Source organism: Sorangium sp. So ce367 (assembly GCF_051520455.1).
GTDB lineage: Bacteria > Myxococcota_A > Polyangia > Polyangiales > Polyangiaceae > Sorangium > Sorangium cellulosum_B.
In genome coordinates, this window is the sequence record NZ_CP150334.1 from 4,915,647 (window position 1) to 4,973,317 (window position 57,671).

Here is a 57,671-nt window from a genome sequence, read left to right on the forward strand (position 1 = left end):
GAGCATCAGGTGCCGCGTCTCCCGCGGGGCGAGCGCCCCCTCTTCGGCCAGCACCTCGCTGAGATTCTTGCCAGGAGCGAAGTCGAAGACCGCGTAGGGGAACCCGGACACGGTCTGCCCGAAATCGATGAGGCGCACGATGTTCGGGTGATGGAGCTGGCCGCAGAGCTGCATCTCGCGACGGAAGCGGGCAAGGCGTTTTTCAGCGGGATGCGCGTCCCAGGTCTGGACGTCCAGCACCTTGATGGCGACCGTCTGCGTGGTCGCGAGCTGGCGGGCGCGGTAGACGATGCCGAAGCCGCCCTTTCCGAGCTCTTCGAGCAGCTCGTACCGCCCCTCGAGCACTGTGCCCGGCTCGAGGTTCTCTATATCGTGACGTATTTCCATCTGCACCTCAGCGACGTCCGTACGCCGTGCCTCAATAAAAGCGCAGAACGAACCCATTGGACGGTTAAACCCGAGAGCTGTCAAGGGGCGCGGCCCGCGCCGAGCTCGCGGCGTACCTCACGGAGCAATGCATTCACATTGAAATCGTCCATTGCAGACACGTTCGCGGGTGAGCTCCTCCAGACGTCCCCTGGCGCTCGGGATCGGGCAGCCCATGCGGGAACCCGGCGACGTCCCGGGCGGTCGTCGTCCCCCGCGGACCCCCACCGCGCCGCGGTCCATCTCAGGCGCAGTCTCGCAAACGCCTATTCGCTGGGCCCCCGTTGGGCCACGGCCAAGCCCCGCTCGACGAGAAACCAGACGGAAACAACTGGGGCTGCTGAGCTTTCACCCGGCCCATCCTCGGTGTCGCAGAAATCCTGGCGCGATGATGACACACCGAACCAGCGCTCCCGGCGGAGCGCCGGCGAGCGCGTCACGCCGGGCCGAACAGCGCGAGGCACTGCGCGTCGAGGACACCGCCGACGAGATCGAGGGGCGCGCCGGAGCTCTCGTTCATCCACTTCGCCGGGATGGCCAGCTCGCGCTGCGCGCCTCCGGTCGCCTCCGTGACCTCCCGCATCGTGCAGCCGTAGACGATGCGGCTGATCCGGGCGAGCCAGGCCGCGGTGAAGCACATCGGGCAGGGCTCCACGGTCGTGTACAGCGTGTATCCCTGCAAGTCCGGCCCGGCGGCCGCGCAGGCGCGGCGCACGGCGCCGACCTCGGCGTGGTACGTGAAGTCGCGCTGGCCGTTTACCTCGTCGGTCGCCTCGGCAACGACGGCGCCGTCGGGGGCGGCCACCAGGGCGCCGAACGGCGGCTCGCCCGCGCGCTGCGCGCCGCGCGCGAGCTCCAGCGCCCGCCCCATGAGCGCCTCGTCGCGGCTCATCGGACGAGCCTCGGGTCGAGCAGCGACTCCGGCGCGGGCGCCTTCTTGACGAGCTTGGACTCGACAGCGAAGTCGACAACCGCCTTCATCGAGGCGTACACGGGGCCGGCCTTCTCCGCCGTGCCGAAGAGCTGCTTGTTGTCGGCCAGGTCGTAGATCTTGTCGCCGCTCAGCATGCCCTTCACGTCCTCGGGCGGAGCGTTCAAGTACTTGCCGACGATGGGAATCGCCTTGTCGGGCTCGCCGCGCAGGACGCGCACCCCCTGATCGATGGCGCCGATGAATTTGGAGCAGGCGTCACCGGACTCGGCGAGCCGCGATCGGCGCACGGCCACCGCGTCCATGATGGTGTCGGGGACGCTGGCGCTCGAGAAGATCACGCGACCGCCGCCCTTGGTCGCCTTGGTGATCCACGGCTCCCAGGTGACCGCGGCGTCGACCTTCCCCGCCACGAACGCGGCCCCGGCGTCGTCTGCGCTCATGCTCGTGACCTTCACCTCGTCCGCGGAGAGCCCGGACTTCTTCAGGCCGGCAAGGAACAGCATGTGATTGACCTCGCCGAGGGTGAGCGCGACCGTCTTGCCCTTGAGATCGGCCATGGACGCGACCCCCTCCTTCGCCACCACCGCGTCGGCGCCGTTCGAGCTGTCGATGAGCGCGATGGCCACGACGTCCGTGTCGCCGTTGCCGCTCAGCACGGCCAGGTTCTGCAGGGTCGTCAGGCCGATATCGAGCTTGCCCGCGGCCAGCGCCGGCAGCGTGTCCCCGGGGTTCGAGAACGGCTTGAGCTCGACGTCGAGGCCAGCCTGCTTGAACAGCCCGAGCTCGTTCGCGATGAACACGCCCGCATAGCCGATCCACAGGTCGTGTCCCACGGTTAGCTTCACCGGCGCGTTCGCCGCGGCCCCGGGCTTCTCGCCCGGCGCGGCGGCGGCGGGCACCTCGCGCGCTGGCTCGTCCTTCTTCGAGCAGCCTGGCGACAGGAGGAGGCAGGCGAGCGCTGCCCCGAGCTCTAGCACGACGGTCCTTCGGTTCATGGATCCTCTCCCCTCGGCGTATTCGTGAGCCCGAGGAGCAAGCGGCGGCGCTGCTCCTCGGGGCGGGCCTTCCCCCGCAGGAGCGAGAGAATATCCCGTTTGAGGCGCAGCAACGCCTCGTCGAGCTTGAGATCGGGCGAGCGATCCGCCCGGGGTACGGGCACGTCGATGGTGGCCACGACGCGGCCGGGGCGCTCGGAGAAGACCACCACGCGATCGGACAGGATCAGGGCCTCTTCCACGTCGTGCGTGACGAAGAGCGTCGTGATCCGGTGATGTCGGATCACATGGAGCAGGAGCCCCTGCATCTCCTCACGTGTCTGGGCGTCGAGGGCGCCGAACGGCTCATCCATCAGCAGCACCTCCGGCTGCGCGGCGAGCGCCCGCGCCAGCGCGGCGCGCTGCTGCATGCCGCCGCTCAGCTCCGCGGGCGCGCTGTCGCGGAAGTCCCATAGATCGACGAGGCGCAGCAGGCGCTCGACGCGGTCCGCCTCTCGCTCGGAGCCGGCCTGCCGCGCCCGGCCGCGGTGGCGGGCCAGCGTCAGCGGGAAGCGGACGTTCTCCCGCACGCTGAGCCACGGGAAGAGCGTCTGTTGCTGGAACACGACGCCGAGCTCGGCGCCGGGGCCGAGGACGCGTTCGCCGCCGAGCGTGACGGTCCCGGTGGTCGCCGGCTCGAGCCCCGCGACGATGTGCAGCAGCGTCGATTTCCCGCACCCGGAGGGGCCCACGAGGCTCACGAACTCGCCCTCGCCGACGTCGAGGTCGAGCGGGCAGAGGGCGCTCGTCTCGCCGCCGCGGCCGCCGTACGCCTTGCTGACGCCGCGCACGGAGAGCGTCACGCGTCGCGCCCCCTGGCCCAGCGGAAGAGCCGGCGGTGCGCTGCGCCGAACGCCCAGTCGAGCCCCAGGCCGATCGCGCCCAGCACCGCCAGGTACGCGTAGATGCTGGGCGTCTGGATGAAGCGATAGAACCTGAGGACGCGGAAGCCGAGGCCCTCGGTGGCGGCCACGAGCTCCGCGACGACGACGTAGCTCCACGCCCACCCGTTGCACATGCGCAGCGCGCTCCAGATGCCGGGGAGGGCGGCCGGGGCCAGCACGCGCCAGACGATCTCCCGCCGGGTGGCCCCGAGGCTCTGGCTGACCTGGAGCAGCGGCGCCGGGACCCGCCGTACCTCGTCCGCGGTCATGAGCAGCAGCTGGAAGAAGGTCCCCAGGAAAACGAGGAGGACCTTCGCGCCCTCGCCGATGCCCGCCACGATCATGACGAGCGGGATCAGCGCCGGCACGGGGACATAGCGGAGGAACTCGGTCGGCGGCTCGATCAGCGCGGCGATCGATCGGAACGCGCCGGCGAGCACGCCGAGCGGGACCGCGAGGAGCGCGGCGGCCACGAACCCGGCCGTGACCCGCAGGAAGCTGTAGCGGACGTCGAGCCAGAGCTCCGCCGAGCCGAGCGCGTCGGCCGTCGCCCGCCCGATGCTCGCGAGCGTGGGAGCCAGGGCGGTGTTCACCCCGTCGCGGCCCGCGAGCCCGGCGTACGCCGCGAGGGTGGCGAGGAAGCTCGCCGCGCCGAGCGCGAGACGGACCCGGGCCGAGACGGGGCGGCCGAGCGCGAGCCAGCGCGGCGGCGGTCGCTCGCACTGTCGCGACGGGGCCCGCGGTGCTCGGTCGCCGGGCATCCGTCAGCCGAAGAGCTGCATCACCGCGGCGCTCTCGGTGACGTAGGCGAACGCGTTGCTCATGCAGAGGATCGCGGCGTCGTGGAGCTCCGGTGTGGTCCCGGCCACGGCGTCGACCGGGAGCAGCACGCGGTAATCCAGGTTCCTCGCGGTGAGCACGGTGCTGAGCACGCAGATGTTGGTGCACACGCCGCAGCAGATGAGGTTCTCCACCCGCTTGCTCCGGAGCAGCAGGTCGAGGTCGGTGCCCAGAAAACAGTCGTAGCGCCGCTTGGTGAAGATCCGATGATCCTGCGGCTCGATCCGCAGCCCATCGACCAGCTCGGCGCCGCGGGATCCCTCGAGGCAGTGCGGCGGCTCGAACTCCAGCTCGATGCCGAAGTCGCACCGATCGGCCCTGTGCATCTCCTGGCTGAAGATGACCGGCAGGCCGTGCCCTCTCGCCCACGCGGCGAGCGCGTTGACGCGCTGTACGATATCGAGCGCTCCGCGCGCCTCGCAGGGCGCGCCCTCCTCGACGAAGTCCCGCTGCATGTCGATGACGAGGAGGGCGGTCGTGGCGGGGCGGACCTGGTCGAGGGGCAACGGGCGGATACGCGGCGTCATCGCTGGTCTGGACGTTCGGCGCGCAGGGGACACCGCGCGCGTCGAGCTCGCTGAGGTGTGGTGAAGTGGTGAACCGACCGTCTCTACATCAGCCGGCAAGGCAGCGTTAAAAGGCTGAACGGAATTTAGCCGGTGCCTCGCCGGAGGGTCAAGCGAGACCTGGATGCGTGAGCACTTCGAGAGGGCGTGAGGTCGCCCGCTGCGTGGAACAAGGTGCGAGAAAGGGAGAGGCCGCTCGGCGCTGCTCGGCGCCGCCTGACGTCTACGGCAGCGCTCTCCGCTGCACGCCGGTCATCTCCTTTTCCGCCGCGCCATCGCGTAACGCACGCCGGCCCGGAGATCTCTCAGGAGGACGATCCCCTCCAGCGTCTCGCCGAAGGCCGCGAGCGCCGCGGCGGTGCTGGCCGACATCCCCACGAGGACGCTCTCGGCGCCGAGCAGGCCCACGGCCTGCACCGCGCGCAGGAGGTGGAGCGCGACGGCGCTGTCGATCATCGGGACGCCGGTGAGATCGACGATCACGAACTCCGCGTCGTGGCGCTCCACGCCTCGCAGGAGCGCCTCCATGAGCTGGGTGCCCCGCATCGTATCGAGGTGGCCGATGAGCGGCACGACGATGACCCCGTGGTCGATGGGCAGGACCGGCGTCGAGAGCGCGGCTATCGTCTCGAGGAGGCGCGACTGGATGGCGAGGAGATCGGCCTCGGTGCTCCGCAGCGCCTCTTCCGTCCTCTTTCGTGCGGTCATGTCGACCACGACCCCGACCATCCCCATCACGCGCCCGCTCGCGTCGCGGAACGGGACGTTGTTCTCCAGCGTCCAGCCGTCGCTCCCGTCCTCGAGCTTCCACCGGAGCTCCACGTTGAGCCGCGGGATCCCCTCGGACATGATGGTCTCGTCGTTCTCGCGGTAGCTGCGCGCGACCTCGTCGACGAATATCTCTTCGTCGCGCTTCCCGACGATCCTGTCGCTCGAGAGGCGATAGTGCTCCGCATAGGCCTTGTTGACGGCGAGGTACCGGTGGTCCCGAGCCTTGAAGAACACCATCGCCGGGATCGCGTCGAGCATCGCGGCGTACCCCGAGGCCTCCGCCGCGAAGAAGCTGGCCAGGAGCTCATGCTCCTGGGCAACGGGCCGCGCCTCGCGCACGGCCAAGCTCGGCCGCTGCGCCTCGGCCAGAGCCTGCTCCAGGTCCGCGACGCGCCTGCGGAGCGCCGCGACCTGATCGTGCAGCGACGTCTCGCTATCTGGGTCTGAAAGACACTGCATTACAGGGTACCACGTGTCGGCCGGGCCACGATGACCGCATGATTGTCGGGGGCGCAACACTTGTCAAGCGCTCGATGTCCGTTGTCGACTCACGGCGTGTCGCCGGTGGGGCCGGCAGGTCCCGTGGATGTCGACCAAGACGTTCCTCGCCGTGCGGAGGGCGGGAATCTGCCTCGTACAACGCGGACGATGGTTGGGCGTTGCGCGTGGCCGATAAAGCGGCGTGGACGTGAGATTCGTTGTCTCGCGCATCTCGATTCGAGGCGTTGCGTCTCGGCCGGCGGCGGCGCAAACCGCGGCGCGTGAGCGTTTCGGGCGTACCAATGAGCGCCGCGGGCGCGCGCCGCGCGGCGAGCGGGCGCAGGGTAGGCGCACCAGCCGGCGCGTCGCCGGCCCGTTACCACGAGAGAGCGCACCATGAAAACGCAACCGAAACACCTCGCCGCGGTCCTCGCCTGCCTCGCCGCCGTCCTCCCGGCCTGCGCCGAGAGCGAGGCCCCGGCCGCGCCGGAGCTCCGCCGCGTCGGCGGCTTCAGCACGCCCGAGTCGGTGCTCCATGACGAGGAGCGCGATGTTTACCTCGTCTCGAACATCGTCGGTTCACCCGTCGAGAAGGACGACCGCGCGTTCATCTCGCGCGTCTCGCCGGACGGCGAGATCCTCGACCTGACCTGGATCGACGGCGCGTCGGAGGGCGTGACGCTGAGCGCCCCGAAGGGCATGGCCATCGCGGGCGGCAGGCTCTATGTGGCCGATATCGACGTGATCCGCGTCTTCGACGCGAGCGACGGCGCGCCCATCGAGGACATCGAGGTCGCCGGCGCCGGCCTGCTCAACGATGTCGCGGCCATGCCCGACGGGTCGATCGTTGTCTCGGACTCCGGCGTGGCCATCGGGGAGGGCGGGTTCACCTCGACCGGCACCGACGCGCTCGTCGCGGTCGATCCGGGCGGGGAGGTCTCCCGGTTGATCGCGGATCCCGCGCTGCCGCACCCGAACGGCGTGGCGTGCGCGGAAGGCGAGATCTGGGTGGCTTACCTCGGCGCGGCGCGGGTCGACGCGCTCGACGTGCTCGACGTCTCCGCGCAGCCGCGGCGCGAGATCACCCTGCCCGCTGGCACGCTGGACGGCCTCGTGCGCCTCGACGACGGCCGGCTCCTCGTGTCGAGCTGGGACGCGGGCGCCGTCTTCGAGATCGACCCCGCCGGGGACGCGGCGCCGCGCGTCTCCACGCTGGCGGCGGATCTCCCGAGCCCCGCCGATCTCGGCTGGGACCGCGCGAGAAATCGCCTGCTCGTCCCGCTCTTCAACGACGGCGAGATCGTCTTGCTCGACGTGAAATGAGCCGGTGGAACAGCGCTTTGGGCCCAGGGGCGGCGCGGTTACGCTGCGCCGCCCCGGCCAGCCCTGCGCTGTGTCCGCGTCGCGAGAGACGCACCCTTTCAATCAGGAGCGACGATGAAGACCCAGCTCACCCGACTGCTCGAACCCACCGATCAAGCCCAGGCCTGGGGCGCGCTCAGGAAGGCCATCTCCCGCCTGGAGCGCTCGTCCTCGGCGAGCGGCGCCGGCCTGGCCCGATGGATCGGCGTCTTCACCCGCACGCGCGAGCGGATAGCGATTCAGCGGCTCTCCCGGCCGCTCGTCGTGCTCATCCTCGACGGCGCGAAGCGGATCTTCCTCGACGGCCCGGACGGCAACACGCGCCTCGTCGCCCGGGAGGGGCAGATCCTGCTCGTGCCGCAGGGCATCCCCCTCGAGCTCGTGAACGAGCCCGATCCCGAGCGCGGCGCCTACCGCTCGTTCACGATCGAGCTCTTGAGCGAGGTCGACGAGCGGCTCCAGCGCCGGTATCCAACGCTCTGCGTCCAGCGGGGGCTCGGCGGCTTCGAGGCGGATCGGCCGCACCTCCTGCGCTCCGCGATGCCGTCGATCCAGGCGCTGATCCACCTCGTGAACACGCTCCTCTTGCCCGGCGCGCACGCGCTGCTCATCGAGCACCGGCTGGAGGATCTCATCCTGACTCTGCTCCTGCAGCACCGGGAGCAGCTCGACGAGGCGCACGCCGCGTCCTCGACGCTGGCGCTCGATCCGACGCTCGCGGTGCGGGCGCTGGTGCGCCGCGATCCGGCGCGCCCGTGGGCGGCCCCGGAGGTCGCGCGCGCGCTCGGGGTGAGCGACGCGACGCTGCGCCGCCGGCTCGGCGCGAAGGGGGTCTCGTTCAGGGCCCTCCTGTGGAAGGAGCGCCTCGAGCTCGCCAAGGGGCTCCTGCGCTCGGGGCGCCACGGCGTGCTCGAGGTCGCGACGGCCTGCGGCTACGACTCGGCGTCGCGCTTCGCCGAGCAGTTCCGGCGCTCCGAGGGCGTCAGCCCCTCGGAGTACCGCGCGCGGCACCGGGCGAGCGCGAACGACTGCTCGGGCGACGAGCCCGAGCCCGACGCGAGGTGAGGGGCTCAGCCCGCCTTGTCGATGCGGCCGTCGGGGTAACGCGCGAAGCGGCCTTCCGCGCGCCCGTGGACCGGGCCGTCGCTCGGCCACGGCCATCCGCCGAAGCCCGTCCGCCGGTAGTCGAGGAAGGCCTGCTGGACCTCCGCCATCGAGGTCATCACGAAGGGGCCCTGCTGCGCGACGGGCTCGCCGATCGGCTTGCCTTGGAGGAGCAGGAGCTCGGCCTCGTCGGGGCCGTTCTCGAGCAGCGCGGCGGCGCCGTCGCGGAGCGTGATCCTGTGGGCCGCGGGGACGCGGCGAGCGCCGACGCGCAGCTCGGCGCCGCGGAAGAAGTAGAGCGCGCGGTTCGTGCCGGGGGAGGCGGCCGGCAGCGTGAACCGCGCGCCAGGGGCCATCTTGAGCGTCCAGATCGCCACGTCGGACGCGGCGCGCGCCGCCCACGACCTCGGCGGCGGGGCCGGCGGGCGGAGCTCGCCGAGGCGGCCGGCGACGATCGTGATCTCGGTCGTCCTGCCCGCGGCGTCGCGCGCGATCTGCCTGGGGATCGTGTCGCCCCACATCATCACGAAGCGCGGCTCGGCGAGTTTGTCGGCGCGCGGGAGGTTGAGCCAGATCTGGAAGAGCTCGAGCGGGTTGGGCCCGTCCTTCTCGACGAGCGGGAACATCTCCGCGTGGACGATGCCGCCCCCCGCCGTGAGCCACTGGACGTCGCCGCGGCCGTAGCGCGCGGCCGCGCCGAGCGAGTCCGCGTGATCGACGAGCCCGCGCCGCACGACGGTCACCGTCTCGAAGCCGCGGTGCGGGTGCTGCGGGAAGCCGGGGACCACGTCGCCGTGGTACATGCGCCAGCCGTCCTTGCCCGCGAAGTCGCGCCCGATGGCGCGGCCCGCGAGCGAGGCGGCCGGCCCCATCCGCTCGTCGCCGGCCGGGTACGCGTCGTCGTGGTGGACGCAGAACAGGAAGGGATCGAGCGTCTCCCAGGGGAACCCGAGCGGCGCGACGTCGCGGACGACGTCCTCCGCGGCGAGCGCGGCCTCGTCGGTGCGACCGGGCGGGGGCACGGCGGGGTCGCACGCGGCGACGACGGGCGTTGCGGCGAGGGCGCCGAGGGCGGTGCGGCGATCCATGGGGCTCATCGTCTCATCGTAAGATGGACCTCATGAAGGGACAACGGTGCGAGCGCGCAACGTGGCGTTGCGCCGGGAGCAACGCGCGCGACGTGCGAGCCGCCGCGCGGGCTGCGTAGAGCAGGGGAGCGGTGAGGGCGCGCGTCCGGGCGTGAGCGCGCCGCGTCGCGGCGCTTTTTCGTGCGGAGGCGGGGCGGGCGCGCCTGGAGTCGACTAGAGTCGACCCTCGTGTCCAAACGGCGCTCCGAATCGAGCATCATCTTCCTTGTCGCTGCGGTCCAGTTCATCAACATCCTCGACTTCGTGATGGTGATGCCGCTCGGGCCCGACTTCGCGGTCGCGCTGGGCATCCCGATGTCCAGCATCGGCTTCATCGGCGGCAGCTACACGGCCGCGGCCGCGGTCTCGGGCCTCGCGGGCGCGTTCTTCCTCGACCGCTTCGACCGGCGCAGCGCGCTCGCCGTGGCGATGCTCGGCCTCGTCGCCGGCACGGCGGCCGGGGGCTTCGCGACGGGGCTCCCGAGCCTCATGGCGGCGCGCGTGCTCGCCGGGGCGTTCGGTGGGCCCGCGACCTCCGTCGCGTTCTCGATCGTCGCCGACGTCATCCCGCCCGAGCGGCGCGGCAAGGCGATGGGCGTCGTGATGGGCTCGTTCTCGGTCGCCTCGGTGCTCGGCGTCCCCGCCGGGCTGGAGCTCGCCCGCCGCGGCGGCTTTCCGCTGCCGTTCTTCGCGGTCGCGGCGCTCGGGCTGCTCGTCGCGGGGCTCGCGATCTTCCTCCTGCCGCCGATGCGAGATCACCTGACCGGCGCGCCGCCGTCGGGCAGCGCGCTCGGCGAGCTCGGCGCGCTCCTCGGCCGGCCGATCGTGCTGCTCTCGTACGCGACGACGGCGATCCTGACGGTGGCGTCGTTCCTGGTGATCCCCAACATCTCGGCTTACGTGCAGTACAACCTCGGATATCCGCGCGAGCGGCTGGGGCTGCTCTACTTCGTGGGAGGCCTGGTGAGCTTCGCCGCGATGCGGGCCGTGGGACCGTTGGTGGATCGCTTCGGCGCGTTCCAGACGGGCTCGGTGGGGGCGGCGGTGCTCGCGAGCGTGCTCTACGCGGGGTTCGTCTCGTATACGCCGGGGCTGCCGGTGCTCGCCATCTTCATCGTCTTCATGCTGGGCATGACGTTCCGCAACGTCTCGTACAACACGCTGACGTCGAAGGTGCCGCGCCCCGCCGAGCGGGCGCGCTTCACCTCGATGCAGTCGGCCGTGCAGCACATGGCGTCCGCGATCGCGGCGTTCGCGGCGGCCAGGATGCTCCACGAGCTGCCGGACCACCGTCTTGAAGGCATGCCGGTCGTCGCGGGGCTGTCGATCGCGTTTACGATCGCGCTGCCGCTGCTGTTCCTCGGGATCGAGCGGCGCGTCGCGCTCGCTGCCGCGCATCGCGCCTAGCCGCGTTGTTGAGCGACTCACCATCTACGCTTGAGCCGCGAAAAGCGCTGTGGCGCGTCGCTGACCCGAGAGGCTCGCTGCTTGCATGCGCGCGGGCTTCGACTATAGCCTCGGGCTGATGAGCGGCCCCGAGAGCTCGCCGTTGACGACGCAGACCTTCGATCTGCGGCAGTCCCCGGACAGCCCGGGAATCTACTCCTACCTCCTCGTCATCGGCGCTTCTTCATCGTACAGGCGCGTCCTGCCCGACGACGGCGTGCTCGTCGTGGGGCGCAGCGACGAGGCCGACGTGAGGCTCGACACCGCGGCGGTCTCCCGGCGGCACGCCGAGCTCGTCTTCTCCAGAGGAGAGATCCGGATCACCGATCTCGGCAGCCACAATGGGACGCTCGTCAACGGCGAGCGCATCGAGGGCTCGCGCGCGCTCGGCTCCGGCGATGTCATCACCATGGGGGATACGACGCTGATCCTCCGGCGCGAGTCGCCGCCCCGGGGCAGCGCCCTCATCGAGATGGGCCGGCTGCGCCGGCGCGTGGAGGAGGAGATCGAGCGCGCCGCCGACTCGGCGCGGCCGTTCGGCCTGGCGGTTGTGTCCCTCGGGTCCGTGCAGATGCGCACGATGCTCGCGCATCGGGCGCTCTCGGCGCTCCGGCTCGTGGACATCGTCGCCTGGGACGGCGCCTCTCACCTGGCGATCGGGTTTCCCGAGCTCGGCGGAGAGGCGGCGCGCGCCGCGGTGCTCCAGGTGCTCGAGGCCATCGCGCCGCTGGCCCCCGAGGCGCGCGGCGGACTGGCCTCTTACCCGTTCGACGGCGGCGACACCGAGACGCTCCTCGCGGGCGCGCGGACCGCCGCGTCGATCGCGGCTCCGGGGGCGATCGCCTTCGCCTCGCAGACCGCCGTCCGGCACGTCATCGGCGATCGCACCATCGTGGTGGCCGACTCGGCCATGATCCGGCTGTTCGAGCTGATCCGGCGCCTGGCGGCGAGCGATCTGCCGGTCCTCGTCCTCGGCGAGACGGGGGCGGGCAAGGAGAACGCCGCCGCGGCCGTGCACCACTGGTCTGCGCGGGCGCAGAGGACGCTGATCACGCTCAACTGCGCCGCGCTCCCGGAGGCGCTCGTGGAGAGCGAGCTCTTCGGCTACGAGAAGGGCGCGTTCTCGGAGGCGCGGGCGCCCAAGCCCGGCCTGCTGGAGCGGGCGCACGGCGGCACCGTCTTCCTCGACGAGATCGGCGAGTTGCCCCTCGGCGCGCAGGCCAAGCTGCTCCGGGCGCTCGAGGCGAAGCGGATCACCCGCCTCGGCGACGTCCGCGATCGCGAGGTGGACATCCGCATCGTCGCTGCCACGAACCGCGATCTCGAGGCCGAGGTCCACGCCGGCCGCTTCCGTCAAGACCTGCTCTTCCGCCTGAGCGCCGCCGTCGTCGAGCTGCCCCCGCTCCGGCACAGGCGGCGTGAGCTGCCGATCCTGGCCCGTCTGTTCCTCGCCGAGGCGTGCGCTCGGACCGGGCGGCCCGCGCTCGAGCTCTCGGAAGCCGCGCTCGCCGCGCTCTTCGCGCACCCGTTTCCCGGCAACGTGCGCGAACTCAAGAACGCGATGGAGTACGCGGCCGCCACGGCGGACGGCCCGACGCTCGAGCCCTGGGGGCTGCCCGAGCGCATCGCCGGGCTCGATGTCCCGCCGCGGGCCGCGGTGGACACCTCGGCCCCGCCCGCCGCGGCGCCCGCCCGCTTCAAGCCCATCGCCGAGGAGCTCCGCGAAATCGAGCGCACGCGCATGCGTCAGGCGCTCGACGCCGCGGATGGGGTCCAGAAGCGGGCGGCGGCGCTCCTCGGGATGCCTGTCCGCACCTTCACCTTCAAGCTCAAGCAATTCGGTATCTCGGCGCGCGAGGGGAAGCGGAGCCCGTGAGGCTCGGGCTCGGAACACGAGCCGAGCCCTGTTCGCACCCTGGAGGCATGCCACCCGGGGCTCGGCGCGTCCGGGGCGCGGGGACGGCGCGCGATGGCAATCCTTGCCGCGTCTTCCCTCGAGGGCTGGCAAGCTTTGCCACGACGGCAAAGTTTGCCGCCCGCGCGCTGGCCCAGGGCGCGAGCGCCGCCGCGGGCTGATCGCTCGATTCCGCGGCCGATCCTCTTCGATCACGCGGCCGATCTCCCGCCGATGCCCCTCGTGCGCAGGGGCGGCACGCCGGATGCGATGACGCTCTGCCGACCCGGCTCGCCGGAGATGACAGCGAAAGGTAAAAATATCATGAAAACGATCCAGAACATCCTCCTCTGCGGTCCCTTCGTCTCCGTCGTCGTTGTGGCCCTGGCGGGTTGTTTGAGCGAGCCCGCAGCGCCGGCGAAGCCCGAGGAGATCCGCTGCGACAAGCTGGCCGAGTGCGGGAAGCTGAGCGAGGGCGTGGAGGCCGAGCAGTGCGCGGTCACGATGGGGCTACTCCACGACCAGGCAGTCAAGGAGCTGGACGTCTGCACGCCGGTCTTCCAACGGATCGAGAGCCTCATCGCCTGTGCGGCGCAGCAGGAGGGTTGCGAAAGCGACGTCGGTATGGAGGCCGCCGATCTCCCGCAGGATCACCCGTGCTTCGAGGAGAACGAGAGCTACAAGAGGGCCTTGCAGGAGGTGGGGGATCAGCGTCACGAGCCCGACACAGCGGCCCTGTGCGTCTTCTTCTATGAGAGGGCCATGGAGCTCGCGACGACCCCCGCGACGGGCAAGGCGTGCACGACGAGCGACGATTGTCCAGATGTCGAGTGTCCGGACCCGGCGCTCGGGAGGCACGGCTATTGCCAGTCTGGCAAGTGCAAGACGGCGATCGACATCTGCGGGTGAGCGCGCCGCTCGATCTTGCCGGCGTCGGGCGCCCCTTCACCGGATCAGAACACGAGCCAGGTTGACACCATCGCGGCATCGGGCGCCGCGGCGGGCCGGATCTCGACCTTCACGCCACCTCGGTCCTGGGTGCGGTAGATCTGTGGCCTGTTCGTGAAGAGCATGGCCGTCGCCGTGATCACCGTCGCGCTGCCGGCGAGGAGGGTGCCGGCGGCCAGCCAGCTCTCGTTGACGCTGGCGTCGTACTGGAAGCCGGGGGACGGAGCGCACGACCGACCGCACTCGCGCACGCTCCGCTCCTGCGCATATCCATGAAGGTCGTCGGCCTGCCACATCAACCGGCCGCCCATGAGGGCGATGGCCGCCCCAGCCCCGAGCGTGGCCCAGGGGAGCCAGGCGGGCCAGCGCTGCCTGGCGACGACGGTATCGGCGCTCAGGACGAGCTGGCCGGAGGCCTCTTTGCCCGCGATCATGAAGATGGTCTTGGCGACGGTGAAGTAGCCGTCCTTTCTCGCTGTGAGGACATGCTCTCCGGGCGTGACCATCTGGCGCCGGGCGCCGGGTCCGACGAACCAGGGCTTGCCATCCATCAGCACGGTGGCCCCCGGCTCGTCGCAGCGGATCTCGATGACGGCGAGCTCCTGCTCCACGAGCGCTCGCAGCGTGGCGCGCGCCTCCTGCTCTTTCTCGGCGTCGAGCGAGCCAGGCCCCCATCGCAGGGAGAGGCGCAGGCTGTCATAGGCCAGCACCGGCAGGCCGATGCTCCTCAACACCCGCCCGAGATAGAGCCGGAGCTCGGGGTGCTCCCACGAGGCCAGCGCCTCTTCGTACTTGGCCCGTGCCTCGGCGAACATCATGCGCCGGTGAAAATTCCGGGCCTCCTCGAAGAGCGCGCGGGCCATCTGCTTTCGATCCTCGGAGATGCCCTGATGCCATGGGGGCACCGGCGATGCCGGGGGCGATGGCGACTCCCCTGTCGCTGGAGGATGCGGCGATGAGGGCGACGACGGCGGCGGCGCCTGGGCGAGCGCAGGCCTGGCGCAGAGGGCGATGAGGGTGATGGGCAGGAGGAGCTTCGCCAGCGGAAGGGAGGCGTGAACAGGTCGTCTACGGGTCGTCGTCATGAAAGCCGGTCGCTCTCCTCCGGCTCGCCCGTCATGCCACATCGAGCGTTCGCCGGGCTCACCGGCCCGATGAGCGAGCTCCGCGCCCCAGGATATGCCCGCGCATGTCCTGTGTGAAGCGCTCCGGCGGCGGGTCTGTGTATACACGGCTGCGCTGGGCGCCTATGCTCTCGCCATCGCTTCAGCCGTCGCGGAGTCGGCGATTTTGATATACATGTCTTTTTACAGGGAGGAGGGACGGTGCCCGCCGAGCTGATCACCCTGGAATCGGTCCGTCGATCGTCCGGCGTGGCGCCGGTCGAGCAGGAAGGGCGCTCTGGCATGAGCACCGAGAGCCTCGCGGACGTCGCCTACGCCGGCACGGAGCTCGCGGGCAGAGCGCTCCCGCGGGCTGCGCTCGCCGCCTCCGGGGCGACGATCAGTGTCGTACCGGCCGGCGTTCACGGGGCGAGGCGCGACGCGGTGAGCGACGCGAGCGCTCCGCCGTCCTCGTCGATTCCCCGGACCGAACCGCCCTTGGCTGGCACCCGCATCGGCCACTACGAGCTTTTGCGCGAGCTCGGCCGGGGTGGCATGGGCACCGTCTTCCTCGCGCGCGACCTCCGGCTCGCTCGCCTCGTCGCGATCAAGCTCCTCACAAGGCTCAGCAGGAGCGGTCTACAGCGCTTCCTGATCGAGGCGCAGGCCACCGCGCGCTGCAAGCACGAGCACATCGTGACGATCCATGAGGTGAACGAGCACGACGGATACCCGTACATGGTGCTCGAGTACATCGAGGGGCAGAGCCTCCGCGCCTGGATGAAGCAGCGCAGGCCCGCGGACGCCGGCGAGGAGGTGTCGACGGCGCCCGTCCCGCCCGGCCTGGCCGTCGACATGATGGTCCCTGTCGTGCGCGCGCTCTCGCGAGCGCACGCGTCCGGCATCATCCACCGTGACCTCAAGCCCGAGAACATCATGCTGGAGGCGTCGGGGGCCATCAAGGTGGTCGACTTCGGCATCGCGGAGCTGCGCGAGGACGAGGCGAGCCTCGCGCTCGCCGTCGAGCGCGAGGCCGCCGAGCACAAGACTACGCGCCTCACCGGCGAAGGCGCGGTCATCGGAACGATGCCTTATATGTCCCCCGAGCAGTGGAGGGGAACGGACATCGACCAAGCCAGCGATATCTGGGCGGTCGGCATCATGCTCCACGAGCTCGTGATCGGCGCGCACCCGCTCGCGCCCGTCAACCAGGGGACGCTCTTCGGCGTGGCGCTCCTCGACGAGCCCATGCCCCGGGTCAGCGCGCGCCACCCGGAGGCCGGCGCGCTCGGCGCGATCATCGATCGCTGCCTCTGCAAGCGGAAATCCGAGCGGTTCGCCTCCGCGCAGGAGCTCTTGACCGAGCTCTTGCCGCTGCTCCCGGGGCGCCGGGAGATCCTCCTCGGCGCCGACGAGAGCCCGTTCGCGGGGCTCTCCTCGTTCCAGGAGGCCGACGCCGACCGGTTCTTCGGCCGCGCGCAGGACCTCGCGGGCGTGGTGGCGCGGCTCCGGAACCAGCCGCTGCTCGCGATCGCCGGGGCGTCGGGTGTGGGGAAGTCATCGCTCGTGCGGGCGGGGGTGATCCCCGCGCTCAAGCGCTCTGGCGAGGGCTGGGAAGCGCTCGTCGTGCGGCCCGGGCGTGAGCCGATGGCAGCGCTCGCGGATCTGTCCAGCCATGCCGCCGCGACGCTGGGCGCGGCTCCGCCGACGCCCGTTCCGGAGGGCGGCGCGGCGGGCTCGGCCCTGGCTCCGCGGCTGCGCGCCGAGCCCGGCCTGCTCGGCGCGTGCCTGCGCGCGTGGTCGGACCGAGCGAAGCGGCGCCTCGTGCTGTTCATCGATCAGTTCGAGGAGCTCTTCACGCTCGGCGCACCGGCCGGCGAGCGCGAGGCGTTCCTCGCGTGCCTCGCGGGGGTCGCCGACGACGCCTCCTCGCGGCTCCGGGTGGTCCTGGCGGTGCGAGCCGACTTCCTGGAGCGGATGGCCGAGCACGAGCAGTTCATGGCGGCGATGATCCGCGGCCTCGTGTTCCTCCGCCCCATGGGGCGCGAGGGGCTGCGCGAGGCCTTGATGAGGCCGATCGAGGCGGCGCGGCACGAGATCGAGGATCCCGCGATGATCGAGGGCTTTCTCGACGCGCTGGCGACGACGCGCGGCGCGCTGCCGCTCCTGCAGTTCACCGCGGCCCGGCTATGGGAGATGCGCGATCGCGAGCGCCGGATGCTCACGCGGGCGAGCTACGAGGCGCTCGGGGGCGTGGCGGGCGCGCTGGCGAGCCACGCCGACACGGTGCTGGCCGGGATGAGCGAGCGCCGGGCGAAGCTCGCGCGGGCCGTCCTGGAGCGCCTTGTGACGCCGGAGCGGACACGGGCGGTGGCCAGCCTGGGCGAGCTCTGCGAGCTGCCCGGGGAGCGGGGCGAGATCGAGCGGGTGGTGGAGCTGCTCGCCGACGCGCGGCTCCTCGCGATCGAGACGGCGAGCGATCGCGCGGGCAGCACGGTGGAGATCGTGCATGAGTCGCTCATCGAGCGGTGGCCGACGCTCCGGCGCTGGCTGGACGAGAACCAGGAAGACGCCGCGTTCCTGGACCGGCTGCGCGCGGCGGCGAGGCTCTGGGACGCGAGCGGCCGCGCCGCGGACACGCTCTGGCGGGGCAAGGTCGCCGAGGAGGCGCGCGGCTTTCGCGAGCGCTACCGGGGCGCGCTGCCGGAGCGGGAGAGGCTGTATCTGGAGGAGGTGCTCCGGTTCGCCGATCAGCAGCAACGCGGGAGGCGGCGCCTCGCGTCCGGGATCATCGCGGCGCTGTCGCTGCTGGCCTTCGCGGCGGGGGGCGGCTACGTGAAGGTGACCCGCCAGTACCAGGTGATCATGGAACAGTTCGACGAGATCCGGACCGCGGAGCTCACGTTGAAGGAGGCGCTCGCGCGCGAGGAGACGGCCCGGAGCGCGGCGGAGAGAGCGCGACAGGAGAGCGAGGCGGCGCGGCAGGACAGCGAGACGCAGCGACGGCGGGCCGAGCGGCTGCAGCGCGACGCCGAGGAGGCCCGGGATCGGGCGGAGGCCGAGGCGGAGAGGGCCCGCGTCGCGGCCAACCAGGCGCGGATGGCGCGGGGTGAGACGCAGAAGGCCGAGGCCGAGGCGCGGAAGGCCGAGGTCAAGGCCACCGCGGAGGAGCAGAAGGTCAGGGCCGTCGAGGCGGAGCTGCGGACCAAGAGCGAGCTGGAGCTGCTCATCGAGCGCGCCGTGGGGAAGATCGATGCGACGTTGAAGTAGCGGGGAATCCACGAGAAGCGCGCCGCGGGGAGGAGCGCGCTGGTCGCCGCGTCAGGTCACGGGTGCGGCTTCCGCTTGTCCAGGCGCGCGCGGAGCCCGATGCGGCGGCGCACCTCGTCGAGGCGCCGCGCGTGGCCCGGGCGCTTCTGCTGAACGGGAGGTGCGCTGTTGCTACCACGGTGACACGGATACGCTCTCGGAGATGGCTACGCCGTTGTCGCCGACGATATGGAATTTCAGGGTGTCGCCCCATATGGCATTGAGCGAAGCGTCCGCTGGAAGGCGGTGACTCCAGCCGAGGCTGCCGTAACGCAAGAGCATGCCATCATCTCCGACGACGTAGACGATATGTTGGCTGAGGTCCCACCTGGTTCCCCATACGAAGTTCAACGTTCTCTGTGCTGTCGGCGCCGATGTCATGGCCGTCCAGTCTGTGCCGTCGAAGTGCAGGATGGTGCCGCCCTCGCCGACGACGAATACGTCCTGCGGCCCGCTTCCCCATACGGAGTTCAATGATCTCGGCGGGATCGACCCGTGCTTCACGGCTTCCCAGCGCTCGCCCTCGAAGCGCAGGATGGTGCCGTTTTCGCCGACGGCGAACATGTCTTGCGGCCCGCTTCCCCACACGGCGTTCAACGACGCTTGCGAGGCCGATTCGTGTGTTGTGGCCTTCCATTGTCCGTCTTTGAAGCGCAGGATGGTGCCCTTGTCGCCGACGGCGATCACGTCATCCGGCCCGTTTCCCCACACGAAGTTCAATGTGATTCGTGGGATCGACTCGTGCTCCACGATTCTCCAGCGTTCGCCGTCGAAATGCAGGATGGCGCCTTCTTCGCCCACCGCGAACACGTCTTTGGGCCCGCTCCCCCACACGGCGTTCAGCGGATTCCGTGGGATCGGGTCGAGCGGCATGACTTTCCAGCTGCTGCCGTTGTAGTGAAGGATCGTGCCCTCCTTGCCAACGGCGAATATGTTGTTCGGTCCGCTCCCCCACACGCTCTGCAGGTCCTCCTTCAAGCAGGAATTGCCGTCCGGTGTGATCGGGACGTCGCAGCGCTCGCCCGTGGCTTGCGCGAAGCACGTCGGGTTGCCTTCGCGGTCGGGGTCGCAGACATAGCCGGTCGGGCAGAAGCTCGCGCCGCACGCGGATCCGGTGTCGAAGCACGCGCCGAGGGGGGCCATCAGCGCGATGAGGGACGCCAGCGCAGCCGCATGGCAAAGCGCTCTGCCGCCGTGCCGGCGACCCGCGGCGTCGCCGTTCCGCTCGACGCCCCATCTCCGGGTGAATCCGCGCATCCTCTGCTCGCTCCTCAGCTCGTCCAACCAACCCACCGTTCGCCCAGGTCGCCGCGGAGCGCTGGGCGCCCGCGGCGCGAGCGTACGGCGGGGCACCTCCTCTTGGGAAGGCCCCGCGCCGGGTCTCAACGGGCCCACAGCATCGCAGCGTCGAGCAAGGCAGCGGGGAGGATCTCGATCTTCACTCCGCACGAGGAGGTCGCGGTGCAGGGGGGCCCTGAGCCGCCGCGCGCAAAGGCTGTGCTGGTGAACTCGGACACGGCTATGCTTCCAGGCCGGTGCGGCACCCCATGATGACGAGAAGCGTCCTGCGATGAGCGGCAGTTCGCCGGAGGACGCGGGCTACGCAAACACGGCGATCGCCGGCGCAGCGCCCCCCACCCCCGCGCTGCGGGCCGGGGCCGACCGCTTGGTCACGGGCGCCCGCGAGGCGCAGCGCGACGAGGAGCCCGAGACGCTCGACCCGCCGCCCTCGTTGCTGGCGCAGGCCAGGCCGGCGCCTGCGGCCGGCGCCCGCATCGGCCATTACGAGCTCCTGCGCGAGCTCGGCCGGGGCGGCATGGGCGTGGTCTTCCTGGCCCGCGACACCCGCCTCGCTCGCCTCGTCGCCATCAAGCTCCTCAACATGCTGAGCAGCGCCGGGGTCCAGCGCTTCCTGGTCGAAGCGCAGGCCACCGCGCGCTGCAAGCACGAGCACATCGTGACGATCCACGAGGTGAACGAGCACGACGGATTCCCGTACATGGTGCTCGAGTACATCGAGGGGCAGAGCCTGCGCGCCTGGATGAATCGGCGCAGGCCCGTGGACGCGAGGGAGGAGGTGTCGACGGCTCCGGTGCCGCCCGGCCTGGCGGTCGACATGGTGGTCCCCGTCGTGCGCGCGCTCGCGAGCGCGCACGCGTCCGGCATCGTCCACCGCGACCTCAAGCCGGAGAACATCATGCTGGAGGCGTCCGGGGCGATCAAGGTGGTCGATTTCGGCATCGCCAAGCTGCGCGAGGACGAGGCGGTCCTCTCGGCCGGTCGCGCCGTCGGCGGGGACACGGGCTTGACCCGCGACGGCGGGATCATCGGCACGCTGGCGTATATGTCCCCCGAGCAGTGGAGAGGGATCGACATCGATCCGTCGAGCGATGTCTGGGCCGTCGGCATCATTCTGCACGAGCTCGTGATGGGCGCGCACCCGCTGGCGCCGTGCGGCAAGATGGATCTCCTCGCGGTCCCGATCCTCGACGAGCCGATGCCCACCGTCGGCGCGCGCCATCCGGAGGCCGGCGCGCTCGGCGCGATCATCGATCGCTGCCTCTGCAAGCGGAAGTCCGACCGGTTCGCCTCCGCGCAGGAGCTCTTGACCGAGCTCTTGCCCCTGCTCCCGGGGCGCCGGGAGATCCTCCTCGGCAGCGACGAGAGCCCGTTCGCCGGCCTGTCATCGTTCCAGGAGGCCGACGCCGACCGCTTCTTCGGCCGCGCGCAGGACCTCGCGGGCGCGGTGGCGCGCCTCCGGAGCCAGCCGCTGCTCACGATTGCCGGCGCTTCGGGCGTGGGGAAGTCGTCGCTCGTGAGGGCAGGGGTGATCCCGGCGCTCAAGCGCTCTGGCGAGGGCTGGGAGGCGCTCGTCGTGCGGCCCGGGCGCGAGCCGATGGCGGTGATGGCGGACCTGTTCGACCACCCCGCCGTGACCCTCAACACCGACGTGAAGGCGCTCTCCCCGCAGGGCGGCGCGGCGATGCGCGGGGCCCTTGTCGAGCGGCTGCGCGCCGAGCCCGGCCTGCTCGGCGCCGCGCTGCGCGGGGGGGCGGGCCGCGCGAAGCGGCGCCTCGTGCTGTTCATCGATCAGTTCGAGGAGCTCTTCACGCTCGGCGCCCCGGCCGGTGAGCGCGCGGCGTTCCTCGCGTGCCTCGAGGGGATCGCCGACGATGCTTCCTCACCGCTCCGCGTCGTCCTGTCGGTCCGGTCGGATTTCCTCGAGCGGATGGCCGAGCACGAGCAGTTCATGGCGGCGATGATCCGGGGCCTCGTGTTCCTGCGGCCGATGGGGCGCGAGGGGCTGCGCGAGGCCTTGATGAGGCCGATCGAGGCGGCGCGGCACGAGATCGAGGACACGGCGATGATCGAGGGCATCCTCGACGCGCTGGCGACGACGCGCGGCGCGCTGCCGCTCCTGCAGTTCACCGCGGCCAGGCTGTGGGAGATGCGCGATCGGGAGCGCCGGATGCTCACCATCGCGAGCTACGAGGCGCTCGGAGGCGTGGCGGGCGCGCTGGCGAGCCACGCCGACACGGTGCTGGCCGGGATGAGCGAGCGCCGGGCGAAGCTCGCGCGGGCCGTCCTGGAGCGCCTTGTGACGCCGGAGCGGACACGGGCGGTGGCCAGCCTGGGCGAGCTCTGCGAGCTGCCCGGGGAGCGGGGCGAGATCGAGCGGGTGGTGGAGCTGCTCGCCGACGCGCGGCTCCTCGCGATCGAGACGGCGAGCGATCGCGCGGGCAGCACGGTGGAGATCGTGCATGAGTCGCTCATCGAGCGGTGGCCGACGCTGCGGCGCTGGCTGGACGAGAACCAGGAAGACGCCGCGTTCCTGGACCGGCTGCGCGCGGCGGCGAGGCTCTGGGACGCGAGCGGCCGCGCCGCGGACACGCTCTGGCGGGGCAAGGTCGCCGAGGAGGCGCGCGGCTTTCGCGAGCGCTACCGGGGCGCGCTGCCGGAGCGGGAGAGGCTCTATCTGGAGGAGGTGCTCCGGTTCGCCGACCAGCTGCAGCGCGGGAGGCGGCGCCTCGTGTCCGGGATCATCGCGGCGCTGTCGCTGCTGGTGGTCGCGGCGGGGGCGGGGATCGTGAAGCTGACCCGCCAGAACACGGTGATCACGGAGCAGCTCGAGGAGATCCGGAGGACGGAGGACACGCTCAAGAAGGCGCTGGCGAGCGAGGAGGCGCAGCGGAGCGCGGCGGAGCGGGCGCAGCAGGAGAGCGAGGCGCAGAGGAGGCGGGCCGAGCGGATGCAGCGCGAGGCGGAGGAGGCCCGCGAGCGCGCGGAGGCCGAGGCCGGGCGGGCCCGCGTGGCGGCGGGCGAGGTGAGGACGGCGCGGGACACGGCGCAGCGGCCCGAGGCCGACGCGCGCCACGCCCAGGTCAAGGCCACCCAGCAGGAGCAGAAGGCGAGGTAAGCGGTCGAGGCGGCGCTGCGGAGCAAGCGCGCCGCCGGCCCTCAGCGCTGCTGCGCCCCGAACCGCGCCTTCGCCGCGTCCACCGCGGCCTTCGTCCACTTGTCGACCTCGTCGTCCGTCAACGTCCGCTCGGCCGACCGGAACCACAGCGCGAACCCCAGCGAGTGCGTCCCCGCCGGCAGCTCCTCGCCGCGGTACCGATCGAACATCTCGACCTTCTCGCAGCGCTCCCCCGCGGTGGTCCGCAGCACCTCGATCACCTCTCCCGCCGGCGCGTCGAGCGGCAAGAGCAGCGCCACGTCGTGCCGCATCGCCGGGAACCGGCTCGGCTTCGCGGCCACCGGCGCCTTGTACGCCGCCGCCACCGCCGCGAGATCCAGCTCCGCCACGACGGCCCCGCTCGTGATCTCCAGCGCCTCGCGCACGTCCGGGTGCAGCTCCGCCACGTACCCGACCTCGCGGCCGTCGAGCAGGACGCGGGCGCCCTTCTTCGGGTGCGCCCACGGCGGCGCCTCGCCCGAGAGGTCGAACGCCGGCGTCACGCTGCCCGCGAGCTCCGCGATCACCGCCTCGACCGCGCCCTTGCCGTCGTAGAAGTCGACGTCCTCGAGCCGCGTCAGGTAGCTGTCGCGCGGCCCCGCGAGGAAGATCGTGAGCCGCGTCGGCTCGTTCACCGGCGGCCGCTCGACCCGCGCCAGCTGGCTCGCGCCGCCCGCCTCGCCCTGCCACGGCAGGAACACCTGGCTCACCTCGAACAGCCGCACGCGCGGCACGTTGTACCGCTGCGAGCGCTGCACCACCGTGAGCAGCCCGGGGACCAGCGACGGCCGCATCACCGACTTCTCCTCGGAGAGCGGGTTGAGCAGCCGCAGGAGCGACCCGTCGTCGTAGCGCGCCGCCTTCAGCTCCTGGGGCGACAGGAACGAGTACGTCACCGCCTCGTGCAGCCCGATCCCCGTGCAGATCTGCCGCACCCTGCGCCGCAGCCGGTAATCGCCGCGGGCGCCCGCCGGCGCGGCCCCAACGCGCGGCAGCCGGCTCGGGATCTGGTCGTAGCCAGCGATGCGCGCGACCTCCTCGATGAGGTCGATCTCCTCCGCGATGTCGGGCCGGTGCTCCGGCACCTCGACGAGGAGCCGGTCCGCCTTCTGCTCCAGCACCGAGAGCCCCAGCGTCTCCAGGATCTCGCGCGCCCGCGCCGGCGCCTCGGCCCCGATGATCCGCTGGTACCGCGGGAGCCGCAGCGTCAGGCGGCGCGGCGCGCGCGGCGCCACGTACGCGTCGATCGGCTCACCCGCCGCCTCGCCGCCGGCGAGCTCGCAGATGAGCGCGCTACCGCGGTCGCGCGACAGGGGGACCCCCGAGAGGTCCACCTCCCGCTCGAAGCGGTGCGACGCCTCGGTGTGGAAGCCATACCGGCGCGCCGACCTGCGGATCCCGCGCGGCTCGAAGTACGCCGACTCGAGGAACACCCGCCGCGTCGTCGCGGTGACGCCGCTGTCCGCGCCGCCGATGACGCCCGCCAGGGCCACCACGCGGTCCGCGTCGGCGATGACCAGATCGTCCTCGTCCAGGGACAGCTTCTGCCCGTCGAGCGCGACGAACGCCTCGCCCGCCTTGGCCCTCCGGATCTCGATCGGGAGCCTCAGCGTGTCGAGATCGAAGGCGTGGAGCGGCTGCCCCCGCTCGAGCATCACCAGGTTGGTCGCGTCGACGATGTTGGTGATCGGCCGGACGCCGAGGCGGCCGAGCCGCACCCGCGCCCAGAGCGGCGAGGGGCCCACGCCGACGCCCTCGATCACCTGCCCGTCATACCGGGGGCAGCGGTCCCCGTCGCGCACCTCCACGGCGGCGTGTGTCTGCACGGCCGCGGGCGCTCCGGCGCCGTTCGCGCCGTTCGCTCGCGCCGCGGCGACGGCGGGCGGGCGGAACGGTAGGCCGAGCACCGCGGCCACGTCCCGCGCCACGCCCAGGTGCCCCAGCGCGTCGGGCCGGTTCGGGGTGACGCTCAGCTCGATGATCCAGTCCTCGAGGCGAGGCTCCCAGTCGAGCAGCGATTGCCCCGGACGCCCGCCCTCCACGGTCAGGAGACCCTCGTGGCTCGACCCGAGCCCGAGCTCGTCCTCGGCGCAGAGCATGCCGGGCGACGTGAAGCCGGCGACCGCCTTCTCGGTCAGCGTCACGAGCGCGCCGGTGCGGTCGAGCACCTGCGCCCCCACGGGCGCATAACAGACGAGCGCCGGAGCCGCCGGGATGACCGGCGCGCCGCACGCGACCTCAACGCCTTCTCCGCCTCCGCCCGCGTCCACGCGGACCACCGTCAGGCCCTTCTTGCCCGCCGGGTGCGGCCGCGTCGCGACCACGCGCGCGAGGACCACCGAGCGCAGCGCGGCGCCGACGTGCGTCACGCGGTCGACCTCGAGCCCGCCACGGCCGAGCGCCGAGGTCACCGCGTCGACGCCGGGATCGGCGTCGAGGATCTCTTGAAGCCACTTGTAGGATATCAACATGGGGAATCGGGCCTGCGGGCGAGGGGCAGTGGCCTAGAGGCTTCCGAGGAAGCGGACGTCGTTCTCGTAGAAGGCGCGGATATCGTCGACGGCGAACTTCATGTTGGCCGTGCGATCCACCCCGATGCCGAACGCCAGCCCGGTGTATTCCTCCGGGTCGATCCCGACGTTCCGGAGCACCGTCGGGTGGACCATGCCGCACCCGAGCACCTCCAGCCAGCCCGTCCCCTTGCACTGCGGGCAGGCGCGGTTCTCGCCGAAACAGACGAGGCAGGACACGTCGAGCTCCGCGCTGGGCTCGGTGAAGGGGAAGTAGCTCGGCCGGAAGCGCGTCCTCGTGGCCTCGCCGAACATCCGGCGGCTGTAGACCTCGAGCAGGCCCTTCAGATCGGCGAGCGACACGTCGCGGTCGACCACGAGCCCCTCGATCTGCACGAACATGGGGCTGTGGCTCGCGTCGTCATCGCGGCGATACACGACGCCGGGCGCGACGATCATCACCGGCGGAGGGTGGGAGAGCATCTCGCGCACCTGGACCGGGCTCGTGTGCGTCCGGAGGAGCACGTTCTGGCCAGGATCGCCGGCCATGTAGAACGTGTCGTGCATGTCCATGGCCGGGTGATCCGCCGGGAACCCGAGGAGATCGAAGTTGTAGCGCGCGAGCTCGATCTGCGGCCCTTCGGCCACGTCGAACCCGAGCCCGACGAAGATATCGACGATCTCGTCGAGGGTCCGCATGATCGGGTGCGGCCGCCCGGGCGCGCGCCAGCGGCCGGGCAGGGTGATATCGAGGGGCGGCGCGGAGAGCTCGCGATCGCGCGCAGCGCGCTTGATCCTCGCCGTCGCCTCCTCGCGGGCGCGCTCCACGCGGCCCTTGACGGCGTTGAGGCGCTGGCCGAGCGCCTTGCGCTCCTCGGGCGCCGCGCCGGGCAGCTGCTTCATCAGCGCATTGAGCGACCCGCGGCGCCCGAGCAGGCTGGCATACAGGCGGTTCAGCTCATCGAGATCGCCGGCAGCGGCGAACTGGACGTCCACCGTGCGATCGACCTCGTCGATGAGGCGGCCGAGTTCGGGACCACTCATTGCCGCCCCCTTACCGCGAAGGCCATGGCAACGCAAGACGTTGACCTCCCGCGCCGCCCCCGGCCCCTTGGTCTGGCCACCCGCGGGATCCGGAGGCTCGACGACCCCCGCTGCGGCGGGGACGCCTCGCGCGAGGAGCCGCCATCGCCGCGCGCCGCGCGGGCTCCTCGCGGGAGGTGCGCGTCAACCGCCTGTATCGGTCACGTCAACCGTGTCAACCCGAGGTTTACGGGCTCTCCACGGCGGCTGCCCATCTGAGTCGCGATTCGCACTCTGGCCCCGCCGAGGACGCCTGAAACGTGGCGCTGTGACCGAGCCGAACGTCCCTGGCCCATCGCTTGCTTTGTGCCGTGATGAACGTTGACGGACGCGGGCGAGCGCGCCTGAGCGCGAGCGCTGCAAGCATTCCAATCGATGAGCGAGCCACGCCAAGCGTGCTCGTCGGGCTCCTTTCGCCCTGACGACAACCCGCTGCTTGCGCTGCTGCCGCTCCAACACACCACCCGATCGGCGCACCTTGAATCCCATCCTCCATCTCTCCTGCGACGCTGAGCACGATGCCCGCCGCCCTCCGCGGCGCGGCGCAGTCTCCGCCCTCATCGGCGGGATACGTGCGCTCCTTCCGCAACGCCAGCGCGCCGTTCGATTTCGCCGATCTGGACGAGGCGTGGCAGGCAAGCGTGATTTCAAGCGCCCTCAATTCCGGTTCATCTGGCTCGTGCCCCGGCGCGACGACGGCGCGAAGGCGCTCTATCCGCAGGACGACGTCTTCAGCCAGCGCACCTCGGAGCATTTCATCGGCCTGAACGTCGAGTGGAACATCAAGGCCAGCCCGGCGTTCTGACGCAGCCGCGGGGCTCGGGGGGGGTCACCGCGTCCGTTCGTAAATTCCATCAACGAATCGAGGGAAGGGATTTGTCCATGAAGCCAGTCAACCCTGGTCAGGTCGTGGTCCGCGCGACGGCGTCGCACAGGGGGCGAAGGCTCTCCGTGACGCCGGCGGACAGCCCGATGAAGCGCCTCCATTACGGTCGGATCCTGCTCGACGGGACCACGCCGGAGGCGCGGTTCGAGACCTCCGGACGGGAGGTAGGGCTCCTCTGCATGGCCGGCGAGTGCGCCGTGAAGGTGAACGGCGGAGAGGTGATCGCGCTCGGGCGTTACGATGCCCTCTACGTGCCTCGCGGCTCGACCGTCGAGGTGCGCACGAGCTCGTCGGTCGATCTCGTCGAGTGCGGCGCCGAGGTCGAAGGGGACTATCCCCTCCAGGTCGTCCGCTACAAGGACGTCGAGCAGAACCCGTCGCTCAAGTTCAAGGCGGGCGGCGACGCCACGACGCGCGAGCTCAGCGTCCTGCTCGGCAAGAACGTGCAGGCCGGCCGCATCGTCGCGGGCTTCACGCGCTCGGCGCCGGGGCACTGGACCAGCTGGCCCCCGCACGAGCACACCGACCTGCTCGAGGAGATGTACGTCTATTTCGATATGCCGCCGCCGGCGTTCGGCGTGCAGCTCGTCTACACGGCTCCCGAGGCGCCCGAGGTCGTCACGGTGGTGCGGGACGGCGACGCCGTGCTGATGCCGGCGGGGTATCACCCGAACGTCGCGGCGCCGGGGCACTCCATCAACTTCGTCTGGCTCATGGCCGCGCACCGCGAGCGCGAAGATCGGGTGTTCGGGGTGGTCAACGTCCAGCCGGAGTTCGCCCAGCGCGGCTCCGGGCTCGAGGCGAGCCTCAAGTAGGCAAGGGGGGAGTCGGCCAGCGCCAGGCGGGTCGAGCTCAGGAGGATAGCTTCATGGTGATGAATACGGAGTCCACGACGGCCATCGCCGACGCGCCCGCGGAGGTGCCGCGCGTCGCGGACGCCGGCGCCGCGCCGCTCTCGGCCGGCATCGGGCGCTATCGGTGGGTGATCTGCGCCCTCTTGTTCACGGCCGCGACGATCAACTACGTCGATCGGCAGGTCCTCGGCGTCCTCAAGACGACGCTGCAGAAGGATCTCGGCTACAACGACATCGATTACGGCAACATCGTCACGTCGTTCCAGGCCGCTTACGCCATCGGGATGCTGACGATGGGCCGCCTCATGGATCGCATCGGGACGCGGCGAGGGTTCTCGTTCGCCGTCGGGTTCTGGAGCCTCGCGGCGGCGGCGCACGCGCTCGTCGGCAGCGCCGGGGGGCTCTCCGCGGCGCGGTTCGCCCTCGGCATCGGCGAGGCCGGCATGTTCCCGGGCGCCCTCAAGACGATCGCGGAGTGGTTCCCCAAGAAGGAGCGCGCGCTCGCGACCGGCCTGTTCAACTCCGGCACGAACATCGGCGCGATCGTGTGCCCCCTCGTGGTCCCGTGGATCGCGGTGGCCTGGGGGTGGCGCGCGGCGTTCGCGCTGACCGGCGCGATCGGGGCGCTGTGGATCGTCGCCTGGATGATCCTGTATCGCCCCCTCGCGGAGAACCCGCGCGTCACGCCGGAGGAGCGCGCCTACATCACGAGCGAGCCGTCGCCGGCGCCCGGCGAGATCGGCTGGCTCAGCCTGATCCCGCACCGCCAGACGTGGGCGTTCGCGATCGGCAAGTTCATGACCGATCCGTTCTGGTGGCTTTACCTGTTCTGGGTCCCTGACTTCCTGAACCGCAAGCATGGGTTGAACCTCCTCCAGATCGGTCCGCCGCTCGTCACGATCTACCTGCTCTCCGACGTGGGCAGCATCGCCGGCGGCTGGTTCTCCTCGATGCTGATGCGCCGCGGCTGGACGGCGAACGCGGCCCGCAAGACCGCGATGCTCACCTGCGCGCTCGGCGTGGCGCCCGTCTTCCTCGCGACGCGCACCGACTCGCTGTGGGTCGCCGTGCTGCTCCTGGGCCTCGCCACCGCCGCGCACCAGGGCTTCTCGGCGAACCTGTTCACGCTCACCACGGACATGTTCCCGTCGCAGGCCGTGGGCTCGGCCGTCGGGTTTGGGGGGATGGCCGGGGCCATCGGCGGGATGTTCATCGCGCAGATCGCGGGCCGCGTCCTCCAGCTCACCGGGAGCTATTCAACGCTGTTCATCATGGCGGCGTCTGCCTACGTGCTCGCGCTCGCCATCATTCACGCGCTCGTGCCGCGGCTCGAGCCCGCGCGGCTCAAGCAGGGATAAGACAATGACGAACGATCCGTTTCGTTTGGACGGCAAGGTCGCGCTCGTGACGGGCTCGGCCACGGGGATCGGCGCCGCGATCGCGACGGCGCTCGCGGCGGCGGGCGCGGACATCGCCTGTCACGGCAAGGACGAGCCGGGCGAGGCCACCATGGCGGCGGTGCGGAAGCTCGGGCGTCGCGCCACCGGCATGGCCGCGGATCTCGCGGATCGCGCCTCGCATGCGGAGCTCGTCCGGAGGACGAAGGCCGAGCTCGGGCGCATCGACGTCCTCGTGAACAACGCAGGTCTCATCCGGAGGTCGCCGGCCGTCGAGTACTCCGAGGACGACTGGGACCTTTTGATCGAGGTCAACCTGACGTCCGCGTTCCGCCTGTCGCAGCTCGCCGGAAAGCAGATGCTCGAGCAAGGCTCGGGCAGGATCGTCAACATCGCGTCGCTGCTCTCGTTCCAGGGCGGGATCCTGGTGCCAGCCTACGCGGCGTCCAAGGGCGGGATCGCGCAGCTGACCAAGGCGCTCGCGAACGAGTGGGCCGGGAGGGGCGTCAACGTGAACGCGGTCGCCCCGGGCTACATCACGACGGACAACACGGCGGCGCTCAGGGCGGACGAGGCGCGCAGCCGGCAGATCCTCGATCGCATCCCGGCGGGGCGCTGGGGCGAGCCGAGCGACATCGCGGGAGCTGCGCTGTTCCTGTGCTCGGAGGCGAGCAGGTACGTCCACGGCCACGTGCTGGTCGTCGACGGCGGGTGGATGAGCCGTTGAGGAGCGTGAAGATGAAGATCCGAAATGCAAAGAGCTGTGCGTGGGACCAGGTGAGCCTCGGGGAGGTGATGTTGCGCCTCGACCCGGGAGAGCGGCGGATCCACACCGCGCGGGCGTTCGACGTCGGGGAGGGCGGGGGAGAGTACAACGTGGCCCGGGGGCTCCGGCGCTGCTTCGGGCTCCGGACATCCATCGTCACGGCGCTCGCGGACAACCCGGTCGGGCGGCTGATCGAGGACCTGATGCTCCAGGGCGGGGTCGACACCTCCCACGTGCGCTGGGTCGATTACGACGGTGTGGGCCGCGAGGCGCGCAACGGCCTCAACTTCACCGAGCGCGGCTTCGGGCCGCGCGCCGCCGTGGGGTGCTCGGATCGCGGCCACAGCGCGGCCTCCAGGCTGAAGGCCGGCGACCTCCCGTGGAAGGCCGTCTTCGGGGAGCGCGGCGCCCGCTGGTTCCACACGGGCGGCATCTTCTGCGCGCTCTCGGAGACCACCGCCGGCGTGGCGCGCGAGGCCATGGAGGCCGCGCGCGAGCACGACGTGCGGATCTCCTACGATCTCAACTACCGGCCCTCGCTCTGGAAGAACTTCGGCGGCCAGGCGAGGGCGCGCGAGGTCAACCGCGCCCTGATGCCTTACGTCGACTGCCTGTTCGGCAACGAGGAGGACTTCGTCGCGGCGCTCGGCTTCGAGGTGCCCGGCGTCGATGAGGGCTATCGCCAGCTCGACGCGACGGGGTTCCGCCGGATGATCTCGGAGGTCGTCGCGGCGTTCCCCAACATCTCGGTCGTGGCCACGAGCCTCAGGACGGCCAGGAGCGCGAGCGTCAACGGCTGGGGAGGCATCCTGTACTGCAAGGGCGAGTTCTACGAGGTCGCCCAGCGGGACATCGAGATCCTCGACCGCGTCGGAGGGGGCGACTCGTTCGCCTCGGGGATCATCTACGGGCTCCTCTCGGAGCAGAGCCCGGAGTGGGCGCTCCAGTGCGGCGTGGCGCACGGAGCGCTCGCGATGTCGACCCCGGGCGACACGTCGATGGCGTCGCTCGCCGAGGTGCGGCGGGCGATGAGCGGGGCCAGCGCGAGGATCGACCGATGAGGCAAGCGATGAATCACGGGATGAATCACGCGATGAATCATGCGATGGACCGCGAGCACGTCGTCCGCCGCATCGAGGAGATCGGCGTCGTCCCCGTGGTGCGCGCGTCGAGCGGCGCGCTCGCCGTGCGCGCCGGTCGCGCGCTGTGCGCCGGAGGGATCGAGGTCCTCGAGATCACGATGACGGTCCCGGACGCCCTCGCCGTCATGCACGAGATCACCTCGCGGATGGGGAGCAACGTCCTCGTCGGCGCGGGCACGGTGCTCACCGCGGACGCAGCCCGCGCGTGCATCGAGGCGGGCGCGCAGTTCATCGTGAGCCCGGGGCTCGACCTCGAGGTCATCCGCGCGGCGCGCGAGCTCGGTAAGGCGGTCTTCCCCGGGGCGCTCACCCCGACCGAGGTGATCGCCGCGTGGAGCGCCGGCGCCGACGCGGTGAAGGTGTTCCCGTGCTCGGCGATGGGCGGCGCGAAGTACCTGCGCGCGCTGCGGGGGCCGCTCCCGCACGTGAAGATGCTGCCGACCGGGGGGGTCAACCTCGCCACCGCGCGCGAGTTCATCGAGGCCGGCGCCGTCGCGCTCGGGGTCGGCGGGGAGCTCGTCGACGCCTCGGCGCTCGAGGCCGGCTGCGACGAGGTCCTCACGGAGCGAGCGCGGGAGTTCCTGGCTGTTGTCCGGTCCGCGCGGGCCGGGATCGAGGAGCGCGCTGAGCGGAGCCGCCGCGAGGCGCCGGAGGAAGCATGAGTCATCTGAAGAGAAGCGATGTCCCGAGCCTGGCTCGCGTGTCGGGCGATGCAGTGGAGTTCTTCACGCCCGAGCCGGGGCTGAAGCGCCGGGTGCTCGCCCACAACCCCAACATGATGCTCGTCGAGCACCACATGGAGGTCGGCTGGGCCGGGGCGCGCCACAGCCACCCTCACGATCAGCTGGTCTATATCCTCTCCGGACACCTCAAGTTCTCGTGTGGAGACGAGGAGTTCGAGGCGCGGTCCGGGGACAGCTTCGTGGTCCGCGGGGGCGTCGAGCACCAGGCCTGGGCGTTCGAGCCGTCTGTCGTGCTCGATGTGTTCACCCCCGCGCGCGAAGAGTACATGCCCTGAGCGCGGGAATCCGACCAGCCTCTCCAGTCCACCAACATCCCATGTCTTTTCGACGGGCCCTGCGACCGACGCGGCGGCCCCGTGCGGTCGAGGAACTATGAAACGCAGAACGTTCGCGATGTCGATCCTCTTGCCGTTCGCGCCCTTCGCGCTGGCCGCCTGCGGGGGGGACAGCCAGCCGGGCCCTGGTCCCGGCCCGGAAGTGCCGCCCGAGATGGTCCCGTACGTCGACGCGATGAAGCGCGCGGCCACCTTCATGAGCGAGAAGGTCGCGTACAAGGGCGGTTACGTGTGGAGCTACCTCCCGGATCTCTCGCGGAGCTGGGGCGAGATGGAAGCGAAGCGCACCATGCTGTGGGTGCAGCCGCCCGGCACGCCGTCGATGGGGCACGTCTACCTGGACGCCTACCACGCCACCGGCGACGAGCTCTATTACAAGGCAGCCGAGCAGGTCACGCTCGCCCTGATCGAGGCCCAGCACGAGGCCGGCGGCTGGAACTACATCTACGACTTCGCCGGGGAGGAGTCGCTCAAGGACTGGTACGACACCATCGGCAAGAACGGCTGGCGGCTCGAGGAGTTCCAGCATTACTACGGCAACGCGACGTTCGACGACGCGGGCACCGCCGTGGCCTCGCAGCTCCTCCTGCGCATGTACCTCGAGAAGAAGGACGAGCGGTTCCGCGAGCCCCTTTACAAGGCGATCGGCTTCGTCACCGAGAGCCAGTACGAGGGGGGCGGCTGGCCGCAGCGCTTCCCGCTGATGGGCAAGGGCGGCGAGCCCGACTACACGAGCCACATCACCTTCAACGACGACGTGGCCGGAGAGAACATCAAGTTCCTGATCATGTGCCACCTCGCGCTGGGCGAGTCGCGGCTGCTCGGGAACATCGAGCGCGCCATGGACAACTTCGTCGCGTTGCAGCAACCCGCGCCGCAGCCCGCGTGGGGACTTCAGTTCACGCAGGACGGCAAGCCGGCCAGGGCGCGCACCTACGAGCCGGAGGCGCTGACCACCCACACGACGGCCAACAACATCCAGCAGTTCCTCAATTTCTACAACATGACCGGGGGCGAGAAGTTCATCGCCCGCGTGCCCGAGGCGCTGGACTGGCTGGACAAGGTCAAGCTGCCGCCGGAGTTCGTGGAGATCTTCCCCGACCGAACGCACCCCACGTACATCGAGATCGGGACCGACATTCCGCTCTACGTCCACCGGCGCGGCTCGAACGTCGTCAACGGCGAGTATTACTTCGACAAGGACCCCGCGAAGCCCATCGGCCACTACGGGCAGGCGCGCAAGCTCGACGTGGACGCCATGCGCGCCCGCTACGAGGAGCTCGCGGCGATGTCGCCCGAGGCGCTGACGGCGGGCTCGCCCCTCGAGATCACGGGGCCCGTGGCGCTGCCTCGGTACTTCTCGCTGCGCGAGGTGAAGCTCGAGGACCTGTACGCCGGCGCCACGATGACGACCGCGCCGGTGACCGCGGAGGACGCGCAGAAGCTCGTCGGCGAGCTCAACGGAGAGGGCTACTGGCCGACCAAGATCACGATGATCACGAACCCTTACAAAGGTCCTGGCGCCGCCGAGCCGTTCGTGGAGGACACCTACGCCACCACGCACGTCGGCGATCGCAACGATACCTCCCCGTACGACCCGACGAAGGCGCCAGCGACGTACGCCGACGAGGAGTCGCCGACGGGCATCTCCGTGGAGTCGTTCATCAAGAACATGGGCGTGTTGATCTCCCACGTTGCGCCCGTGCAGTGAGCGCCCCCGAGCCTCCGCGCGCTGGCACCTCGTGTGCTTTGGAGATGGAGACGGAGAGCCGAGGCCTGGGACCACGCGCGATCCAGGTGGCTTGATGGCGGCGGCGCGGTGCCGGCGCGCGGCGGTGCAAGGAGTCGATGCATGGAATTGCTTAGAGTTGTCACGGCGGTGCTGAGCGTGGCTGCGGTCGGGCTCGGGTGCGGCAGCAGCCCGAGCGAAGGGGGAGAAGGTGAAGGGGCGAGCTCGGGCGGCAGCTACGGCTCCGGCTCCGGCGCGGGGGGCTCGCTGGACATCGGCGACGGGATCGGGCCCGGATCGAGTGGCGCGGGCAGCGCCAGCCCCGTGGGCGGAGGCGGAGCGTGCGCCACCCAGACGGCGGCGGCATCCCTCCAGCCCGTGTACCTGGCGTTCGCGTTCGACGTTTCGGGCAGCATGGGCAAGGGCGACAAGGACTGGCACGACAAGGCCCTCAAGTGGAAGCCTGTGGTCGCTGCGACCAAGCAGTTCTTCTCGGATCCCGGCTCCGAAGGACTGACGGCCTCGCTCTCGTTCTTTCCCGCCGACGACGACAAGTGTTCGTCCGAGATCTACGGGACGCCGGACGTGCCGCTGACGCCGCTCCCCTCGGCGGCCTTCACCGAGGCGATCGACGCGATCGAGCCGGAGAGCTCGGACGACTGGCGCGGCGGCACGCCGACCGCGTGGGTGATGCGGGGCACGAGCGCGTTCATCGAGGCGCAGCGGCAGCAGAACCCCGGGAAATACGCGATCGTGCTCGTGACGGACGGCTACCCGCAGGGCTGCGACGAGGCCTCCGACACGATCGATGCCGTCGTGGCCGACGCCCAGGCGGCGCTGGCGGAGGGCGTCCCGACCTACGTCATCGGGGTCGAAAACCCGCCGATCAAGGGCGCGCCGGACACCCTCGACGACCTGCACGAGATCGCCGCGGCCGGCGGCACCGAGGGCGCCGTGCTCATCGACACCGGCGATCCCTCGCAGACGACGGCCGCTTTCAAGGCGGCGGTCGACCGGATCCGCGGCGCCTCGGTCTCGTGCACGATGGCGATCCCGCTCCCGCCGGACGGGAGCGCGTTCGACAAGGAGAAGGTCCGCGTGCTCTACACGAGCGGATCGAGCGCGACCACGGAGCTCGTGTACGACCAGAGCTGCGCGACCGAGGGCGCCTGGCGCTACGACGAGCCCGCGAGTCCGACGCAGATCGTGCTGTGTGTCGACGCGTGCACCACGGTCCAGGCGGACATCGTGGCCAAGCTGAGCGTCGATTTCACCTGCGAGAGCGTGATCGAGGTTCCCCTGTAGCAGGAGGCCGCCGCGTCCCTGCCGCGCCGCGCGGCGCGCTCGGAGCGCTCGATCCGACGGCGCTTGCGCCAGCTCGATCCGTGTCAACCGTGAGTTGACACTGTGGACACACGCAGTTGCTTCTCCACCGGTCCCACCTCTGCAGGGGCGCTCAGACATCCATCTGCCGCGTCGAGCGCCCTCGCCGCTGCCCGGCGTCATTGGCCGCCTGACGCGAGCGCGGCGCGCAGGTTACCGTCCGGCAACGCTGCCGAGATGTTGTAGAACAGAGCCACCATGGCACCTGCTCAGGAGCGCGAGCGGCGGACCCTCGATCGGTACACGCTCCATGGCGTGATCGCCTCCGGGGGCATGGCGTCCGTCCATTTCGGGCGGCTCGTGGGCGCCCATGGCTTTGCCCGCACGGTCGCGATCAAGCGCCTGCACCCGCAGTTCGCCAGGGATCCCGAGTTCTCGTCGATGCTCCTCGACGAGGCGCGGCTCGCGGTGCGCATCCGCCACCCGAACGTCGTCACCACGCTCGACAGCGTGCAGGCCGACGACGAGCTCTTCGTGGTCATGGAGTACATCGCGGGGGAGTCGCTCTCGAGCCTGCTGCGCGAGGCCGGCCGGCGAGGGGCCCAGGTGCCGCAGCCGATCGGCTCGGCCATCATCGCCGGCGCCCTCGCGGGCCTGCACGCGGCGCACGAGGCGACCGACGAGGAGGGCGCCGCGCTCGAGATCGTCCACCGCGACGTGTCGCCGCAGAACATCCTCGTCGGCGAGGACGGCATCCCGCGCGTGCTCGACTTCGGGATCGCGCGGGCGGCGGTGCGGAGCCAGGTGAGCCGCGTCGGGCAGCTCAAGGGCAAGCTCAGCTACATGGCGCCGGAGCAGCTGCGCGGAGCCCCGCTGAGCCGCCGCGCCGACATCTACGCCGCTTCCGTCGTCCTCTGGGAGGTGCTCACCGGGCGGCGGCTGTTCACGGGGGAGTGCGACGCGGAGATCTTCGGGCGGATCCTCGAGGGCGTCGTCCAGCCGCCGAGCGTCTACGGCGACGTCCCGAAGGCGCTCGACGAGGTGGTGCTCCGCGGCCTCGACAGGGATCCCTCCCGGCGCTACGCGACCGCGCTGGAGATGGCGGCTGCGCTGGAGGAGGCGCTGCCGCCGGCGAGCCCGCGCGCGGTCGGGGCGTGGGTCGAGGCGACGGCGGGGACGCTCCTCGAGGCGCGGGCGAAGAGCCTCGCCGCCATCGAGACGTCGCAGCGGAGCGCGGCCCCGGCGCCGCCGCCGCCGAGGCCCGCCGCCGTGGACGACGCGCCGCCGCGGGACGTCGAGGCGCGCCTCGCGCAGCCGTCTGGCGGCCGCGGGCGCGCGCTGCGGACCTCGGTGACGGTTCCGACGATGACGAGGACGGTCGAGGACATGGCGCGGCCCGTGGCGTCGGCGCTCGCGACGCCGGTCGCCGCGGCGGCGCCGCCGCGGCTGGCGAGCGCGCAGCTCGTCCGCGCCTCCACGCTCGCGCTCGGCGCCAGCGCGCTTGTGCTCGCCGTGGCCCTCGGCCGGAGCTGTAGCGTGCGTCCAGAGCCCGATGCGCCGCAGGCCGAGCGCGCCGGAGCCGGCGAGCCCTCGCGGTCCGTCGCCTCGCCGCCAGCGGTAGCGGCGCCTGTCGCGAGCGAGGGGACGCCGGAGGTGTCTGCGGAGGCGCCTGCGGCCTTGTCGGCGGCGTCCGCGGCCTCGCCTGGGGCACCGGCGGCCTCGCCGGAGCCGGCCGCGCCGGGGCCCTCCGCGAGCGCCGCCGTGGCGCCGGAGCCGGCCGCGCCGGATCGCGCCGCGGGCGCGCGCGCCGCTTCCCCCGCGCGCAGCGCGCGGCCGCGGTCGCGCTGCGTGCCTCCCTACTATCTGGACGCCAACGGCATCCGGCGGATCAAGCGAGAGTGCCTGTGAACGACGGAAGCGTGTAGCCTGCGCTGCGATGAAAGGGCGCCTCCTCGCCGCCTTTGCCGCGGCTGCCACGCTCTTCGCGGGCTCACGCGCCCGCGCTCAGGGCGTGGGAGAGACGTGCGCGGCCTCGTACGAGCAGGCGCAGCAGCTCCTCCGCGACAAGGCGCTGCTGCGCGCCCGCGCCGAGCTCCGCGCCTGCGTGAGCGCGTGCCCGGCGACGCTCGCCCGAGACTGCCAGAGCTGGAGCGAGCAGGTCGAGCGCGACATGCCCAGCGTCGCGCTGTCGGCCACGTCCGCGGACGGCCGCGCGCCGGGCCGGGTCCGGGTGCTCCTCGACGGCGCGCCGCTGGTCGACGCGCTCCCGAAGGACCCGATCGAGCTCGATCCCGGGCGCCATACGCTGACCTTCGAGGACGCGGCGGGGACGCGGGTCGTCACCGTGGTCACGGTGCCGCCTGGCGACAAGGCGCTGCCGATCGCGGTGCGGTTCCCGGCGCCGGCGCCGGCCCCGTCGCGCCCCGCGGCCGGCGCCGACGCGCCGCCGGTGCGGCAGCGCTGGCCGCTCGTGCTCGTCGGCGCCGGCGCGGCGGGGCTCGGCGTGGGCGCGTTCCTCGGCGTGAAGGGGCACCTCGATCGGAGCGAGCTCCGCAGGCGGTGCGCGCCCGGATGCCCGGCCGATGACGTCGAGGCGATCGATCTCACGTGGAAGGCCGGCGCCATCTCCGCGGGCGTGGGGTTCCTCGCGGCCGGCCTGGGCGCGGTGCTCTACTTCCAGCTCGATCCCGTCGCGCCCGCCGCGCCGATCGCGAGCTTCTCGCTCTCGCCGGGCGGCCCCGGGCTCTCGCTCCGCGGCGCGTTCTGAGCGCCGCGCGCCCCGTCAGCCCTTGCTGCGGATGCCGTAGCGCTCCATCAGCCGGTGGACGAGCTGCCGGGAGACGCCCATCGACGCGGCGGCCCGCGCCACGTTGCCGCCGCTCTCCCGGAGCTTCATCGCGATGTACGTGCGCTCGAACTGCTCGACGACCATGTCGCGCGCCTCGCGGAGCGGCAGCGCGGCGAACTGGCCGACGCCCATGTCGGCGGGCCGCGGCGCCACCTTGACGATCGCCTCCTCGGCGAGGTGCGGGAACAGCATGAGCCGCGCGACGGTGTTGCGGAGCTCGCGCACGTTGCCCGGCCAGTGGTGCCCGCGGAGCAGCTCCAGCGCGTTCGGCGGCAGGTCGGCGAGCGAGCGCGGCGGCACCTGCGCCGCGAGGAAGCGCTCGACGAGCAGCGGGATGTCCTCCTTGCGCTCGCGCAGCGGCGGCACGACGGTCTCGACGACGGCGAGCCGGTAATAGAGATCCTCCCGGAACGCGCCCGACGCGACGCGGCCCTGGAGATCACGGTGCGTGGCGGCGATCACCCGGGCGTCGAACGACGTGTACGCGGCCGCGCCGATGCGCCGCACCTGGCGGGCCTCGAGCGCGCGCAGGAGCTTCGGCTGGAGATCGAGCGGGAGCTCGCCGATCTCGTCGAGAAAGAGCGTGCCGCCGCTCGCCTCCTCGAGCAGGCCGGCGCGCGCGCCCTGGGCGCCCGTGAACGCGCCCTTCGTGTAGCCGAAGAGCTCGGCCTCGATGAGGTTCGGGGCCACGGCGCTGCAGTCGAACACGACGAAGGGGCCGCCGCTGCGCGGGCTCGCCGCGTGGATGGCGCGGGCGAGGACCTCCTTGCCGGTGCCGGACTCGCCGAGCAGGAGGATCGTCTCCGAGGTGGCCGCTGCGCGCTCGAGGCGGGCGAAGAGCGCGCGCATGGGGACGCTGCTGCCGAGGGCCTCGCCGAAGCTGGCCGAGGTGGAGAGCGGGACGACGACTGGGGCGCCGCCGACGCGCACGGTGAGGGGCACGCCGCCCAGGGAGGCGATGGCGCCCGGGGTGAGGAAGCCCTCGACGATCAGGACGTCGTTGATGAACGTGCCGTTCTTGCTGCCGAGGTCGGTGAGGACGACCCCGCGCGGCGAGAACCGGAGCTGGCAGTGGCGGCGCGAGACGCGCGAGTCGGGGATGATGACGTCGCACTCGCCGCTCGTCCCGAGCACGAGCGGCGCCACGCCGAGCGCGGCCTCGATCGGCGGGCTCTTCTGCGGGGTGACGAGGATGCGCAGGTCCGGGAGCTCGACCGCGTCGCTTCGGAGGGTCGTGATCGTCCGGGTGGGGTCGTGCATTGATCGCGCGGGAGGGGGACGGGGCAGCATCTCCGAATTTCCGGCGGATTTCCAGCGCGCGGTGCGTCCGGGGCGCTGGACGCACGCCGTCAGGATATCCTCGTGAGGTGCTCGAGTTCACGCAGTCCGAGGCCAAGATCATGTCCCAGTGCGTCACCCGCTTCACGGAGGCGTTCCGGCGCGACGTGGCGGACGTGATCCGGCAGGAGTTCCGCGGCTACGAGCCGCCGGAGGTGACGGAGCTGATCGGACAGCTGAGCCTCCTCGGGCGGCAGCTCGAGCTGCGCCCGCCGCACGCGCAGATCCACGACACGCAGGGCCCGCTGCTCAAGCGCATCCTGATCGACCTCCGGCGCGACAGCGCCACGGCGATCGAGGAGCCGCTGCAGAAGGCCGTGAACGCCGAGACGATCCGGCACCTCCGGCGCGAGGTCCACGGGCTGGAGCAGCTGATGGCCGCGCCCTGGTTCGCGGCCACGCGCGCGCTCAAGGTGCCGCAGCTCACCGACTACATGTCGATCCGGCACGCCGAGGCCGTGACGCCGGAGGCGCCGCCGCTCCGCCCGCGCGAGTACGACGAGAAGTTCCACATCCTCGAGGCGCCCGGGCTCTTCCTGCCGGATCTGGCGCACTACCGGGCGCGCTGCGCGCTGCGCGGCGCCTCGATCGCCGTGGCGTTCATCGACATCGACGACTTCAAGGCGTTCAACGTCCAGCACACCGAGACCGCGGTCGATCTCCACGTGCTCCCGCCGCTCATGGAGAGCATCGAGGCGCACGTCTTCGCGCACGGGCACGCGTACCGGTTCGGCGGCGACGAGTACATGATCACGCTGCCCAACGCGACGCGCGCCTGGGCGGTGGACTTCCTGCGCGCGCTTCAGGAGCGGCTCGCCCGCCGCCGCTACCGCCGCGTCGAGCGGTCGCCGACGATCTCGGCCGGGCTGTGCGTCGCCGACGTCGACTGCTTCCTGACGGATCGCGAGATCCAGGGGCGCGCCAACCTCGCGAAGAACCACGCGAAGGCCACGGAGAAGGGCCGCGTCGCCACGTACGACGGGGAGCTGTTCCGCCCCGAGGATCTGGTGCTCGCGTGAGGCCGGACGGCGGGATCGCGGCGGGCGAGGCGCGCGGCGACGGCGACGCGCCGCCGGAGGCCCCGGACGGCCTGGTCCTGCCCGAGCCGCTGTGGGGCGCGGTGCGCGCGGCCTACGGCGAGCCCGGGCGCGCGTACCACGACCTGGCGCACGTGCGCGAGGTGCTCCGCCGGGTGGGCGAGGTCGCCCGCGACGTCGGCTGGCGGAGGCCGCGGGAGGTGTTCCTGGCCGCGCTCTTCCACGACGCCGTGTACGTGCCCGGCCGCCACGACAACGAGGCGCGCAGCGCGGAGCTCGCGCGCGAGGCGGTGGCGCGCTGGCTGCCCGGCGAGGGGCTCGACGAGGGCCTCATCGAGCGGCTCATCCTGCTCACGGCGCGCCACGGGGCCCTCGGGCCGGCGGACGTCGTCGAGGAAGAGGCCCTCTTCCTCGATTGCGACATGGCCATCCTGGGCAGCGACGCGGCGGCGTTCGACGCGTACGACCGGGCGATCGCCGCGGAGTACAGCGCCGTGCCGCCCGAGCTCTACGCCGCGGGCCGGCGGCGCTTCTTCGAGAAGCTGCTCGCGGCGGAGCGGATCTTCCTCTCGCCGTACTTCCACGCCCGCCTCGAGGCGAGCGCCCGCGACAACCTGCGCCGGAAGCTCGACGCGGGCGCGTAGCGGCGCTGCGCGGGGGTCGTCGGTGGACGGCGCGGTCGTCACGGGCGCGGCGGCCCGCGCCGAGGTGCAGGGGGCAGCGACGCTGGCGCGCGCTGCCCCTCGCGCGATCACCAGCTCTTCACGTCGCTCTTGCTCACGCGGCAGGTGGCGGTGTCCCACTGGCTCGCGCCCCCGTGGAGCTTCTCGGACTCGCCCATGTGATCGGTGACGGCCCTGTACTCCTGGCAGATCTTCGGCTTGTCGTCGTCCGCGTCGTAGCCCCCCTTGACGTAGAGGTTCGTGATCGTGACCGTGTCCCCGTAGTTCTGGTTCGCGCCCGCGACCGTCGTCTTCACGCGGTCCACCCTGACGTTGTCGATGATCAGGTGGCGCGGCCCGCCGTTCGCGGTGCAGTCGCCGCACGAGCGCCAGAGCTTCCCGAAGTCGGCGATGTACGAGTTCGTGACGATGGTCGTGGAGCCGCCCTTGGCGTTGTGCTGGAAGATCTTGTCGGCCGAGTGCAGGGCGATGGAGCTGTTGATGTGCATCGTCGCCCCGTCGGCGCTGTTCGTCGCCGCGTCCTCGCAGACGTCCTCCCAGTAGACGTGATCGAGCGTGCAGTCGCCCTTGCAGACGATGCCGTTGCCGCCGGGGAGGCCGCCGGCGATGATGAGGTTCTTCACGGTGACGCCGTCCTCGACCTCGAACACGGTCTTCTGGCCTTCGCCGTCGTCGCAGTCCTCCGTGTTGTTCACGCCGATCTTCTGGTTGTTGAAGTCGTAGACGTCCTGCCCGCCGTGGGCGGCGTTCTTGAGCACCGTCGTCTGGTTCCTGATCTCGCCGTTGCCGTTCGTGGGCGTCGGGATCACCATCGGGAGCTCGTCGCCGAGCGGCTCCTCTCCGCCCGTGCCGCTGCTCGTGGCGCTCGCGGCCGTCGTGCTGGAGCTGCTCGTGGTCGCGCTGCTCGTGGTGCTCGCGGCCGTCGTGCTGGAGCTGCTCGTGGTCGCGCTGCTCGTGGTGCTCGCGGCGGTGCTGCCGCCGCCGGCGCCGCCCGTGCTGCTGGTGCTCCCGCCGGTCGCTGCGGCGCTGCTGCTCGAGCTGCTGCCTCCCTGGCCGTCGTCGTCCGGCGTCGCCGCGTCGTCTGAACAGCCGATCTGGATGGCTCCGACGGCGCCGATCACGAGCAGCAAAGTGAAAGCTGACTTCATTTCAAATCTCATGTCGCTACCTCTCGTTCTGGAATCAGGATGGGCGACCCGCGGCCCGGAGATGGTGGCCGCCGAACCGGGCCGGCGCTGCTCCTCTGCCACGAGATAGGCAACGACAATGCCACTTGCCTGGAACCGCCTACGGACGGTTCACGGGTGTGCCCGTGAACCCGCGCAGCGCTCGTGGCGTGGGCGTCCTCATGGCGGCGCGTCGTAGCGCCGCGACGTCAACCACGGGTTGACGTACTTGACGAAAGTGACGACTCCCTTCTGAAGTACCGCCTCGAATTTTTCGAGAAGATTCACAGGGAGACGGGGAGACGGGGAGTCGAATCCCACCGATCTCCCCCGTCTCCCTGTTCAATTTTCCGCTGATAATGCCAACAAAATGAGGGATTGATCATGACTCCCGTGTCAACCGCACGTCGTGCGCTACGCGGGGCCGGGCGGCCCTGACGCGCGCGGGCGGCCGCCAGCGCGGAGGTCTCCGGCGCTCAGCCTTTCCAGCCGGGCGGCGGCTTGGCGAAGCCGGTCTCGGCGGGGAAGGGGCTGGCGGTCTCGCGCTGGTGCAGCCCGTCCACGTCGATGCCGAGCGCCCTCAGCCCCTCGCGCTGCTCGTAGCGGATCACCAGGACGGCGGCGGGCTTGGATGTCGCCCGGGTGAACTGCGTCGACGTGACGCGGGACTCGCGCCGCTCGCCGAAGGTCGTGCCCAGCCCCTTCGGCGCCGCGGGGGCCGGCGCGGCGCCCGGCGCGGGGGCTGGCGGCGGAGCAGCGGGCGCGGGCGCGGGCGGTCCAAACCCCGGCGCCGGCGGCGGCAGCCCGCCGCCTTGCGGCCCGCCGAACGCCGGCGGGGGCGGCGTGAAGGGAGGCGGGGGTGGCGGCGGCGGGGGCGCGAGCTCCTCGAACACCGCCAGGCCGATGACACCCACGTTGCGGGGCTTGCCGATCTGCGCGGCGTACGACTGCTCGATGCTCCCGAACCGGAACGTCGCGACATCTTCCTGGCTGATCCGGAATCCGGTGAAATCGAACGACTCGTGCGCCCTGATCACCATGCCGCGGGCGTCGAAGGAAGCGTCCTTGCCGCTCTGCACGTCGAGGCCATCGACGGTGGGCACCACCTCGACGCGCGCGCCCGTCAGGTTCCGCACGCGCAGCGCATAGCGCTGGCCTGACCGCCCCTCGACATAGGTCGTATCCCGATGGACGTACTCCCGCGTCGGCGTGAGCGCGCCGCTCTCCTCGACGAGCAGCTCCACCTCGACGATCCCCTTCAGGTCTCGCATCTCGATGCCCCTCTCCCTGAGCCGTCGCGCCCTCGCGCGGCGGCGAGCGTCCAGGCACTACGTGAACCCGCTCGGCGCCAGCGTGTCAAGGCGCCGGTCGGGCGCGGGCCTCGCTGCCCGCTCGCTTCCCCATACCGCCCGCCCGCGGCTCGCGCTATCAACGCACCTGCGCGAGGCGCGGGCGACGCCCGCCGCCCTCGGTTCTCGCGCGTTTCGCATGGTTCGCGCGTTTCGCATGGTTCACAGGGTCGCCGCATGATCGCCGTGGTCGCAGAGAAGCCCGCCGTCGCCCGTGACATCGCCGCGGTGCTCGGGGCCTCGAAGCGCGCCGAGGGCTTCCTCGAGGGCGGCGGCTACGTCGTCACGTGGGCGATCGGGCACCTCGTCGCCATCGCCGAGCCGCACCAGATCGACCCCGCCTGGAAGCGCTGGCGCCTCGACCTCCTCCCGATGCTGCCCGGGCAGTTTCCGCTCGTCGTCCTCCCCGGGACGCGGGCCCAGTTCGAGATCGTCCGGAAGGTCCTGGGCCGGCGCGACGTCGAGCGTGTCGTCTGCGCCACGGACGCCGGCCGCGAGGGCGAGCTCATCTTCCGGTACCTCTACGAGGCGGCCGGGTGCAAGAAGCCGGTCGAGCGGCTCTGGATCTCGTCCCTCACGCCCGACGCCATCCGCGACGGGCTCCGGCGGCTGCGGGACGCGCGCAGCTACGACGGCCTCGCCGACGCGGCGCGCGGGCGCAGCCGGGCGGACTGGCTCGTCGGCATGAACCTCTCGCGCGCCTACAGCCTGGTCTTCGACCAGGATCTCTCGGTCGGCCGCGTGCAGACGCCGACGCTGTCCATGGTCGTCGAGCGCGAGCTCGCGATCCGGCGGTTCGTCCCCGAGCCGTACCTCGAGGTCGTCGCGACCTTCTGCCCGCTCCGGGAGGACGGCTCGGGCGCGGCCGACGAGTCCTACAAGGGCACGTATTTCAACGACAAACCGCTCCCGGGCCAGCCGCCGGGCGCCGGCGAGCGGCCCGAGACCGCGCCGTCGCGGAGGCGCCTGCCCCCGGACGGCGAGGAGGCGCGGCGCATCGTCGAGCGGGCCCGGCGCGGCGAGGCACGCATCGAGGCGGTCCGGTCGGAGTCTCGCCGCCTCCCGCCGCCGCTGCTCTACGACCTGACCGAGCTCCAGCGGCACGCCAACCGCCTTTACGGCTTCTCTGCGCAGAAGACGCTGGAGGTGGCCCAGGCGCTGTACGAGCGCAGGAAGCTCATCAGCTATCCGCGCACCGACAGCCGGCACCTCTCGACGGACGTGGCGGCCACGCTCGGCGCGGTGGTGCAGGCGATCGAGGGCTCGTATCGGGGGATGCTCGCCCCGGGGACGGGGGCTCGGCCGCTCGGCAAGCGCTTCGTCGACGACGGCAAGGTCGGGGATCACCACGCCATCATCCCCACGGGGGCTCGGTCCTCGCGCGCGGAGCTCTCGACCGACGAGCAGAAGATCTTCGATCTCATCTGCCGGCGCCTCCTCTCGGCGTGGCACGAGGATCACGTCACGTCGATCACCACCGTCATCACCGCTATCACCACGCGCGGCGGCGCGGGCGGGCGCGGCGGCGAGCCGATCGTGGACCGCTACCACAGCGCGGGCAGCGTCGTGGAGAAGGTCGGGTGGAAGGTGCTCGACATCGGCTTCGGCAAGGCGCCTGCGAAGCCGCGCAAGAAGGGCGAATCGGACGGTGACGGACGCGATGCGCGCGACGGGGAGGGCGGGGAGGGCGAGCGCGAGACCGCCGATCAGCGGCTCCCGCCGGGCCTCGCGAGGGGGCAGGTGCAGCTCGTGCTCGACGCGGAGGCGCAGGCCAAGAAGACGCGTCCGCCGCCGCGCTTCACCGAGGCCACGCTGCTCACCGCCATGGAGACCGCGGGCAGCAGCCTCGAAGAGAAGGAGCTCTCCGAGGCGATGAAGGACTCGGGCCTCGGCACGCCGGCCACGCGGGCCGCGATCATCGAGACGCTCCTCCGGCGCGAGTACATCGTGCGCCAGGGCAAGCTGCTGCACGCGACCGACAAGGGCGTCGGGTTGATCGAGGTCGTCCACGCGGACGTGAAGAGCCCCGCGATGACGGGCGCCTGGGAGGCGAAGCTCGCCCGCATGGCCCGGGGCGGGGGCGATCTGCCGTCGTTCATGGCGGGCATCGAGTCGTACGTGCGCCAGGTGGTGGCGGAGGTGAGCGCGGGGCGGCGCGCGGCCGGGGACGGTGCGCTTTCCCCGGAGGCCGGGGTGTCGCCGTTTCAGGAGCGCGGCGAAGCGCGGTCGCGCGCGAAGGGTGGCCGCGGCGCGGCCGCGCCGGGGACCGGTCGAGGCCGCGAGGCGACGCCTCGCCGCGCTCCGGGCAGCAGCGCAGGGGTCGTGCCGGGCGACGCACCGGCTGGCGCGCTGCATGCGGTCGCGGCGGCGGCTGCAGCATCGCCGCCGGCTCGGGCGCAGGCGCGGTCGCGTGCGGCGTCGCCGTCGCCAGCGCGACCCGCGGCGGCAGCGACGGCGCGACGTGTGGCCGTAGCGCCGTCGACTGCGCGGCCTGTGGCAGCGACGTCGCCGCCGGCGCGATCCGCGGCCGTAGCGCCGACGCCCGCGCGACCTGCGGCAGCGGCGTCGCCGCCGGCGCGACCCGCGGCGGCAGCGCTGTCGCCCGCGCGTGCGGCGGCCATCGGGTCCTCTCCGGTGCGTGGGGCGGGCACGGCGTCCTCGCCGGCGGTCGCCCTGTCTCCAGCGCGCCGGCCGGAGGATCTCGTCGAGCTGCTCCACCAGTGCTTCGGCTTCAGCGCGTTCCGCCCCTACCAGGAGGCCGTTTGCCGGACGGCGGCCGCGGGGAGCGATGTGCTGCTCGTCATGCCCACCGGCGCCGGCAAATCGCTCTGTTACCAGCTCCCCGGCATCGCCCGAGGCGGTACGACGCTCGTCGTGAGCCCGCTCATCGCGCTCATGGAGGATCAGGCCTCCAAGCTCCGGGCATGCGGCTTCGCCGCCGAGCGGATCCACTCCGGCCGGAGCCGGGCCGAGTCGCGGAAGGCCTGCATCGATTACCTCGAAGGCGCGCTCGACTTCCTCTTCATCGCCCCCGAGCGGCTCCGCGTGCCCGGGTTCCCCGAGATGCTCGCCCGCCGGAAGCCCGTGCTCGTCGCCGTCGACGAGGCCCATTGCATCTCGAAATGGGGCCACGACTTCCGCCCTGATTACCGGATGCTCGGTCAGCGTCTCCCGGCGCTCCGGCCGGCGCCGGTCATCGCGCTGACCGCCACCGCCACGCCGGTCGTGCAGGACGATATCGTCGAGCAGCTCGGCCTCGCGTCCGCGGCGCGGTTCATTCACGGCTTCAGGCGGAGCAACCTGGGTATCGAGATCCTCGAGGTCAGCCCGGGAGAGCGCCTCGCCCGGGTGCGCGCGCTGCTCGGGCAGGAGGGCCGGACGCCGGCCATCGTCTACGCCGGGACGCGGAAGGACGCGGAGGCGCTCGCCGCCGGCCTCTCGGAGGATCTCCCGGCCGAGGCGTACCACGCGGGCCTCGCCCCCCCGGTGCGCGACCGGATCCAGGCGGCCTTTCTGGACGGCAGCACCGAGATCATCGTCGCCACGATCGCCTTCGGCATGGGCATCGACAAGCCCGATGTCCGCACGGTCATCCACGCCGGGCTGCCCGGGAGCGTCGAGGGGTATTACCAGGAGATCGGCCGGGCTGGCCGCGACGGGCTCCCCTCGCGGGCCGTGCTGATGCACTCGTATGTCGACCGGCGAATGCACGAGTTCTTCCACGAGCGCGACTACCCTGATCCGGCGATGCTCCAGCGGATCGAAGAGGTCCTATCGGAAGAGCCCCGCCCGAAGGAGGCGATCCTGGGCGATCTCGGCATCGATCCCGAAGTGGCGGACAAGGCCCTCGAGAAGCTCTGGATCCACGGCGGCGCGCGCGTGGATCCGGACGGGGGTGTCGCCCTGGGCGAGCCGGGGTGGCGCGGGCCTTACGAGGCGCAGCGGCGCCACAAGCTCGCCGAACTCGTGCAGATGGCGCGGTTCACCGAGGGCCACGGCTGCCGCATGCTCCACCTGGTCCGCCATTTCGGCGACCAGGAGGACACGGGCGAGCCCTGCGGCCTGTGCGACGTCTGCGCGCCGGCCGCGTGCGCGGCGCGGGAGTTCCGGGCGCCGAGCCGCGACGAGGCGCAGGCGATCGCGAAGATCCTGGCGGCTCTTCGCGAGAGCGAGCAGCCGACCGGCCGCCTCTATCGCGAGGCGTTCGCCGACGGGTCGCTCGAGCGGCGCGACTTCGAGCACCTCCTCGGCGGCCTGGTGCGGGCGGGCCTTGTCTGCGTGCGCGAGGACTCGTTCGAGAAGGCGGGCGAGCTCATCACGTACCAGCGCGCGTCGCTCACGCCGCGCGGCCTCCTCGGCGGGCCGCGCGGCGCGAGCGACGTCGTGAGCGATGTGCCGCTCGCGAAGCTGCCGCCGAAGGTGAAGAAGCGGCAGAGCGCGAAGTCCTCGGACGCGCGGAGGGCGTTCTTCGCCCGCAAGGCGCAGCGGAAGAAGGGCCGGTCGCGCTGAGCGCCGCGCGGGCGGGCCCTCAGCGGAAGATGCCGAAGTGGCCGAGCGCCCACCAGAGCAGGACGAAGATGAGGATGGTGCTGAAGCACCCGCCGCCGAGCTTCTTCGCGCCATAACCTGCCGCGATCCCACGCAGAATCTTGCTCATCGAATGACCTCCGGCCCCGTGTCGGGGTGTTCGATGAGCGAAGCAACGTGGGTGCCACGTCCTGCGGGCTCCGGCGGGGCGAGATCTTCCCGTGGAGAGGCGATGACTTGGCTTGCAGGGCGGCAAGCACAGCGGCGTACGCGCCACAGTGGGGCGTTTCGCGACGACCTACCTGCGCGAGCTGCGCGAAGCGTTCCAGTCGCTGCCGCGCGAGGCACCGAGCCCTGCCTGCTGCCGGAACAACATCACCGGCCCAGCTTCGCGATGACGAGGCGCGTCCGATTCCCGTCGCCGGTGCCGGGCAGCGGTCCCGTGCCGAAGTCGGCGTGCGGAGCGGTCGTCGTGCCCGCGATGAGCGTCTCGCCGTCCGGTGAGGTGGCGACGACGCGCAGCTTGTCTTCGCCCGTGTTCTCCGTGAGGTGATTCCATACGAGCTCTGCATCGGGCGTGAACTTGGCGACGAAGGCGTTCTGAAGTCCCTGCGCTTTCAATGGGCCGCTGCCGAAGTCGACCTCTCCCTCCGCAGTGCCGACAACAACGAGGTTACCAGAAGGATCTCGAGTGACTCCAAACGCGTGCTGAACGCTGACAGCCTCTCCGAACCCGCGCAACCATCGGGGCATCCCGGTCGCCTCGAGCTGCACCACGAAGACGTTGCTGTCGGTTCCGGTTCCTCCGGTTACTGTGTGCTCGCCAATCTGCATCTTCTGAGCGAACGAGCCCACTATCACAGGACGGCTTGACAGATCCACCGTGATGTCCATCGGCTGCACGGAGCCTGAGCCAGGTCCGTCGAGCGCTCTGGCCCACGCGGACTTCCCGGCTGGCGTCAGCTTGACGACAAACTCGCTGCCATCGACTCGGAGCGGCACATCGTCAGTCCCGAAATTGATCGTCTTATCCGACCAGCCGAGAAAGAAGATGTTCTTCGAGCTATCGACCGCGACAGCAGTGGCAGCTTCATACCATGACGAGCCGTTGAACGTGCGCGCCCAGTGGCCCGGTCCGCTCACGCGCCCGTTGGCACCGTCGAGCTTCGCCACGAGGATGTCCTCGCCGTCAGGCGTGATCGGTCCCTCGCCAAGATCGATGGGCAGGCTGAATCTCCCCGTGACGATGATGTCGTTGCTCGAGTCAATGGCGAGTCCGGTGAGTGTGCCGCGGCCTCCCAGGCCTTTGCTCCAAACATGCTCGCCCGATGCGTCCAGTAGGACGATGAACGGACCCTCCGGAAGCGGTCCACCGCCGAAGTCAACTCCCCCCTGAGGGCTCTCGCCGATCAGAACTAGGTTTCCCTTGGAGTCGATGGCAAGGTCCGTGACACTGTCCACGCCGAAATCGCCGAACTTCTTCGCCCAGAGAGGGACGCCGGCCGGACTGAGCTTGAGGATCAGCACATCGCTCGATCTACTGGCAGAGGAGAAGGATTCCTCTGCGATCGTGATCGTCCCTGAAAAACCTGCGCTGATGAACACGTTTCCCTCAGCGTCACTCGCAATGGCGGAAGCCGCGGCGCTGCCATTTTGCTCGAACCCGGTCGCCCAGACAATGCATTGGAATCCATCACAGTTCTCGTCGTCCGCGGCATCGCAGCGCTCCACCGCGGGGACGACCTCGCCGTCACAGGCGCCCCAGGTCCCGTCGGCGCCGCAGGTACGCGTCCCTTCCCGGCACGCGCCCCTGTTCCTGGTGCCCAGTGGGCCGGCGTAGCACACCTCCGAAGCGTCCGGCGTGCACGTGAGCGCCTCCTCCTCAGCGCCTCCCGCGCCGCCGGCGCCCATGGGGTCAGCGCCCCCCAGACCGCCGGCACCCGTGCCGCCCGACGCCTGGTCGGAGAACTCGTCGAGACCGAGGAGCTGCGCGCACCCGCTGGCGCACAGGCCCAGACCGAGGAGGGAAGCGAGCGCGTAAGGTCGTGCTTGTCGTTGCATGGGCTCGTGCGCGCCCGGAAGCCGCAAGGCGAGGTTCCCGACGCTAGCGCGGAGGATATCACACTGACGCGGCGCGCAGGAGCCTGGTTTCGATCGTCGCCGGGACGATGCGGGCGCTCGTCCTAGCCTCGGACGCCTCGCGCCCGAGCGCCATAGCCGAGGACCGAGAGCCCTATTCGTGCCGAGAGCCGGCGTAGCGCCGCGCGAGGGAGGACGCGCGAGAGCTGGGCCGTGGCCTTGCTCAATGCGGTCGGGACGGCGACCACGTTGCCGCGCTCGGCCGCCGCGATGGCGTAGGCCGCGCAGCCCTCGGCCGTGAGCTCGAACGGCAGCTTTCTGCGCGGCACGCCGGGCGCGCCTACGTCGAAGATCTCCGTGGTCACCGGCCCTGGGCACAGCGCTGTCACTGTGACGCCGGTCCCCTCGAGCTCCACGGCCAGGCTCTCCGAGAGCGAAAGCACGAACGCCTTGGTCGCTCCATATACCGCATGTCCCGGGGTCGGTTGGAACGCGGCGAGCGACGCGACGTTGAGCACGCGCCCTCCGCCGCGGGCCACCAGGTCGGGGACGATCGCCGCGCAGAGCGCGACGACGCTCTCGCAGTTGAGCCGCACCAGCATCGCCAGCGCCGCCGGGTCGCCCTCCAGAAAGGGCCCGAGCCGCGTCGTTCCCGCGTTGTTGACCAGCCAGGCCGCGCCGCCCAGCTCGCGCGCCCGATCCCGCACGCGGAGGGCTGCGCCCTCGGTGGCGACGTCGAGCTCAAGAGGGTGGATGGGCGCGTGCCCGGCGGCGCCCGCCCGCGCGGAGAGCTCCTCAAGACGGTGCGCCCGCCGGCCGATGGCGAGCACCGGCTGCCCGCGCGCCGAGAGCTGCCGCGCGAGCTCCGCGCCGATGCCGGACGAGGCGCCTGTGACGATGGCGAGGCCCGAGGTCATGATCATGGGCGCTATCCTTTACGCCGCGCCGTCCTCGATCGCGAGCGGGCTGTTGGCCCTGGCGTACGGACGCGCCATGGCCGTTACCGGCGGACGGCTCGCCGCACCGCGCCACGACGAAGATAACGCCATGCGTGCATCATCCAGCACGGGCGGCGCCCCGATGCCATGTGAGAGGTCGATCTCGTGGCGTTCTCGTCACAATGGGCTCATGCCGCCCACCGCGGCGCGGTCGATCGCCCGCGCGGTTCGCCGGCCGTCCCGCGCGCAGGCGACGTCGAAGCATCGGGTGGTAGAGGACCGTCCCCTACATCAGGAGCGGGCGTTTTGCCGCCTTCCTCTTGCAGAACGCTGCGCGCAGCGGGTAGCCTGTGAAGCGTGCTTTCGACTTCGGGTGCTGATGACCCGCGGGTGACGCAGCGGACCCGCGAGCGAGCCATGCGCATTCGAGGCGTCGCGCTGGCCACGGCCGCCCTGTGTGCGCTGTTGCCGTTGCCCTTGCACGCGCAGGCGGAGAAGCCGACGCCGCAACCGATCGTCGTTTCAGCGCCCGCCCTCGAGGAGCTGCCGGCGGTCGAGGGCACCGGTCTCTGCGCCGCGTCGGTCATCCCGGACAAGCCGCCGATCGACACCTTCCTGCCGAATTTCATCGGAAAGACCAACGAACTTATCGACAGCCGCAAGGACGATCGCCTCGAGTACACCATTCGAACGCTCCTGGATCTGAGCAACAACAACGCCGCCGCCGGCCAGAATCGCGAGCCACGGAGTTACGGCGACTTCAGGCAGTCGTCGCCGGACTGCAAGATCGGCGGCTGCAGCTTCCCGTGGGACGATCGTGAAGACTACACGGATATCATCTTTGGCTCCCGTGTTCGCGGGTTCCTGGCTGTCACGGAGGAGCTCGCCGGCAGGCCGGTCCATTTCGGCCTGTACGCCGACGATGCCGTGAGCCTCGCGTTTTTCGATGGCGTCACGACCGAGAAGGTGGCCCTGCTCCAGGCGCCGGAGCTCGGCCTGCCGGTCTGGCGCCTCACCAACAGCGTCACCTTCGAGAAGCCGGGCCTGTACCCGCTCGAGATCAACTACGCGGAGATCGCCGAGCACGCGGCGCTCGAGATGTCGTATCTCGTCGGGGAGTTCGCGGACTTCCACCGCGCCGCGGAGACGCCGCCCGTCGTGAAGCTGAGCGAGAACGGCTTCACCCTCTTCCGGCCGGCGCAGTTCTTCCAGACGCTGGCCGGCTCGCCGTCGTTCCCGGATCTGGACCAGTGCCAGCAGTGCGAGCGCAGGTTCGTCGGCCAGCCCAACAACAATGGCTGTCCCGGGAGCTACTACTGCAACGAGGCCGCCCTCTGCGCCCCGTGCGACACGGCGCTCCACTGCGGCGAGTCGTGCTCGCGCTGCCTGAACGACACGCCGTTCTGCATCGATCTCAACGGCAACCGCGCGTGCGCCGAGTGCCGCACCAGCGAGGACTGCCAGGACGGCTTCGTCTGCGACCCTGAGACGCACGAGTGCAAGGAGGAGTACGAGTGCAACATCGACCCGGACTGCCCGCGGGGCGAGATCTGCGTCGAGCACTCCTGCGTCCCGTGCGACACGGCCGATCGGTGCGCCGGCAACTCCTGCAACTGCTGTCCGAACGGCATCAGCGGCGCCCAGATGAACTGCGCCGCGGTCGAGCCGGGCGGCGTCGCGATGTGCGTCGAGTGCCTCGTCGACGATGAGTGCCCCGACGGCAAGAAGTGCCACACCCCGACGGGCCACTGCGTCGACGAGATCCCGAGCAACGCGCAGCCGAACTGCTGCGGCGAGGGCTGCGTCGACTGCATGCACCCCGAGGATCCGAACGACCCGCAGTCGCCCCCGGTGCCGTTCTGCCTCCCCGGGCCCGTCGGGACGGCGTGCGCCGCGTGCCGCAACGACATGGATTGCGCCGACGGCCAGTACTGTCTGAGCGGCGAGTGCAAGGAGTGCGTCAAGGATCGGCGCTGCGGGCCGCGCTGCGAGAGCTGCGGCGGCGACACGCCGTTCTGCCTCGGCGATTTCTCCGAGCTCGCGGTCTGCGTGCGCTGCACGTCGGACGAGCAATGCGCCGGCACGACGTGCAACCGCGAGACCCACGAGTGCGACCCGGGGTGCATGGCGACCTGCGGCGAGGACACCCCGCACTGCGACGGCAAGAAGTGCGTCGAGTGCTACGCCGACACGCAGTGTCCGTGCGGCAACACCTGCGACCTCGCGACGAACACCTGCGACATCTCCTGCAAGACGAACCTCGACTGCCTCGGCAACGAGCACTGCCGCTGGACCGACGAGGCGGACGCCAAGGAGTGCGCGCTCGGCCCGATGCCCGACAACGTCGCGTGCGGCGGCACGCTCGCCGAGATCTGCAGCGTCTCGGTCGTCGGCCAGAAGGGCGCCGATCCGCGGGCCGCCGGGCTCGTCGCCCTCGCGGCGCTGGCCCTGATCGAGCGAACACGCCGCCGGCGCACCGGAGGTGCCTCGTGAGAACGCGTCCGCTCCTCGCCCCGCTCCTCGCGCTGTCCGCGCTCCTCACCGGGCGCCCCGCGCTCGCCGAGGAGGGGCGCTTCGATGCCCAGGTCTTCCGCCCCGCAGCGGCCCCGCGCGATCTCGTGATGGTCCAGAAGTCCGAGGTCATCGGGAACCTCTCGCCGACCGTCGGCCTCTACAGCGACATCGCGGCCGACCCGCTCGTGCTGCTCGTCGCGGGCGACGACACGAGGCAGGCCGTCGACGCCATCTCCGGGCGGCTCGAGCTCGCCCTCCTCGCGGGCATCGGCTTCTTCGACGTGTTCGACGTCACGATGGCCATGCCGCTCGTCCTCTTCCAGGAGGGCGGCAACCTCCGCCGCTTTGGCACCGAGGGGTCGGTCAAGAGCTCCTCCGTCGGCGATCTCCGCCTGTCCACGAAGATCTCGCTCCCGTACCTGAACCGGAAGGAGCAGGTCAAGGAGGGGTTCGGGATGGCCATCTCGGGCAACCTCAACTTCCCCACGGGCGACCAGAACGCGTTCACCAGCGACGGGGCGCTGAGCGGCGGCGCTACGCTCATCGGCGACTACCGGTTCAACTTCGGGCTGCTCCTCGCCGCGAACGCTGGCATCTGGCTGCGGCCCGACAACCAGTTCGCGGGCGTGCGCGTCGGCGACATGGCGCAGTTCGGCGTGGCGGCCGAGCAGTACGTCGTTCAGAGCTGGGGCCTGTCGGTCATCGGCGAGGTGTACGGGTACCCCTCGCTCACGAGCTACCCCGACGACCCGGGGCAGATCCCCGCGGAGGCGCTCCTCGGGCTGCGCTGGCAGACCAAGCACGGCATCACGATCACCTTCGGCGGGAGCTTCGGCGCGGCGTGCGGCTTCGGCGCGCCCTCGATCCGGTTCTTCAACGTCATCACGTGGCAGCCGAAGACCTCCCAGGAGCAGGAGGAGATCAACCGCCTGCAGCAGCGCGAACAAGATGATCCGGATCGCGACGGCCTCATCGGCGCCGCGGACCGCTGCCCCGACGTGCCCGGGAGCCCCGAGAACTTCGGCTGTCCGGACCTGGACACCGACGGCGACGGCATCTTCGATCGCGACGACAAGTGCCCCGACAAGCCCGCCGGTCCGCACGGGAAGGACGGCTGTCCGCTCGCCTTCATCCGGGGCGACGAGATCGTGATCACCGAGCAGGTCCACTTCGCGACCGACAAGGACATCATCCTCGAGGACTCGAACTCGACCCTCGAAGCGGTCGCGCAGGTGCTGATCGACAACCCCGACATCCGCGAGGTGCGGATCGAGGGCCACACCGACGTGCGCGCGACCGACCTGTACAACATGGCGCTGTCCCAGCGCCGCGTGGCGAGCGTCATGGCGTACCTGATCGCGAAGGGCGTCGAATCCTCGCGGCTCCAGGCGGTCGGCTACGGGCACACGCAGCCGATCTACGACGACGCCGGCTGCCAGGGGCCCGACGATCAGCTGTCGCCCGATTGCCAGTTCATGACGTCGAAGAACCGGCGCGTCGTCTTCCGCATCCTGCGCTACGGCGCCGCGGGGGCGAAGCCGCTCACCGGCGCGCCCGACGGGGGCGAGCAGCTCCTGCCGTCCGGCGGGGTGCTGCCGCAGAAGACCCAGGGCACGCTGCCCAATCAGGGCACGCTGCCGGGGCAGGGGGTCCTCAAGTCGAACGTGCTGCCGAGTGGCGGATCCTCTCTCCCGCCTGCGGGCGGGGCGCCCGGCGGCGCGGCCCCCCTGCCGAACCGCGGCAACGCGGGCGGCCTCCCGAGCAACACGGGCGTGCTGCCGCGATCCGGTACCCCCGCGCCCGCGCCGCCGACACCGGCGCCGTCCTCGTCGAGCCAGCCGCCTGCTCCGGGAGGCGGGGGGAGTCGCTAGGAGGGCGTCGATCCGGGGGCCCGGCCCGAGGGGGTGGATGTGAAGGGGCGCGCTGGCGGTCGAGGGCGCGTTACGAGGGGAGGAGAGGACAACCGGACGTCAGCGTCACAGCGGTAGGAGCCGCGCGACGCTGACGTCTTCTACGTCTTCTGCTGCGCTTACTTCTTCGGCGCCGGCTTCACGGGCGCCGATGACGTGGCGGGCTTGGCCGACGACGACGGGGGGAGCGACGACGGCGGGGCAGAGGAAGCCGGCTTGGCCGACGACAGCGGGGTGGGCGACGCAGGCTTCGCCCCCGGCTTGCCCGGCTTGGCCGAGGCCGCGGGAGCGGGCGAGTCCTCGTACGGCTCGTCGGATGCAGCCGGAGGAGCAGCAGGCTGGTCCGCCGGCGGCGCCTCCGGCTCCACAGGCGCCGCCGAGTCGGCGGGCGGCGTCGCCGGGTGCAACGTCAACGGCTTCGCCTCTCCCTCGGTGCGGCGGACCCAGATCACCGCCGTCCCGCTCGCCACGCTGGCATAGCGGCCGTCCTCGGTGCGGACCTCCTCGTTGACCGCCTCGATGACCGCGTCGCCGCCGACAGCGCACGCGGCCTTGCGGAGCGACTCGAGGCGCTCCGCCTCCGTGCGGGCCGTCGGATCGCTCGCGATCGGCTGGAGGCGATGGTACTCGCGATCGGGCAGCTGGCCCGCCGGCACGACGTGCATGTCGCTGCAGAACTCGCCCGAAGGCGTGCGTTTGTCTCGGAAAGGAGTGCTGCAACCGGCGATCAGCGCGGCACCCAGGGCCGCCGAGAGGAGGAGGCGCTGCATGTTGCCTTCTTACCAGCGATGCGACGCGCGATGCAAACCCCGTGCATCATGGACGCAGCCGACGTGCACCAGGGACGCCAGCCGACCCGGCGGCACGCCGCCTCTCGCAGGTTGCTCGCGGGTGGATCGGCTCCTGACGCCGTGCCCGTCACCGGGCCGCCACACCCCCCTGCCACTGTCCCATCCACCGCCCCATCCAGCGTTCCGATCTCGTGAACGCCTGGCTATGCTTCGCGGTCGATGCGCCCGATCGAGCGATCCGCTCCCCTCGGCTTCCTCACCTTCCTCGGCGCGGCGCTCGCCGCCGCGTGCAGCGCGCCTCAGCCGGCGCCGCACGCCCCTCCGCACAGCGCCGCCCCTGCCGAGGAGAGCGCCTCGAGCGCCGCGGCGTGCCTCGCGGCCGCCAGCGCACCGCGGCAGGCCCGCCCCGACGAGCCGCCGCGGATCGGCGTGAAGCACATCCTCGTCCGCCATGCCGGCGCCGATCGCGCCGAGGGCACGACGCGCACTCGCGAGGAGGCGTGCCTGCGCGCGATGGAGGCGCGCGACAAGATCCGCGGCGGCGCCGACTTCGGCGAGGTGGTCGCGCAGTACAGCGAGGAGGCCGGCGCGGCGTCGCGCGGCGGCTCGCTCGGCACCGTGGAGCGCGCCGACGTCCTGCCGCCCTTCGCCGATGCGGCGTTCGAGCTCGATGTCCAGCAGCTCAGCGACGTCGTGGAGACCCGCTATGGCTTCCACGTGATCTTCAGGACGGAATAGCCCTCCTGCCCAGAGCGAGCCTCCCGCCGGAGACCTCTCTGCCTGCCCGCGCGAGGCCTCGCCTCTCGGGCCTCGCATCGTCACGGCGCCTCGCGGGCTACGCGCGCAAGGGTTGCGTTCCCGGCGGAGGCGCAGCATGAAGCACCCATGCGCGCTCACAAGCTCCTCGCCGCCTTCGCCGTGATGATCGCCTCGCCAGCGCTGCTGATCGCGGCATGCAAATCCAGCGACGAGCCGGAGGAGGTCGCCCCGGCGCCGGGCGCCGTCACCGCGCCGACCGCGACGGCGCCGCCGCCCGCTG

45 protein-coding genes (2 of these 45 cut by a window edge) are annotated in these 57,671 nt (G+C 71.3%); 26 read left to right on the top strand and 19 right to left on the bottom strand.

What is annotated here, in order from left to right; translation table 11 throughout:
- From WME97_RS18725 to WME97_RS18755, 7 genes are all read right to left on the bottom strand, one after another.
- On the bottom strand, positions 1-387 hold the start of the coding sequence (locus WME97_RS18725; protein ID WP_437553521.1) for a protein kinase domain-containing protein. 1,149 nt of this gene lie to the left of the window's left edge; 387 of the gene's 1,536 nt are visible here — the first part of the coding sequence; it begins with the start codon at positions 385-387; its stop codon lies beyond the left edge, outside the window.
- Positions 388-862: 475 nt separating this feature from the next.
- A complete protein-coding gene (locus WME97_RS18730) occupies positions 863-1,318 on the bottom strand; it encodes a nucleoside deaminase (protein WP_437553523.1) in 456 nt (151 codons plus the stop codon).
- Positions 1,315-2,355, bottom strand: coding sequence for an aliphatic sulfonate ABC transporter substrate-binding protein (locus WME97_RS18735; RefSeq protein WP_437553525.1), 1,041 nt, complete (start codon positions 2,353-2,355; stop codon positions 1,315-1,317). Before WME97_RS18735 ends, WME97_RS18730 begins: the two co-directional genes overlap by 4 nt.
- Positions 2,352-3,197 (bottom strand): ABC transporter ATP-binding protein, encoded by an 846-nt coding sequence (locus WME97_RS18740; RefSeq protein WP_437553527.1) that lies wholly within the window; start codon positions 3,195-3,197, stop codon positions 2,352-2,354. The genes WME97_RS18735 and WME97_RS18740 overlap by 4 nt, the downstream gene beginning before the upstream one ends.
- Positions 3,194-4,039, bottom strand: a complete 846-nt coding sequence (locus WME97_RS18745) for an ABC transporter permease (RefSeq protein WP_437553529.1) — start codon at positions 4,037-4,039, stop codon at positions 3,194-3,196. The genes WME97_RS18740 and WME97_RS18745 overlap by 4 nt, the downstream gene beginning before the upstream one ends.
- 3 nt (positions 4,040-4,042) lie before the next feature.
- Positions 4,043-4,645 carry a cysteine hydrolase family protein gene (locus WME97_RS18750; RefSeq protein ID WP_437553531.1) on the bottom strand — a complete coding sequence of 201 codons (603 nt, stop codon included), beginning with the start codon at positions 4,643-4,645 and terminating at the stop codon, positions 4,043-4,045.
- A 291-nt stretch (positions 4,646-4,936) separates the two neighbouring features.
- Positions 4,937-5,914 carry a PAS domain-containing protein gene (locus WME97_RS18755; RefSeq protein WP_437553533.1) on the bottom strand — a complete coding sequence of 326 codons (978 nt, stop codon included), beginning with the start codon at positions 5,912-5,914 and terminating at the stop codon, positions 4,937-4,939.
- 417 nt (positions 5,915-6,331) lie between these two features.
- Here WME97_RS18755 and WME97_RS18760 point away from each other — a divergent pair, with 417 nt between their 5' ends.
- Complete coding sequence (locus WME97_RS18760) at positions 6,332-7,258, top strand: SMP-30/gluconolactonase/LRE family protein (protein ID WP_437553534.1); 927 nt, start codon at positions 6,332-6,334, stop codon at positions 7,256-7,258.
- A gap of 114 nt (positions 7,259-7,372) precedes the next feature.
- A complete protein-coding gene (locus WME97_RS18765) occupies positions 7,373-8,362 on the top strand; it encodes a helix-turn-helix transcriptional regulator (protein ID WP_437553536.1) in 990 nt (329 codons plus the stop codon).
- A gap of 5 nt (positions 8,363-8,367) precedes the next feature.
- On the opposite strand, the gene WME97_RS18770 is transcribed toward WME97_RS18765, so the two are convergent.
- The gene (locus tag WME97_RS18770) at positions 8,368-9,498 is read right to left on the bottom strand and encodes a pirin family protein (protein ID WP_437553538.1); all 1,131 of its coding nucleotides are present in this window, start codon (positions 9,496-9,498) and stop codon (positions 8,368-8,370) included.
- 219 nt (positions 9,499-9,717) lie between these two features.
- Between WME97_RS18770 and WME97_RS18775 the strand changes: the two genes are divergently transcribed.
- The 3 genes from WME97_RS18775 (at position 9,718) to WME97_RS18785 (ending at position 13,777) form a co-directional block, all read left to right on the top strand.
- Positions 9,718-10,935 carry an MFS transporter gene (locus tag WME97_RS18775; protein ID WP_437553540.1) on the top strand — a complete coding sequence of 406 codons (1,218 nt, stop codon included), beginning with the start codon at positions 9,718-9,720 and terminating at the stop codon, positions 10,933-10,935.
- 118 nt (positions 10,936-11,053) lie between these two features.
- Positions 11,054-12,850, top strand: coding sequence for a sigma 54-interacting transcriptional regulator (locus WME97_RS18780; protein ID WP_437553542.1), 1,797 nt, complete (start codon positions 11,054-11,056; stop codon positions 12,848-12,850).
- A gap of 342 nt (positions 12,851-13,192) precedes the next feature.
- Positions 13,193-13,777, top strand: a complete 585-nt coding sequence (locus tag WME97_RS18785; protein WP_437553544.1) for a hypothetical protein — start codon at positions 13,193-13,195, stop codon at positions 13,775-13,777.
- Positions 13,778-13,821: 44 nt separating this feature from the next.
- Here the strand turns inward: WME97_RS18785 and WME97_RS18790 are convergent, their stop codons facing one another.
- Positions 13,822-14,679 (bottom strand): hypothetical protein, encoded by an 858-nt coding sequence (locus WME97_RS18790; protein ID WP_437553546.1) that lies wholly within the window; start codon positions 14,677-14,679, stop codon positions 13,822-13,824.
- Positions 14,680-15,222: 543 nt separating this feature from the next.
- On the opposite strand from WME97_RS18790, the gene WME97_RS18795 reads away from it, so the two are divergent.
- Positions 15,223-18,189, top strand: coding sequence for an nSTAND1 domain-containing NTPase (locus WME97_RS18795; protein ID WP_437555428.1), 2,967 nt, complete (start codon positions 15,223-15,225; stop codon positions 18,187-18,189).
- A gap of 171 nt (positions 18,190-18,360) precedes the next feature.
- On the opposite strand, the gene WME97_RS18800 is transcribed toward WME97_RS18795, so the two are convergent.
- Complete coding sequence (locus WME97_RS18800) at positions 18,361-19,485, bottom strand: WD40/YVTN/BNR-like repeat-containing protein (RefSeq protein ID WP_437553548.1); 1,125 nt, start codon at positions 19,483-19,485, stop codon at positions 18,361-18,363.
- A 313-nt stretch (positions 19,486-19,798) separates the two neighbouring features.
- On the opposite strand from WME97_RS18800, the gene WME97_RS18805 reads away from it, so the two are divergent.
- The gene (locus WME97_RS18805; RefSeq protein ID WP_437553550.1) at positions 19,799-22,645 is read left to right on the top strand and encodes an nSTAND1 domain-containing NTPase; all 2,847 of its coding nucleotides are present in this window, start codon (positions 19,799-19,801) and stop codon (positions 22,643-22,645) included.
- Between the two features lie 41 nt (positions 22,646-22,686).
- On the opposite strand, the gene pheT is transcribed toward WME97_RS18805, so the two are convergent.
- Entirely contained in the window at positions 22,687-25,155 is a 2,469-nt protein-coding gene (pheT, locus tag WME97_RS18810) for a phenylalanine--tRNA ligase subunit beta (protein ID WP_437553552.1), read from the bottom strand.
- Positions 25,156-25,188: 33 nt separating this feature from the next.
- Complete coding sequence (gene pheS / locus WME97_RS18815) at positions 25,189-26,238, bottom strand: phenylalanine--tRNA ligase subunit alpha (protein ID WP_012236022.1); 1,050 nt, start codon at positions 26,236-26,238, stop codon at positions 25,189-25,191.
- A gap of 667 nt (positions 26,239-26,905) precedes the next feature.
- On the opposite strand from pheS, the gene WME97_RS18820 reads away from it, so the two are divergent.
- The 11 genes from WME97_RS18820 to WME97_RS18870 all read left to right on the top strand — a co-directional run bounded on the left by WME97_RS18820 (position 26,906) and on the right by WME97_RS18870 (position 38,219).
- Positions 26,906-27,082 carry a hypothetical protein gene (locus tag WME97_RS18820; protein ID WP_437553555.1) on the top strand — a complete coding sequence of 59 codons (177 nt, stop codon included), beginning with the start codon at positions 26,906-26,908 and terminating at the stop codon, positions 27,080-27,082.
- 77 nt (positions 27,083-27,159) lie between these two features.
- Positions 27,160-27,978, top strand: coding sequence for a 5-deoxy-glucuronate isomerase (locus WME97_RS18825; RefSeq protein WP_437553557.1), 819 nt, complete (start codon positions 27,160-27,162; stop codon positions 27,976-27,978).
- A gap of 59 nt (positions 27,979-28,037) precedes the next feature.
- Entirely contained in the window at positions 28,038-29,375 is a 1,338-nt protein-coding gene (locus WME97_RS18830) for an MFS transporter (RefSeq protein WP_437555430.1), read from the top strand.
- A gap of 4 nt (positions 29,376-29,379) precedes the next feature.
- Entirely contained in the window at positions 29,380-30,141 is a 762-nt protein-coding gene (gene kduD, locus WME97_RS18835; RefSeq protein WP_437553559.1) for a 2-dehydro-3-deoxy-D-gluconate 5-dehydrogenase KduD, read from the top strand.
- 11 nt (positions 30,142-30,152) lie between these two features.
- Positions 30,153-31,241, top strand: a complete 1,089-nt coding sequence (locus tag WME97_RS18840; RefSeq protein WP_437553560.1) for a PfkB family carbohydrate kinase — start codon at positions 30,153-30,155, stop codon at positions 31,239-31,241.
- A gap of 44 nt (positions 31,242-31,285) precedes the next feature.
- Positions 31,286-31,984 (top strand): bifunctional 4-hydroxy-2-oxoglutarate aldolase/2-dehydro-3-deoxy-phosphogluconate aldolase, encoded by a 699-nt coding sequence (locus WME97_RS18845; RefSeq protein ID WP_437555432.1) that lies wholly within the window; start codon positions 31,286-31,288, stop codon positions 31,982-31,984.
- Positions 31,981-32,340, top strand: coding sequence for a cupin domain-containing protein (locus WME97_RS18850; protein ID WP_437553562.1), 360 nt, complete (start codon positions 31,981-31,983; stop codon positions 32,338-32,340). Before WME97_RS18845 ends, WME97_RS18850 begins: the two co-directional genes overlap by 4 nt.
- A gap of 97 nt (positions 32,341-32,437) precedes the next feature.
- Entirely contained in the window at positions 32,438-34,111 is a 1,674-nt protein-coding gene (locus tag WME97_RS18855; RefSeq protein ID WP_437553564.1) for a pectate lyase, read from the top strand.
- Positions 34,112-34,252: 141 nt separating this feature from the next.
- Positions 34,253-35,434, top strand: coding sequence for a vWA domain-containing protein (locus WME97_RS18860; protein ID WP_437553566.1), 1,182 nt, complete (start codon positions 34,253-34,255; stop codon positions 35,432-35,434).
- Positions 35,435-35,710: 276 nt separating this feature from the next.
- Positions 35,711-37,360: a serine/threonine-protein kinase gene (locus WME97_RS18865; protein WP_437553568.1), complete on the top strand. Its 1,650-nt coding sequence runs from the start codon at positions 35,711-35,713 to the stop codon at positions 37,358-37,360.
- A gap of 28 nt (positions 37,361-37,388) precedes the next feature.
- Positions 37,389-38,219 carry a hypothetical protein gene (locus WME97_RS18870; RefSeq protein ID WP_437553570.1) on the top strand — a complete coding sequence of 277 codons (831 nt, stop codon included), beginning with the start codon at positions 37,389-37,391 and terminating at the stop codon, positions 38,217-38,219.
- A gap of 15 nt (positions 38,220-38,234) precedes the next feature.
- On the opposite strand, the gene WME97_RS18875 is transcribed toward WME97_RS18870, so the two are convergent.
- On the bottom strand, positions 38,235-39,560 hold the full coding sequence (locus tag WME97_RS18875) for a sigma 54-interacting transcriptional regulator (RefSeq protein ID WP_437553572.1): 1,326 nt from the start codon (positions 39,558-39,560) through the stop codon (positions 38,235-38,237).
- Positions 39,561-39,667: 107 nt separating this feature from the next.
- On the opposite strand from WME97_RS18875, the gene WME97_RS18880 reads away from it, so the two are divergent.
- Together WME97_RS18880 and WME97_RS18885 are read left to right on the top strand one after the other, a co-directional pair.
- On the top strand, positions 39,668-40,657 hold the full coding sequence (locus WME97_RS18880; protein WP_437553574.1) for a diguanylate cyclase: 990 nt from the start codon (positions 39,668-39,670) through the stop codon (positions 40,655-40,657).
- Between the two features lie 14 nt (positions 40,658-40,671).
- Entirely contained in the window at positions 40,672-41,319 is a 648-nt protein-coding gene (locus tag WME97_RS18885) for an HD domain-containing protein (protein WP_437555434.1), read from the top strand.
- Between the two features lie 107 nt (positions 41,320-41,426).
- Here WME97_RS18885 and WME97_RS18890 read toward each other — a convergent pair whose 3' ends face one another.
- Positions 41,427-42,170: a pectate lyase gene (locus WME97_RS18890; protein WP_437553576.1), complete on the bottom strand. Its 744-nt coding sequence runs from the start codon at positions 42,168-42,170 to the stop codon at positions 41,427-41,429.
- On the opposite strand from WME97_RS18890, the gene WME97_RS18895 reads away from it, so the two are divergent.
- The gene (locus WME97_RS18895) at positions 42,151-42,615 is read left to right on the top strand and encodes a hypothetical protein (protein ID WP_437553578.1); all 465 of its coding nucleotides are present in this window, start codon (positions 42,151-42,153) and stop codon (positions 42,613-42,615) included. The two genes, WME97_RS18890 and WME97_RS18895, sit on opposite strands and share 20 nt — an antisense overlap.
- A 385-nt stretch (positions 42,616-43,000) precedes the next feature.
- Here WME97_RS18895 and WME97_RS18900 read toward each other — a convergent pair whose 3' ends face one another.
- Entirely contained in the window at positions 43,001-43,795 is a 795-nt protein-coding gene (locus WME97_RS18900; RefSeq protein ID WP_437553579.1) for a hypothetical protein, read from the bottom strand.
- A 255-nt stretch (positions 43,796-44,050) separates the two neighbouring features.
- Between WME97_RS18900 and WME97_RS18905 the strand changes: the two genes are divergently transcribed.
- Positions 44,051-48,382, top strand: coding sequence for a DNA topoisomerase 3 (locus tag WME97_RS18905; RefSeq protein WP_437553581.1), 4,332 nt, complete (start codon positions 44,051-44,053; stop codon positions 48,380-48,382).
- Between the two features lie 19 nt (positions 48,383-48,401).
- Here the strand turns inward: WME97_RS18905 and WME97_RS18910 are convergent, their stop codons facing one another.
- The 3 genes from WME97_RS18910 to WME97_RS18920 all read right to left on the bottom strand — a co-directional run bounded on the left by WME97_RS18910 (position 48,402) and on the right by WME97_RS18920 (position 51,402).
- Entirely contained in the window at positions 48,402-48,530 is a 129-nt protein-coding gene (locus tag WME97_RS18910; protein ID WP_437553583.1) for a hypothetical protein, read from the bottom strand.
- A 245-nt stretch (positions 48,531-48,775) separates the two neighbouring features.
- Positions 48,776-50,461, bottom strand: a complete 1,686-nt coding sequence (locus WME97_RS18915) for an SBBP repeat-containing protein (RefSeq protein ID WP_437553585.1) — start codon at positions 50,459-50,461, stop codon at positions 48,776-48,778.
- 122 nt (positions 50,462-50,583) lie between these two features.
- Positions 50,584-51,402, bottom strand: coding sequence for an SDR family NAD(P)-dependent oxidoreductase (locus WME97_RS18920; protein WP_437553587.1), 819 nt, complete (start codon positions 51,400-51,402; stop codon positions 50,584-50,586).
- 432 nt (positions 51,403-51,834) lie between these two features.
- Between WME97_RS18920 and traA the strand changes: the two genes are divergently transcribed.
- Positions 51,835-53,910 carry an outer membrane exchange protein TraA family protein gene (gene traA / locus WME97_RS18925; protein WP_437553589.1) on the top strand — a complete coding sequence of 692 codons (2,076 nt, stop codon included), beginning with the start codon at positions 51,835-51,837 and terminating at the stop codon, positions 53,908-53,910.
- Entirely contained in the window at positions 53,907-55,802 is a 1,896-nt protein-coding gene (locus WME97_RS18930; protein ID WP_437553591.1) for an OmpA family protein, read from the top strand. The genes traA and WME97_RS18930 overlap by 4 nt, the downstream gene beginning before the upstream one ends.
- A 158-nt stretch (positions 55,803-55,960) precedes the next feature.
- Here the strand turns inward: WME97_RS18930 and WME97_RS18935 are convergent, their stop codons facing one another.
- Positions 55,961-56,611 carry a hypothetical protein gene (locus WME97_RS18935; protein ID WP_437553593.1) on the bottom strand — a complete coding sequence of 217 codons (651 nt, stop codon included), beginning with the start codon at positions 56,609-56,611 and terminating at the stop codon, positions 55,961-55,963.
- 240 nt (positions 56,612-56,851) lie between these two features.
- Here WME97_RS18935 and WME97_RS18940 point away from each other — a divergent pair, with 240 nt between their 5' ends.
- A complete protein-coding gene (locus WME97_RS18940) occupies positions 56,852-57,370 on the top strand; it encodes a peptidylprolyl isomerase (protein ID WP_437553595.1) in 519 nt (172 codons plus the stop codon).
- Positions 57,371-57,517: 147 nt separating this feature from the next.
- Positions 57,518-57,671 carry the start of a hypothetical protein gene (locus WME97_RS18945; protein ID WP_437553596.1) on the top strand. The gene runs 329 nt beyond the window's last position, so the window shows 154 of its 483 coding nt (coding positions 1-154); the start codon lies at positions 57,518-57,520; its stop codon lies off the right edge, out of view.

Bases quoted from the DNA above. Each gene is read 5' to 3' on its own strand.
- WME97_RS18935 (WP_437553593.1), bottom strand. From the start codon at position 56,611: ATGCAGCGCCTCCTCCTCTCGGCGGCCCTGGGTGCCGCGCTGATCGCC.
- WME97_RS18825 (WP_437553557.1), top strand. From the start codon at position 27,160: ATGAAGCCAGTCAACCCTGGTCAGGTCGTGGTCCGCGCGACGGCGTCG.
- WME97_RS18765 (WP_437553536.1), top strand. From the start codon at position 7,373: ATGAAGACCCAGCTCACCCGACTGCTCGAACCCACCGATCAAGCCCAG.
- pheS (WP_012236022.1), bottom strand. From the start codon at position 26,238: ATGAGTGGTCCCGAACTCGGCCGCCTCATCGACGAGGTCGATCGCACG.
- WME97_RS18860 (WP_437553566.1), top strand. From the start codon at position 34,253: ATGGAATTGCTTAGAGTTGTCACGGCGGTGCTGAGCGTGGCTGCGGTC.
- WME97_RS18790 (WP_437553546.1), bottom strand. From the start codon at position 14,679: ATGGCCCGCGCGCTCTTCGAGGAGGCCCGGAATTTTCACCGGCGCATG.
- traA (WP_437553589.1), top strand. From the start codon at position 51,835: ATGCGCATTCGAGGCGTCGCGCTGGCCACGGCCGCCCTGTGTGCGCTG.
- kduD (WP_437553559.1), top strand. From the start codon at position 29,380: ATGACGAACGATCCGTTTCGTTTGGACGGCAAGGTCGCGCTCGTGACG.
- WME97_RS18905 (WP_437553581.1), top strand. From the start codon at position 44,051: ATGATCGCCGTGGTCGCAGAGAAGCCCGCCGTCGCCCGTGACATCGCC.
- WME97_RS18865 (WP_437553568.1), top strand. From the start codon at position 35,711: ATGGCACCTGCTCAGGAGCGCGAGCGGCGGACCCTCGATCGGTACACG.
- WME97_RS18735 (WP_437553525.1), bottom strand. From the start codon at position 2,355: ATGAACCGAAGGACCGTCGTGCTAGAGCTCGGGGCAGCGCTCGCCTGC.
- WME97_RS18795 (WP_437555428.1), top strand. From the start codon at position 15,223: ATGAGCACCGAGAGCCTCGCGGACGTCGCCTACGCCGGCACGGAGCTC.
- WME97_RS18855 (WP_437553564.1), top strand. From the start codon at position 32,438: ATGAAACGCAGAACGTTCGCGATGTCGATCCTCTTGCCGTTCGCGCCC.
- WME97_RS18785 (WP_437553544.1), top strand. From the start codon at position 13,193: ATGAAAACGATCCAGAACATCCTCCTCTGCGGTCCCTTCGTCTCCGTC.
- WME97_RS18755 (WP_437553533.1), bottom strand. From the start codon at position 5,914: ATGCAGTGTCTTTCAGACCCAGATAGCGAGACGTCGCTGCACGATCAG.
- WME97_RS18870 (WP_437553570.1), top strand. From the start codon at position 37,389: ATGAAAGGGCGCCTCCTCGCCGCCTTTGCCGCGGCTGCCACGCTCTTC.
- WME97_RS18745 (WP_437553529.1), bottom strand. From the start codon at position 4,039: ATGCCCGGCGACCGAGCACCGCGGGCCCCGTCGCGACAGTGCGAGCGA.
- WME97_RS18730 (WP_437553523.1), bottom strand. From the start codon at position 1,318: ATGAGCCGCGACGAGGCGCTCATGGGGCGGGCGCTGGAGCTCGCGCGC.
- WME97_RS18750 (WP_437553531.1), bottom strand. From the start codon at position 4,645: ATGACGCCGCGTATCCGCCCGTTGCCCCTCGACCAGGTCCGCCCCGCC.
- WME97_RS18910 (WP_437553583.1), bottom strand. From the start codon at position 48,530: ATGAGCAAGATTCTGCGTGGGATCGCGGCAGGTTATGGCGCGAAGAAG.
- WME97_RS18805 (WP_437553550.1), top strand. From the start codon at position 19,799: ATGAGCGGCAGTTCGCCGGAGGACGCGGGCTACGCAAACACGGCGATC.
- WME97_RS18875 (WP_437553572.1), bottom strand. From the start codon at position 39,560: ATGCACGACCCCACCCGGACGATCACGACCCTCCGAAGCGACGCGGTC.
- WME97_RS18830 (WP_437555430.1), top strand. From the start codon at position 28,038: ATGAATACGGAGTCCACGACGGCCATCGCCGACGCGCCCGCGGAGGTG.
- pheT (WP_437553552.1), bottom strand. From the start codon at position 25,155: ATGTTGATATCCTACAAGTGGCTTCAAGAGATCCTCGACGCCGATCCC.
- WME97_RS18915 (WP_437553585.1), bottom strand. From the start codon at position 50,461: ATGCAACGACAAGCACGACCTTACGCGCTCGCTTCCCTCCTCGGTCTG.
- WME97_RS18845 (WP_437555432.1), top strand. From the start codon at position 31,286: ATGGACCGCGAGCACGTCGTCCGCCGCATCGAGGAGATCGGCGTCGTC.
- WME97_RS18840 (WP_437553560.1), top strand. From the start codon at position 30,153: ATGAAGATCCGAAATGCAAAGAGCTGTGCGTGGGACCAGGTGAGCCTC.
- WME97_RS18760 (WP_437553534.1), top strand. From the start codon at position 6,332: ATGAAAACGCAACCGAAACACCTCGCCGCGGTCCTCGCCTGCCTCGCC.
- WME97_RS18920 (WP_437553587.1), bottom strand. From the start codon at position 51,402: ATGATCATGACCTCGGGCCTCGCCATCGTCACAGGCGCCTCGTCCGGC.
- WME97_RS18800 (WP_437553548.1), bottom strand. From the start codon at position 19,485: ATGCGCGGATTCACCCGGAGATGGGGCGTCGAGCGGAACGGCGACGCC.
- WME97_RS18850 (WP_437553562.1), top strand. From the start codon at position 31,981: ATGAGTCATCTGAAGAGAAGCGATGTCCCGAGCCTGGCTCGCGTGTCG.
- WME97_RS18780 (WP_437553542.1), top strand. From the start codon at position 11,054: ATGAGCGGCCCCGAGAGCTCGCCGTTGACGACGCAGACCTTCGATCTG.
- WME97_RS18900 (WP_437553579.1), bottom strand. From the start codon at position 43,795: ATGCGAGACCTGAAGGGGATCGTCGAGGTGGAGCTGCTCGTCGAGGAG.
- WME97_RS18770 (WP_437553538.1), bottom strand. From the start codon at position 9,498: ATGAGCCCCATGGATCGCCGCACCGCCCTCGGCGCCCTCGCCGCAACG.
- WME97_RS18940 (WP_437553595.1), top strand. From the start codon at position 56,852: ATGCGCCCGATCGAGCGATCCGCTCCCCTCGGCTTCCTCACCTTCCTC.
- WME97_RS18890 (WP_437553576.1), bottom strand. From the start codon at position 42,170: ATGGTGATCCCGACGCCCACGAACGGCAACGGCGAGATCAGGAACCAG.